This is a genomic window from Actinopolymorpha pittospori, assembly GCF_014873875.1.
GTDB lineage: Bacteria > Actinomycetota > Actinomycetes > Propionibacteriales > Actinopolymorphaceae > Actinopolymorpha > Actinopolymorpha pittospori.
Window position 1 is genome coordinate 6,170,854 of the sequence record NZ_JADBEM010000001.1, and the last position, 55,792, is coordinate 6,226,645.

At 67.6% G+C, this 55,792-nt stretch carries 57 protein-coding genes (2 of these 57 running past the window's edge); 24 read left to right on the forward strand and 33 right to left on the reverse strand.

Annotated features, from left to right (window positions below):
- The 4 genes in view from HEB94_RS28845 to HEB94_RS28860 are tightly spaced (at most 14 nt apart) and all read right to left on the reverse strand, a layout consistent with a single transcriptional unit that may run on beyond the window.
- Positions 1-500: the 5' portion of a cytochrome P450 gene (locus HEB94_RS28845; RefSeq protein ID WP_192752793.1), read on the reverse strand. The gene continues 784 nt to the left of window position 1, outside the view; only the first 500 of its 1,284 coding nucleotides appear in the window; the start codon lies at positions 498-500; its stop codon lies off the left edge, out of view.
- A 14-nt stretch (positions 501-514) separates the two neighbouring features.
- A complete protein-coding gene (locus HEB94_RS28850) occupies positions 515-1,708 on the reverse strand; it encodes an FAD-dependent oxidoreductase (RefSeq protein WP_192752794.1) in 1,194 nt (397 codons plus the stop codon).
- Complete coding sequence (locus HEB94_RS28855; RefSeq protein WP_238361660.1) at positions 1,705-2,355, reverse strand: TetR/AcrR family transcriptional regulator; 651 nt, start codon at positions 2,353-2,355, stop codon at positions 1,705-1,707. The genes HEB94_RS28850 and HEB94_RS28855 overlap by 4 nt, the downstream gene beginning before the upstream one ends.
- Before the next feature lie 2 nt (positions 2,356-2,357).
- A complete protein-coding gene (locus HEB94_RS28860; RefSeq protein ID WP_238361661.1) occupies positions 2,358-3,587 on the reverse strand; it encodes a cytochrome P450 in 1,230 nt (409 codons plus the stop codon).
- 124 nt (positions 3,588-3,711) lie between these two features.
- Here HEB94_RS28860 and HEB94_RS28865 point away from each other — a divergent pair, with 124 nt between their 5' ends.
- Positions 3,712-5,196, forward strand: a complete 1,485-nt coding sequence (locus tag HEB94_RS28865) for an MFS transporter (protein WP_337918036.1) — start codon at positions 3,712-3,714, stop codon at positions 5,194-5,196.
- Positions 5,197-5,217: 21 nt separating this feature from the next.
- Here HEB94_RS28865 and HEB94_RS28870 read toward each other — a convergent pair whose 3' ends face one another.
- Entirely contained in the window at positions 5,218-5,868 is a 651-nt protein-coding gene (locus HEB94_RS28870; protein WP_238362670.1) for a TlpA disulfide reductase family protein, read from the reverse strand.
- 372 nt (positions 5,869-6,240) lie between these two features.
- Here HEB94_RS28870 and HEB94_RS28875 point away from each other — a divergent pair, with 372 nt between their 5' ends.
- From HEB94_RS28875 to HEB94_RS28910, 8 genes are all read left to right on the forward strand, one after another.
- Complete coding sequence (locus HEB94_RS28875; RefSeq protein ID WP_273376645.1) at positions 6,241-7,578, forward strand: ABC transporter substrate-binding protein; 1,338 nt, start codon at positions 6,241-6,243, stop codon at positions 7,576-7,578.
- A 40-nt stretch (positions 7,579-7,618) separates the two neighbouring features.
- The gene (locus tag HEB94_RS28880; protein WP_192752798.1) at positions 7,619-8,596 is read left to right on the forward strand and encodes a carbohydrate ABC transporter permease; all 978 of its coding nucleotides are present in this window, start codon (positions 7,619-7,621) and stop codon (positions 8,594-8,596) included.
- A 9-nt stretch (positions 8,597-8,605) separates the two neighbouring features.
- Entirely contained in the window at positions 8,606-9,433 is an 828-nt protein-coding gene (locus HEB94_RS28885; RefSeq protein ID WP_192752799.1) for an ABC transporter permease subunit, read from the forward strand.
- 39 nt (positions 9,434-9,472) lie between these two features.
- Complete coding sequence (locus HEB94_RS28890; RefSeq protein WP_192752800.1) at positions 9,473-10,447, forward strand: mannonate dehydratase; 975 nt, start codon at positions 9,473-9,475, stop codon at positions 10,445-10,447.
- A gap of 305 nt (positions 10,448-10,752) precedes the next feature.
- Positions 10,753-11,883 (forward strand): ROK family protein, encoded by a 1,131-nt coding sequence (locus tag HEB94_RS28895; RefSeq protein ID WP_202896611.1) that lies wholly within the window; start codon positions 10,753-10,755, stop codon positions 11,881-11,883.
- A gap of 164 nt (positions 11,884-12,047) precedes the next feature.
- A complete protein-coding gene (locus HEB94_RS28900) occupies positions 12,048-13,151 on the forward strand; it encodes a substrate-binding domain-containing protein (RefSeq protein WP_192752801.1) in 1,104 nt (367 codons plus the stop codon).
- A 123-nt stretch (positions 13,152-13,274) separates the two neighbouring features.
- Complete coding sequence (locus HEB94_RS28905) at positions 13,275-14,129, forward strand: ATP-binding cassette domain-containing protein (protein WP_192752802.1); 855 nt, start codon at positions 13,275-13,277, stop codon at positions 14,127-14,129.
- A complete protein-coding gene (locus tag HEB94_RS28910; RefSeq protein ID WP_192752803.1) occupies positions 14,126-15,385 on the forward strand; it encodes an ABC transporter permease subunit in 1,260 nt (419 codons plus the stop codon). The genes HEB94_RS28905 and HEB94_RS28910 overlap by 4 nt, the downstream gene beginning before the upstream one ends.
- 101 nt (positions 15,386-15,486) lie before the next feature.
- Here the strand turns inward: HEB94_RS28910 and HEB94_RS28915 are convergent, their stop codons facing one another.
- The 6 genes from HEB94_RS28915 to HEB94_RS28940 form a co-directional block, all read right to left on the reverse strand.
- Entirely contained in the window at positions 15,487-16,575 is a 1,089-nt protein-coding gene (locus HEB94_RS28915) for a mandelate racemase/muconate lactonizing enzyme family protein (RefSeq protein WP_192752804.1), read from the reverse strand.
- On the reverse strand, positions 16,572-17,357 hold the full coding sequence (locus HEB94_RS28920) for an IclR family transcriptional regulator (protein ID WP_192752805.1): 786 nt from the start codon (positions 17,355-17,357) through the stop codon (positions 16,572-16,574). The genes HEB94_RS28915 and HEB94_RS28920 overlap by 4 nt, the downstream gene beginning before the upstream one ends.
- 51 nt (positions 17,358-17,408) lie before the next feature.
- The gene (locus tag HEB94_RS28925) at positions 17,409-18,275 is read right to left on the reverse strand and encodes a carbohydrate ABC transporter permease (protein ID WP_192752806.1); all 867 of its coding nucleotides are present in this window, start codon (positions 18,273-18,275) and stop codon (positions 17,409-17,411) included.
- Entirely contained in the window at positions 18,275-19,246 is a 972-nt protein-coding gene (locus HEB94_RS28930; protein ID WP_192752807.1) for a carbohydrate ABC transporter permease, read from the reverse strand. The genes HEB94_RS28925 and HEB94_RS28930 overlap by 1 nt, the downstream gene beginning before the upstream one ends.
- Positions 19,243-20,598, reverse strand: coding sequence for an ABC transporter substrate-binding protein (locus HEB94_RS28935; protein WP_192752808.1), 1,356 nt, complete (start codon positions 20,596-20,598; stop codon positions 19,243-19,245). Before HEB94_RS28935 ends, HEB94_RS28930 begins: the two co-directional genes overlap by 4 nt.
- 245 nt (positions 20,599-20,843) lie before the next feature.
- The gene (locus tag HEB94_RS28940) at positions 20,844-22,361 is read right to left on the reverse strand and encodes a GMC family oxidoreductase (protein ID WP_192752809.1); all 1,518 of its coding nucleotides are present in this window, start codon (positions 22,359-22,361) and stop codon (positions 20,844-20,846) included.
- Between the two features lie 91 nt (positions 22,362-22,452).
- On the opposite strand from HEB94_RS28940, the gene HEB94_RS28945 reads away from it, so the two are divergent.
- The 5 genes from HEB94_RS28945 to HEB94_RS28965 all read left to right on the forward strand — a co-directional run bounded on the left by HEB94_RS28945 (position 22,453) and on the right by HEB94_RS28965 (position 27,586).
- A complete protein-coding gene (locus HEB94_RS28945) occupies positions 22,453-23,208 on the forward strand; it encodes a TetR family transcriptional regulator (protein ID WP_192752810.1) in 756 nt (251 codons plus the stop codon).
- Positions 23,209-23,326: 118 nt separating this feature from the next.
- Positions 23,327-25,255 carry a M14 family metallopeptidase gene (locus tag HEB94_RS28950; protein ID WP_238361662.1) on the forward strand — a complete coding sequence of 643 codons (1,929 nt, stop codon included), beginning with the start codon at positions 23,327-23,329 and terminating at the stop codon, positions 25,253-25,255.
- A gap of 237 nt (positions 25,256-25,492) precedes the next feature.
- The gene (locus HEB94_RS28955; protein WP_192752811.1) at positions 25,493-26,614 is read left to right on the forward strand and encodes a GAF domain-containing sensor histidine kinase; all 1,122 of its coding nucleotides are present in this window, start codon (positions 25,493-25,495) and stop codon (positions 26,612-26,614) included.
- Positions 26,614-26,961 carry a DoxX family protein gene (locus tag HEB94_RS28960; RefSeq protein WP_192752812.1) on the forward strand — a complete coding sequence of 116 codons (348 nt, stop codon included), beginning with the start codon at positions 26,614-26,616 and terminating at the stop codon, positions 26,959-26,961. Before HEB94_RS28955 ends, HEB94_RS28960 begins: the two co-directional genes overlap by 1 nt.
- Before the next feature lie 211 nt (positions 26,962-27,172).
- Complete coding sequence (locus HEB94_RS28965; protein ID WP_192752813.1) at positions 27,173-27,586, forward strand: four-helix bundle copper-binding protein; 414 nt, start codon at positions 27,173-27,175, stop codon at positions 27,584-27,586.
- A 49-nt stretch (positions 27,587-27,635) separates the two neighbouring features.
- Here the strand turns inward: HEB94_RS28965 and HEB94_RS28970 are convergent, their stop codons facing one another.
- Positions 27,636-28,346, reverse strand: coding sequence for an ArsR/SmtB family transcription factor (locus HEB94_RS28970; RefSeq protein ID WP_192752814.1), 711 nt, complete (start codon positions 28,344-28,346; stop codon positions 27,636-27,638).
- Positions 28,347-28,448: 102 nt separating this feature from the next.
- Between HEB94_RS28970 and HEB94_RS28975 the strand changes: the two genes are divergently transcribed.
- Positions 28,449-28,874 carry a nuclear transport factor 2 family protein gene (locus tag HEB94_RS28975; protein ID WP_192752815.1) on the forward strand — a complete coding sequence of 142 codons (426 nt, stop codon included), beginning with the start codon at positions 28,449-28,451 and terminating at the stop codon, positions 28,872-28,874.
- A 58-nt stretch (positions 28,875-28,932) separates the two neighbouring features.
- Positions 28,933-29,394: a GNAT family N-acetyltransferase gene (locus tag HEB94_RS28980; RefSeq protein WP_238361663.1), complete on the forward strand. Its 462-nt coding sequence runs from the start codon at positions 28,933-28,935 to the stop codon at positions 29,392-29,394.
- An 88-nt stretch (positions 29,395-29,482) separates the two neighbouring features.
- Here the strand turns inward: HEB94_RS28980 and HEB94_RS28985 are convergent, their stop codons facing one another.
- The 4 genes from HEB94_RS28985 to HEB94_RS29000 form a co-directional block, all read right to left on the reverse strand.
- Entirely contained in the window at positions 29,483-30,226 is a 744-nt protein-coding gene (locus HEB94_RS28985; protein WP_192752817.1) for an SDR family NAD(P)-dependent oxidoreductase, read from the reverse strand.
- Between the two features lie 122 nt (positions 30,227-30,348).
- Entirely contained in the window at positions 30,349-31,275 is a 927-nt protein-coding gene (locus tag HEB94_RS28990) for a LysR substrate-binding domain-containing protein (RefSeq protein WP_202896613.1), read from the reverse strand.
- A 33-nt stretch (positions 31,276-31,308) separates the two neighbouring features.
- On the reverse strand, positions 31,309-32,304 hold the full coding sequence (locus HEB94_RS28995) for an MASE1 domain-containing protein (protein WP_192752818.1): 996 nt from the start codon (positions 32,302-32,304) through the stop codon (positions 31,309-31,311).
- Positions 32,305-32,504: 200 nt separating this feature from the next.
- Complete coding sequence (locus HEB94_RS29000) at positions 32,505-33,197, reverse strand: TetR/AcrR family transcriptional regulator (RefSeq protein WP_192752819.1); 693 nt, start codon at positions 33,195-33,197, stop codon at positions 32,505-32,507.
- A 75-nt stretch (positions 33,198-33,272) separates the two neighbouring features.
- Between HEB94_RS29000 and HEB94_RS29005 the strand changes: the two genes are divergently transcribed.
- Positions 33,273-33,827 (forward strand): SRPBCC family protein, encoded by a 555-nt coding sequence (locus HEB94_RS29005; protein ID WP_192752820.1) that lies wholly within the window; start codon positions 33,273-33,275, stop codon positions 33,825-33,827.
- Between the two features lie 86 nt (positions 33,828-33,913).
- On the opposite strand, the gene HEB94_RS29010 is transcribed toward HEB94_RS29005, so the two are convergent.
- Entirely contained in the window at positions 33,914-34,762 is an 849-nt protein-coding gene (locus HEB94_RS29010) for a phytanoyl-CoA dioxygenase family protein (RefSeq protein WP_192752821.1), read from the reverse strand.
- Positions 34,763-34,879: 117 nt separating this feature from the next.
- Here HEB94_RS29010 and HEB94_RS29015 point away from each other — a divergent pair, with 117 nt between their 5' ends.
- Positions 34,880-35,467 carry an AraC family ligand binding domain-containing protein gene (locus tag HEB94_RS29015; RefSeq protein ID WP_192752822.1) on the forward strand — a complete coding sequence of 196 codons (588 nt, stop codon included), beginning with the start codon at positions 34,880-34,882 and terminating at the stop codon, positions 35,465-35,467.
- Between the two features lie 216 nt (positions 35,468-35,683).
- Positions 35,684-36,901, forward strand: a complete 1,218-nt coding sequence (locus tag HEB94_RS29020) for an amidohydrolase family protein (RefSeq protein WP_192752823.1) — start codon at positions 35,684-35,686, stop codon at positions 36,899-36,901.
- Between the two features lie 37 nt (positions 36,902-36,938).
- On the opposite strand, the gene HEB94_RS29025 is transcribed toward HEB94_RS29020, so the two are convergent.
- Positions 36,939-37,772, reverse strand: coding sequence for an SDR family oxidoreductase (locus HEB94_RS29025; RefSeq protein ID WP_192752824.1), 834 nt, complete (start codon positions 37,770-37,772; stop codon positions 36,939-36,941).
- A gap of 36 nt (positions 37,773-37,808) precedes the next feature.
- The gene (locus HEB94_RS29030) at positions 37,809-38,765 is read right to left on the reverse strand and encodes a TIGR01777 family oxidoreductase (protein ID WP_192752825.1); all 957 of its coding nucleotides are present in this window, start codon (positions 38,763-38,765) and stop codon (positions 37,809-37,811) included.
- A gap of 114 nt (positions 38,766-38,879) precedes the next feature.
- Between HEB94_RS29030 and HEB94_RS51260 the strand changes: the two genes are divergently transcribed.
- The 3 genes from HEB94_RS51260 to HEB94_RS29040 are packed head-to-tail and all read left to right on the forward strand — an operon-like array spanning position 38,880 to position 40,204.
- Complete coding sequence (locus tag HEB94_RS51260) at positions 38,880-39,041, forward strand: hypothetical protein (RefSeq protein ID WP_238361664.1); 162 nt, start codon at positions 38,880-38,882, stop codon at positions 39,039-39,041.
- The gene (locus tag HEB94_RS29035; protein WP_337918037.1) at positions 39,022-39,285 is read left to right on the forward strand and encodes a metalloregulator ArsR/SmtB family transcription factor; all 264 of its coding nucleotides are present in this window, start codon (positions 39,022-39,024) and stop codon (positions 39,283-39,285) included. Before HEB94_RS51260 ends, HEB94_RS29035 begins: the two co-directional genes overlap by 20 nt.
- The gene (locus HEB94_RS29040) at positions 39,266-40,204 is read left to right on the forward strand and encodes a cation diffusion facilitator family transporter (protein WP_192752826.1); all 939 of its coding nucleotides are present in this window, start codon (positions 39,266-39,268) and stop codon (positions 40,202-40,204) included. Before HEB94_RS29035 ends, HEB94_RS29040 begins: the two co-directional genes overlap by 20 nt.
- 52 nt (positions 40,205-40,256) lie before the next feature.
- Here the strand turns inward: HEB94_RS29040 and HEB94_RS29045 are convergent, their stop codons facing one another.
- The 3 genes from HEB94_RS29045 to HEB94_RS29055 form a co-directional block, all read right to left on the reverse strand.
- Positions 40,257-40,775, reverse strand: coding sequence for a methyltransferase family protein (locus tag HEB94_RS29045; protein WP_192752827.1), 519 nt, complete (start codon positions 40,773-40,775; stop codon positions 40,257-40,259).
- Between the two features lie 49 nt (positions 40,776-40,824).
- Positions 40,825-41,157 carry an ArsR/SmtB family transcription factor gene (locus HEB94_RS29050; protein WP_192752828.1) on the reverse strand — a complete coding sequence of 111 codons (333 nt, stop codon included), beginning with the start codon at positions 41,155-41,157 and terminating at the stop codon, positions 40,825-40,827.
- Positions 41,158-41,232: 75 nt separating this feature from the next.
- Positions 41,233-41,811 carry a mismatch-specific DNA-glycosylase gene (locus HEB94_RS29055; protein ID WP_192752829.1) on the reverse strand — a complete coding sequence of 193 codons (579 nt, stop codon included), beginning with the start codon at positions 41,809-41,811 and terminating at the stop codon, positions 41,233-41,235.
- Between the two features lie 229 nt (positions 41,812-42,040).
- Between HEB94_RS29055 and HEB94_RS29060 the strand changes: the two genes are divergently transcribed.
- Together HEB94_RS29060 and HEB94_RS29065 are read left to right on the forward strand one after the other, a co-directional pair.
- Positions 42,041-42,478 carry a CBS domain-containing protein gene (locus HEB94_RS29060; protein ID WP_192752830.1) on the forward strand — a complete coding sequence of 146 codons (438 nt, stop codon included), beginning with the start codon at positions 42,041-42,043 and terminating at the stop codon, positions 42,476-42,478.
- 144 nt (positions 42,479-42,622) lie between these two features.
- Complete coding sequence (locus tag HEB94_RS29065) at positions 42,623-43,753, forward strand: ABC transporter substrate-binding protein (protein ID WP_202896614.1); 1,131 nt, start codon at positions 42,623-42,625, stop codon at positions 43,751-43,753.
- On the opposite strand, the gene HEB94_RS29070 is transcribed toward HEB94_RS29065, so the two are convergent.
- The 11 genes from HEB94_RS29070 to HEB94_RS29120 form a co-directional block, all read right to left on the reverse strand.
- A complete protein-coding gene (locus HEB94_RS29070; RefSeq protein ID WP_337918038.1) occupies positions 43,722-44,771 on the reverse strand; it encodes an ABC transporter ATP-binding protein in 1,050 nt (349 codons plus the stop codon). The genes HEB94_RS29065 and HEB94_RS29070 overlap by 32 nt on opposite strands.
- 23 nt (positions 44,772-44,794) lie before the next feature.
- A complete protein-coding gene (locus HEB94_RS29075; protein WP_192752831.1) occupies positions 44,795-45,802 on the reverse strand; it encodes an ABC transporter ATP-binding protein in 1,008 nt (335 codons plus the stop codon).
- 6 nt (positions 45,803-45,808) lie between these two features.
- Positions 45,809-46,699, reverse strand: coding sequence for an ABC transporter permease (locus HEB94_RS29080; protein WP_192752832.1), 891 nt, complete (start codon positions 46,697-46,699; stop codon positions 45,809-45,811).
- Positions 46,696-47,631 (reverse strand): ABC transporter permease subunit, encoded by a 936-nt coding sequence (locus HEB94_RS53755; RefSeq protein WP_192752833.1) that lies wholly within the window; start codon positions 47,629-47,631, stop codon positions 46,696-46,698. Before HEB94_RS53755 ends, HEB94_RS29080 begins: the two co-directional genes overlap by 4 nt.
- 36 nt (positions 47,632-47,667) lie before the next feature.
- Positions 47,668-49,428, reverse strand: coding sequence for a peptide ABC transporter substrate-binding protein (locus HEB94_RS29090; RefSeq protein WP_192752834.1), 1,761 nt, complete (start codon positions 49,426-49,428; stop codon positions 47,668-47,670).
- Positions 49,429-49,614: 186 nt separating this feature from the next.
- Positions 49,615-50,334: a FadR/GntR family transcriptional regulator gene (locus HEB94_RS29095; RefSeq protein WP_192752835.1), complete on the reverse strand. Its 720-nt coding sequence runs from the start codon at positions 50,332-50,334 to the stop codon at positions 49,615-49,617.
- A gap of 126 nt (positions 50,335-50,460) precedes the next feature.
- Positions 50,461-51,558, reverse strand: coding sequence for an ABC transporter ATP-binding protein (locus tag HEB94_RS29100; protein WP_192752836.1), 1,098 nt, complete (start codon positions 51,556-51,558; stop codon positions 50,461-50,463).
- Positions 51,555-52,775, reverse strand: coding sequence for an ABC transporter ATP-binding protein (locus HEB94_RS29105; RefSeq protein WP_192752837.1), 1,221 nt, complete (start codon positions 52,773-52,775; stop codon positions 51,555-51,557). Before HEB94_RS29105 ends, HEB94_RS29100 begins: the two co-directional genes overlap by 4 nt.
- Before the next feature lie 33 nt (positions 52,776-52,808).
- Positions 52,809-53,975: an ABC transporter permease gene (locus HEB94_RS29110; protein ID WP_192752838.1), complete on the reverse strand. Its 1,167-nt coding sequence runs from the start codon at positions 53,973-53,975 to the stop codon at positions 52,809-52,811.
- A gap of 18 nt (positions 53,976-53,993) precedes the next feature.
- A complete protein-coding gene (locus HEB94_RS29115; protein ID WP_238361665.1) occupies positions 53,994-54,974 on the reverse strand; it encodes an ABC transporter permease in 981 nt (326 codons plus the stop codon).
- Between the two features lie 11 nt (positions 54,975-54,985).
- Positions 54,986-55,792: the final stretch of an alpha-amylase family protein gene (locus HEB94_RS29120; protein WP_202896615.1), read on the reverse strand. The gene runs 1,365 nt beyond the window's last position; 807 of the gene's 2,172 nt are visible here — the last part of the coding sequence; its start codon lies beyond the right edge, outside the window — the gene reads right to left on this strand; the stop codon is at positions 54,986-54,988.

Below are 55,792 nucleotides of genomic sequence, written 5' to 3' on the forward strand. Positions count from 1 at the left end.
GCCTCAACCAGGTCGGTCGGCTTGGGCCCGGCCAGCATGGTGTCGATCAGGTCGTCGACGATGACCTGCACCGCCGGCCGGATCGCCTCGATCCGCTTGATGGCGAACGGCGCGGTCACCATCCGGCGCAGCCGGGCGTGTTCGGGGTCGTCCATCAGGATGAAACTGAGGCCGGAGGGACCATGCTCGGCGTCGCTGGGTGCAGGCGCGGCGGACTCGCCGGATCCGGAGCGTCCCATGACCTGAGCTTCCATGGGGAAGCCGGGGCGGGTGACGTCGGAGCTGACCCGCGGGTCGGCCAGGACCGCGCGCTGTTCGGCGTACCGGGTCACGATCCAGGGGGTGCTGCCGTCCATGAGCCGCACCTTGGCGAGCGGTCCCTGCTTCTGCAGGTCGTACAGCGTGGGCGGCGGGTCGAACGGACAGCCCGCCGCCCGCGCCGCCGGGTAGGCCGGAAGGTCGGCCTTGCTCTCGTGGGCGCTGTTGATCGTGCTGGTCATTGCTCTCCTTCCGCTCAGAGAACCGCCATCCCGCTCGTGCGAGGCGCCGGAACGAGGAGTTCCTGTCGGCGCAGGCGGGTCTGTTTCGGCATGTTCCAGCCGAGGACACCGGTGACGGCGCCGTCGCGGCGACACAGCGCGACGAAGCGACGGTCTCCCACCGCGCCGTCCACGACGGTGACGTCGTCCTCGGGTCTGGGTGTCCCGAACACCTGGATCCTGGTGTCGTACTGGTCGGTCCACAGGTACGGCACGGGCTTGTACGGCAGGTCCGCGCCGAGAATGTTGGCGGCCACCGCGACGGCCTGCTCCGTCGCGTTGGTTCGGTTCTCCAGCCGCACCAGGTCGTCGAGCCCTTCGTGGTGCCAGCGGGCGACGTCGCCGGCGGCGTAGATCCCTCGCGCCGCTTGGCAACGTGAGTCGCAGACGACGCCGTTGTCGAGGCATAACCCGCTACCCGCGAGCCAGTCGGTCACCGGCGCGGCGCCGACCGCGACCACGACCAGGTCGGCCGGCAGCACCTCACCGGTGGCCAGCCGTACGCCGGTGACCCGGCCATCCCCACCAGCCAACCCGGACGCCGCGGTACCAAGGCGCAGGCTGACGCCACGCTCGGCGTGCAGTTCCGCGAGCAGCCCCGCGGCCAGCGGGCCCAGCTGAGCGGCCAACGGTGCGGGCTGCGGACCGGTCATGGCGACCGTGACACCCAGCTTTCGAGCGGTGGCGGCGATCTCGGCGGCCAGCACGCCTTCTCCGACGACCACCAGCCGCGAGCAGGTGGGCAACGCCGACCGCAGTGCCAGCGCGTCGTCGAACGTCCGCAACACGTGGACGCCGGCCAGGTTCTCCTGGCCTGGGAGCGTTCGGGGCGCGAGCCCCGTGGCCACCACGATCGAGTCGGCGCACAACGTACGTCCTGACTCGGTGTGGACAGAGCGACTCTTTGGATCCAGGGCGAGTGCCCGGTCACCCAGGACGAAATCGACGTCGAGAGCGGCCAACGCCGCCGGCGGCCGCAACCAGGCCCGCTCGGGCGTCCAGTCGCCGGCGAGGATCTGCTTGGACAGCGGCGGCCGGTCGTAGGGCTGGTGCGGCTCCGCGCCCAGCACGGTCACCGCGCCCCGGTGTCCCTTGCGGCGCAGGGCCTCGGCCACGCCGAGTCCGGCGGCCGAAGCTCCGACGACGAGGACGCTGGACTCAGCACTCACGCGTTCATCACCGGTGCGTTCGTCACCGGCGCCAGCCACTGGCCGACCAGCGCGTCGATCAGTCCGGTCGCGGTGTCGTCCCACGTCGCTCGGGGAGTGCCGGTGCCCTCTGCCAGCGCCCGCTCGCGTTCGGCGCACACGTGCTCGATGAGCAGGCGGGCCATGTCACTGCGCTCGCGTCGTACTTCTTCCGGCAACGCGGGCAGGCACGCGTGCAAACCCTCGATGACCCGCAGCAGCGACGGTCGTAGGAGCGCCTCGTCGATCATGATCGCCCGGAGCATGGGGTCGGTCGCCACCTGCGCGGCGAAGCGGGCGAACCAGGACGGGCTGCCCAGCGCGGCTAGGTGTTCGGTGTAGGGCCGCACCAGGCACGAGGCCCAGACCCGGAGATCGGTGGACTCGGCGACCTGGCCGAGCATCCGCAGTCGATGTCGCTCGATCTGCTCCTGGTGGCTGTGCATGATCGCGCGCACCAGATCGGTCTTGGTACCGAAGTGGTAGCCGACGGCGAAGTTGTTGCCCTGGCCCGCCGCCTCGCTGATCTGGCGATTGGACACGGTCAACCCGTGTTCGGCGAACAACCGCTCCGCGGCGACGAGGATCTGCTCCCGGGTCGCGCTGACCCGCTTGGCACGTACGGACATGGTCACCATCCCACCGGAACTTCCTGAAGGCCGGTGACGAGGAGTCCCTCGACGCGTCGCAGGTCCTCGCCCGCGACGGCGAGCCTCAGGGAGGGGACGCGTCGTAGCAGTACCTCGAGGACCGCCTGGAGTTCGGTGCGGGCGAGTGCCTGGCCAAGACACGAGTGCGGGCCGGCGCCGAAGGCCAGATGCGGGTTGGGGCTGCGGGTGAGGTCCATCTCGCCCGCGTGGTCGAAGGCGGTCTCGTCGCGGTTGGCCGCCGCCATGTCGCACACCACGGTGGTGCCGCGGGGGAGTGGTGTGCCGGCCACCTCGATCTCCTCCGTGAGATACCGCGCCATGCCGAAACCGAGGTTGGCGTCGTAGCGCAGTACCTCTTCCACCGCGGATCGGACGAGCGACCGGTCGGCCAGCAGTTGCTCCCAGCGTCGGCGGTCCACCAGCAACATCGCCGCCATCTTGCCGATCATGTTGGCGGTGGTCTCGTGCCCGGCGACAAGCAGGCCCTGACCGGTGGCTCGCAGGACCGCGTCGGGCATCGGGTCGCCGTCGGTGTCGGTGGCGGTGATGAGTTCGCTGAGCAGGTCCTCACCGGGCTCCGCACGCTTGGCGGTGATGTGGGCCTGCATGTACGTCGCGAACTCGGTCTGGGACGCCTCCACCTCGGCCCGCGTGTAGCGGGTCAGGTTGAGCAGCGTGTCCGACCAGTAGGCAAACCTGTCCCGGTCGCGGTCCGGAACCCCGAGCATGTCGCAGATCACCCACACGGGCAGGGGGAAACCCAGGCTTGCCCGCAGATCCGCGGGCTGTCCGCGTTCGACCATCTCATCGACGAGTCGCTCGGCCATCGCCTCGATCGCCGGGCGCATGGCGGCCATGCGTTTGACCGTGAACCACTTGCTGATCATCCGCCGCCACCGCTGGTGTGCCTCACCGATCTGGGGCAGTGCCGTCGCCATGGAGTTGTCGAAGACCCCACCCGACTCGGACAGACGCGCGGCGTCAGGGGCTCCGGTCCCCCGACCGAACCGCGGGTCGGCCAGCACCTGCCGTACATCGGCGTAGCGCGTGAGCAGCGAGGCTTCGTCCCCGCTGGGCAACTTCACCCGCGCGACCGGGCACTGCTCTCGCAGGCGCGCCCACTCCGCGGGGGGCTCGAGCGCCACCTGACGGGAGAGCGGGTAGTTCAGCACCTGCTCGTCAGACATCCGCTCGTCACCGGCACGACCCATAGTGACCTCCTCGGCACCACCCGTTCGTCGACAACCAGTGAACGTCGACTGGTACGTTAAGTCAAGCGACTGATTTAAATTCTGGTCGGCCGCATCACCTCCCCGCCAAGACGGAGACCTGACCGTGCCCAATGTCCCTCATGTCCTCGATGTCCCGGACGGACCGGCGCGCACGCCCGACGTGCCGCGGCCGCACACCGTCGTGGTGGTGCTGGCGCTCGCCGGCGTCGTGGTCTCGCTGATGCAGACCCTGGTGATCCCGCTGATTCCCGAGCTGCCCACCCTGCTGGGCGCCTCGGCGTCCGACACGACCTGGGCGATCACCGCGACCCTGCTCGCCGGCGCCGTCGCGACACCGGTGGTCGGTCGGCTCGGAGACATGTACGGCAAGCGGCGGATGCTCGTGGTGAGCCTGGTTCTGCTCGTGGCGGGATCGGTCGTCTGCGCTCTCAGCGACGCCCTGGCGCCGTTGGTCGTCGGTCGAACCCTGCAGGGCATGGCGGCCGGGGTCATCGCGTTGGGGATCAGCATCATGCGCGACGAACTCCCGGCCGAGCGACTCGCTTCGGCGACCGCGCTGATGAGCGCTTCCCTGGGGGTGGGCGGCGCGCTCGGCCTGCCCGCGGCCGCGTTCCTGGCCGAACGCACCAACTGGCACGTGCTGTTCTGGACGTCGGCCGTCCTCGGCGCCGTCGTCACCGTGTTCGTGGTGACCCTCGTTCCGGAGTCGGCCCGTCGCAGCGGCGGACGCTTCGACCTGGTGGGAGCGGCGGGGTTGTCCGCGGGGCTGGTGTGCCTGCTGCTGGCGATCTCCAAGGGCGGCGACTGGGGATGGACGAGTTCGCTCACCCTCGGGTTGTTCGCCGCCGCCGTCCTGGTGTTGCTGGCATGGGGATGGCAGGAGCTACGCACCGCGGAACCGCTGGTCGACCTGCGTGCCACCGCACGCCGCCAGGTCCTCTTCACCAACATCGCGTCCGCCGTGTTCGGCTTCTCGATGTTCGCGATGTCGCTGGTGCTTCCGCAGCTGCTGCAGCTGCCCAGGGCGACTGGTTACGGCCTCGGGCAGAGCATGCTCGCCGCCGGTCTGGTGATGGCTCCGACCGGGCTGGTGATGATGGCGACGGCACCGCTGTCCGCACGTCTGTCGAACGCGAGAGGGCCGAAGGTGACCCTGATGCTCGGCGCGTTCGTGGTCGCCGCCGGTTACGGCCTGGGCGTCGTACTGATGTCGACCATCTGGCAGCTCGTCCTGGTCTCCTGCGTGATCGGCGCCGGCATCGGCCTCGCCTACGGCGCCATGCCCGCGCTCATCATGGCCGCCGTGCCCGTGTCGGAGACCGCCGCGGCCAACGGTCTCAACACTCTGATGCGGTCCATCGGTACGTCGATGTCCAGCGCCGTGTCGGGTGTCGTCCTCGCACAGCTGACCATCACGCTCGGCTCCGCCACCCTCCCGTCCCACCAGGGTTTCCAGGTGGTCCTGGCGATCGGTTCCGGCGCTGCCCTCGTGGCTCTGGGACTCGTGGCATTCCTGCCCGGCCGGGGTCGCGCCTCGGCGGCGGCAGGGCCGGCGGCGGCCCCGTTCACCGATTCCCGTGCGGCCTAGGGACCGCTTCGCACCCCGCCATCAGGCCGGTGTCACCAGGACAGGAACAGCATCGGTGACGAGATCGAGCAGCGTGGTCCTGGTGATGGGTGCCGACACCATCGCCGCGACCCGGTGCTGCCGATCCAGAACCAGCGTCGTGGGCAGGCCGATCGGGCGTGGCCGTATCCCCAGCATCATCGATCCATCGGGGTCCCAGAGACTGGGATACGGCAGCTCGAATCGCCGGGTGAAGGCCTGGGCCTGCGGCTTCCCGTGGTCTTTGCTGACCACACCGATCAGTTCGACGTCGCGCGCCGCCAGGGCCTTCGCCGAGGCCACGAGCTCGGGAGTCTCCTTGCGGCATGGCAGGCACCAGGAAGCCCAGAAGTTCACCACCAGCGCGCGGCCGCGGTAGTCCGAAAGGCTCAGTTCGGCGCCATCGAGGGTGTCGCCGTTCATGCTCACGGACCGCTGGCGCTGGGGCTCCGGTATCAGTGCGATGCGCCCATCGAGGGGCGCATCGCCGATGCCAGAGTCCGAGCCTCGGCGCAGCACGGACTCGGCGTCGCGTTCGCAGACCGCGGCCACCAGGGCCGTGACCGCAGCCAGGACCACCGCTCGCCGCCGCACGTACGCGACCTTACTGTGAGGCGGGTTGCCGGCGCTGGAACCAACGCCGGTGGGCGACATCGTCGACACGGCTCGCAGGGCCGAGGCTCTTCCAGTTGGCGTCAGTGGCGGCCGGGTACTCGTGGGACAAGCACTGGCCGAATGGAAGACGTCATCGTCGGCAACGTCACCTTCACAGAGCAACCGCAGGGCCGTGATCGCGGTCAGATGCTGGAAACCGCGGAGGACCTCCATCTCCGGACCACCCGCGCCGGGTCGTGAACGGCCGCTGGCCGAATAGTTACAAACACCATTGACACGGCTGCGTACCGTAGCTAACTTAACCGGCGTCTCGTGCATGCATGCTTCCATCCTTCAACCCGCTGAAAATCGCTCCGCGTTTCCGCGGGCAGTGCGCATTCGAGAGTGGGTGTCATGCCGACCAGGCGGACCATGAGATTCGCCCGATTCGCTGCAGCCGCACTGTGTGGTTTGAGTTTGATCGCTGCCGTTGGATGCTCCGGCAGTTCGCCTTACTCGCAGTCAAGCTCGACAAAGAACGACGGATCTCCGAAGTTACAGGGGAGCGAGTTCACCTACTGGTACGGCCTGATCTTTTCAGACGCCGCAAACGAGGCGTTGGCAGCGCAGATCAGGGAGTGGGGAAAGATGCGAGGAGTCCCCGTCAAGCCGGTGCCGGTCAACCAGAACGACCTGGTCACCCAGGTATCTGCCGCGATGCAGGCAAAGACGATGCCGGACGCACTCGACATGTCGAGTGGGCTGATGATTCAGCTCAACAGCGAACACAACCTCGTCGACCTGACCAGCCTCTACGACCAGCTGGGCAAGCAGTACGGCGGGTGGCTTCCGGCCGTCGGCACCGCCAAGACCTATCCCGCTTACGGTTTCGGCGTACCCTACGGCGTGTCAGGGAACATCCTCTTTCGCCGACACGACGTCCTCGGCAAGGCCGGCTACCCAGACGACCCCAAGACGTGGGAGGACGTGGTCGGCGCGAGCATCAAGGCGCAGGATCCTCCGAAGACGAACGGCATGGGATTCGCACTCTCCAACGTGGGTGACGCGGAGAGCTTCGTCGAGGCCGTGTTGCATGACTACGGCGCACGTATCGCCAACGACTCGGGCACGGCCTGCACGCTGGACACACCGCAGACGCGGGAGGCAGTGACCCTCCTCAAGAGGGCCTGGGATGCCGGGCTCTTCCCCAAGGACTCGACGACCTGGGACGGGGCTGGCGACAACGAGGCGTACCAGTCCGGGCAGACACTCTTCATGGCCAACCCGGGCAGCGTGCAGGTCTACATGGCGGACAACGACCCCGAACTCAACGAGGGCACCCGCTATTCGCCCCTGCCGGCCGGACCCAGGATGCAGGTGTCTCCCGCCTCGCTGTGGAGTCGCGTCATACCCTCCAGCAGCAAGAACAAGGCGCTCGCCGAGGACCTGATCAAGTATCTCTCCAGGCCGGACAACATGGAGGAGTACTACAAGCACGCCATCTACGGGCCGGTGCTCGGCGACTATGCGAAGTTCTCCCTCTTCAACGAAGCTTCAAGTCCTGTCCTTGCTGGCCTGAAACAGCTGTCGCAGGTGGGAACCACAGCGTCCTATCCGGATGTGAACAACGTCGCCTACTCGAACTACTCCTCGACCTTCCAGGCGGCGAAGATGGTGCAGCGTGTCGTGGTGAACAACCAGAGCGTCGACGCGTCCGTGAGGCGAGCCCAGGCTGATTGTCAACAGATCTACCAGAGGGCAGGGAAGTAGTCCGCGGGCGTAGGTGCCCAGCAGCGCAAGGAGACTGTCCATGCCTTCGACAACGGGTTCCTCGCAGAGCGGGGTGGCGGTCAACGCTCGCGGACGTCTCGGCCGATCCCCGTGGCCCCTCCGCTCAGCGCGCGGACCGGGCGGGCGCGGTCGGCCACTGCCGGACGGCAGCATCCTCGGCTACTTCACCGTCGCTCCGGCGGTCGCCGTTCTGGCCCTCCTGGTGGTCTATCCGTTCCTCTTCTCCATCTGGATCAGTTTCACCAGCCGAACAGTCGCTGATCCTGGCCACTTCATCGGGTTCAGGAACTACCTGGAGTTGCTCGGCGACCCTGACTTCAGGACAGCACTGCGAAACAGCGTCGTCTATGTCGGCGCGGTTCAGGCCATCAAGCTCGTACTGGGGCTTGGTATCGCCAGCCTGCTGAGTCAACAGTTCAGAGGAAGGAATCTGTGGCGTGGCCTCGTGCTGCTGCCATGGGCGATGCCGGGGTTCGTCGCATACGTGCTGTGGAAACTGCTGTATGACGAACAGGGCGGGGCGTTCAACACACTTCTCCTGGCGACCGGACTGAGTGACAGCCGGATCGGGTTCCTGAGCGACCCGTCGCTGGCCCTGCCGAGTGTGATACTCGCTACCGTCTGGCAGGGGTTCCCGTTCTGGGTGATCATGTTCGTCGCGGCGATGCACTCGGTGCCCGCCGAACTCTACGAGGCCGCGCACCTGGACGGCGCCAACGCGTGGCAGCGCTTTCGGAACGTCACGGTGCCAGGAATACGAACAACCATTCTCGTCGTGTTGACACTCTCGACGATCTGGACGACGAACGCGTTCCAAGCGGTGTGGCTGACCACCCAGGGCGGGCCGTCGAACGCCACGACCATCGTCCCGGTCTATGCCTACCTCGGCCTACAGAACCTGCAGATCGGGCGCGCTGCCGCCGACTCGCTGTCGCTGGTGCCGATATTCGTCGTCTTCGTGTGGTTCGTCAGCCGAAAGCTCCGAGAGACGAGGTGAGAGTACGACGTGCGGCGCTCGACGTTACTCGAACGGTCTGTCCGCTACGCCTGCCTGGCGACGCTGGCGGTATTCATTCTGTTCCCGGTCTACTACATGATCGTGACCTCCCTGAAGTCCCAGCGGGAGGTCTTCCGGAACCCCGGACTCTGGATCAGTGAGCCGACACTGGCCAATTACGCCGAACTCGTCCGGAGCGGATTTCCACGCAGCTTGCTCAACAGCTTCGTCGTGGCGGGCGGGGCCACCGTGGTCTCACTGGTCGTTGGTGTGCTGGCCGCCTACAGTCTCGTGTGCCTCAGGTATCGACTCCGCGGCACGATCAGAAACGCCCTGATCCTGGCGTACCTCACTCCGTCCGCGTTGCTCTTCATCCCCATGGCGATCATCATGTCCAACCTTCGCCAGGCGGACACTCTGCACGGCCTGATGCTCGTGTACCTGAGCTTCACGACGCCGCTGGCGACCTGGCTGCTCATGGGGTTCTTCTCGTCTCTGCCGCCGGAACTGGAGGAGCAGGCCCGGGTGGACGGGGCCACGCGTATCCAGGCCCTGTACCTGGTGCTGATCCCCTTGGTGAGGCCGGGTCTGGTTGCCGTCGGCATCATCACCTTCACCAGCGGTTGGAACGAGTTCCTGTACGCGCTGGTGCTGAACCTGTCTCCGGAGGCGTACACCGTGCCGATCGCCATCAGCCATCTCATCAGCGGCGACGTCTACCGCTGGGGCGAGATCATGGCTGGATCGGTCATCGCCTCGGTACCGATCATGGTGCTGTACTACCTGGGCCAGCGGTCCGTCGTCGATGGGCTCTCGACCGGTGCGGTCAAGGGCTGACAGCTACCTATCCATGCGAGTCGAACCGAGAGGACAACGATGCGTGCTGGTTTCGGACAGTTCAGGGATGCCACGCCAGAGTACCTGCAGTTCGCCGCCCAGTTCGGGGCGACGGACGTGCTGTTGAACACCCCGAACCTGCCGGGTGTCAACGGACGGTGGGAGCTGTCTGACCTGGTGAAGCTTCGCCTCACGGTCGAGCAGTGGGGCTTGAGCCTGTCGGCGCTGGAGAACGTGCCGACCCACTTCTACGACCAGATCATGCTCGGCGGGCCACGGCGCGACCAGCAGATCGAGAACATGATCGCGACGGTTCGCAACATCGCTCGAGCAGGCATACCCATCTTCGGATACAACTGGATGCCCTCCCACGTGTGGCGAACACCGCCCAAGGCGATTCGCGGGGCGGCACTCGCCACCGCATTCGACTACGACTTCTCGAAGTCGATGCCTCTCACGCACGGCCGGGAGTACTCCGAAGAAGAGATGTGGGAGAACCTCGAGGACTGGATCAGGGTCATCACACCCGTAGCGGAGGAGGAGGGAATCCGGCTGGGGATCCACCCGTGCGACCCGCCGGTTCCCGAGCTCGGCGGGGTTCCGCAACTCCTGCGCAGTTTCGAGGCCTACAAGCGACTGATCGAGATCTACCCGAGCCCGTCGAACGCCATCGAGTTCTGCCAGGGCACCTTCTCGGAGATGACCGACGACATCTACGAGATGATTCGGTACTTCGGCTCGCGCGAGAAGATCCTCTACGTCCACTTCCGAAACGTCTCCGGGCCGGTACCGACCTTCCACGAGGAGTTCGTCAACACCGGCTACGTCGACATGCACAAGGCCATGCGCATCTACCACGAGGTCGGCTTCGACGGGTTCCTCATCGACGACCACGTCCCTCACACCCACGGTGACACTGCCTGGGGGCACCGCGGACGTGCCTTCGCGAACGGATACATCCAGGGCCTGATCGAAGGTGTCACGAAGGAGGCCGCGGAGCGGGCCGGTGGGTGAGCTGGTCTGATTTCCTGACGGTCTCGCGGCGGCGGGGAGAGCCGTTCGTCCGGACCAGCGTGATGCCAGGGTCCCGGCTGCGATCCGTGATCGACCCTTGACTGGTATGCGTCAGTTCGGGGCGCTATTGTCTTCAAGACATGTAACCAATGTCTTCAAGACATGTAGTCAGCACGGACGCCACGAAGCTCGTGTCCCGACGTGCGTCCGATGTGCCGCGCATGGCGGGTTGGGGGATCTTGATGGGTGCCGGCGGCTCGCGACCTCACCCACCGGGCTCGCAGTCGTCCCTGCACCGGGCCAACGTGGCGCGACTCCTGGGCGCGGTCCGCTCCGCGGGCGCACTCAGTCAGGCCGAGATCGCGCGACGCACCGGCCTGTCCGCGGCCACCGTGTCCAACATCGTGCAGGAGCTTGCCGCGGCCGGATCCGTCCAGGTCCGGCCCGGCCTGGCCGGTGGCCGACGGGTGCGGCAGGTGACCCTGAGCGAGACGGCGGGCACCGTCGTCGGTGTGGACTACGGCCACTCCCATCTCCGGGTCGCCGTCGGCGACCTGTCCCGACGGGTGCTCGCCGAGGACGCGGTGCCGTTGGATGTCGACGCCTCCGCCGCGGACTCCCTCAACCGTGCCGAGCAGATGATCGAGGACCTCCTGTGCGTCGCCGGCGTGCAGCGCTCGCAGGTGTTGGGAGTGGGGCTCGGTGTGCCCGGTCCGTTCGACGTGGACACCGGCCAGATCGGCTCCAGTGTGCTGCTGCCCGGGTGGGCCGGTGTCCGGCCGCAGCAGGCGCTGGTCGAACGACTCTGTCTTCCCGTGTACGCCGACAACGACGCCAACCTCGGCGCGCTCGGCGAGCTGGCCTTCGGCGCTGGGCAGGGCCAGAACGATCTGGTCTATCTCAAGGTGTCCAACGGGATCGGCGCCGGCCTTGTTCTGGGTGGCCAGATCTATCGGGGTGCCGGCGGCTCCGCCGGGGAGATCGGGCACATCACCCTGGACGAGGCCGGTCCGGTGTGTCGCTGTGGCAACCGCGGCTGCCTCGAGAGCCACGCCAACGCCGGTTACCTTCTGAGTCTGCTGCGTGACACCCACGGCGCCGACCTCACGGTGGCCGACGCCGTGGCCCTGGCCCGTCAGGGCGATCCAGGCTGCCGTCGGGTACTGTCCGACATCGGCCGGCACGTCGGCATCGGCGTAGCCAGCCTGTGCAACCTGCTCAATCCGCGCTGCCTGATCATCGGCGGCGACCTGGCTCCAGCCGGTGACCTGCTGGTGACGCCGCTCTACGAAGCGGTGGCCCGCTACGCGATACCCAGCGCGGCACGACAACTCCGAGTCGTGACCGGAACGCTGGGCGACCGGGCCGAGGTGCTCGGTGCGCTCGCCCTCGCGATGAGTGAAAGCGCCGGTGAGCACGCGGTCGTTCCCGCCTGAGCGGTGCGGTCTGGGCGCTCCGCCCAACCTTCTTTCAACTTCTGAACACTTGCCGGATATTTTTGTGATCAATCCTTCATTAGTTGACGACAACGGGTCGGCAAGGTTGACTGTCGTCACCCTGGCCGCGAGGGCGCGGCCTGTGTCCAGGAGGGTTGCAACACGTGAGGACCTATGTGCGCCGCGGCCTCGCAGTTGCCGCGGTCGCGCTGACGCTGTGTGCGTCGGCCTGCGGCAAGGCGAATCAGGCGAGTGGGAACGGCTCTGACAATGTCAGTGTCAACGACGGCTTCAAGGTCGGCGTCCTGCTGCCAGAGTCGAAGACAGCGCGTTACGAGAAGTTCGACCGGCCGTACCTGGAAGCGGACATCGCCAAGGCTTGCCCAAAGTGCACGGTTGAATACCGCAACGCCAACCAGAACGCCAACACTCAGCGTCAGCAGGTCGACTCGGTCCTCGCCGCCGGTGTCAAGGTGATCATTGTCGACTCGGTCAACTACAAGTCGATCCAGAGCTCGGTCAAGAAGGCCAAGCAGCAGGGCGTGCCCGTGATCGCCTATGACCGCCTGGCCACCGGGCCGATTGCCGGCTACTCCTCCTTCGACAACGAGAAGATCGGCGAGCTCCAGGGCCAGGCGTTCTTGACGGCGATCTCGAAGGGTGGCAACCCCAAGCGGGGCAAGGTCATCCTCGTCAACGGCTCACCGGACGACCCGAACGCGCCCGACTTCAAGAAGGGCATGCACAAGGTCCTCGACGGCAAGGTCAACGTCGGTGCGGAGTACGACACCACTGACTGGAGCCCTGACGGCGCCCGCCAGGAGGTCGGCGGTGCCATCAGCAAGATCGGCGCCAAGAATGTGCTCGGTGTCTACGCCGCCAATGACGGTATGGCAGGTGGCGCGATCGCCGCGCTGAAGTCCGCCAACGTCACCCCGCTTCCCCCGGTGACCGGACAGGACTCCGAACTCGCCGGCATCCAGCGGATCCTCAAGGGCGAGCAGTACGCGACGATCTACAAGTCCATCAAGCCGCAGGCCCAGGCCGCCGCGGAGATGGCGGTCGCCGCCGCGCAGGGCAAGAAGTGGACCGGCGGAAGCGCCACCGTGAACAACGGCACAGTCACCGTTCCGGCGAAGATCGTGTCCGCGCAGACGGTCACCAAGGAAAACATCCAGAGCACGGTGGTCGACGACGGCTACTGGAAGGTCTCGGAAATCTGCACCGCCACGTACGCCGCCGCCTGCACGGCAGCGGGCGTGAAGTGACGCCGAAGGCGTCGCGGATCCCGTGTTGGTGAACGTGTCGTCCCCGGTGTCGCCCAGCGGCACCGGGGACGCGTGTGAAGACGTATGGCTGCCTGGCTTACCGGCCGGGCGGAAGGACAGGAGATGGTTGAGGTGACAAGCGCACCGGCGCGGACGGACACGCCGATACTCGCGCTGCGCGGCGTCTCCAAACGGTTTGGTGCTGTGCAAGCACTCACCGAAGTTGATCTTACTGTGTACGCCGGCGAAGTTGTGGCCCTGGTTGGCGACAACGGTGCCGGCAAGTCCACGTTGGTCAAGACGATCTCCGGGGTGAGCACCGCCGACTCGGGCGTCATCGAGTGGCAGGGCCGGGCGGTCACGATCTCTCGACCCGGCGACGCGCAGCAACTGGGAATCGCGACGGTCTATCAGGACCTCGCCCTGGCCGACAACCTCGACGTGGTCGGCAACCTCTTCCTGGGCCGGGAGATCCGCAAGTTCGGGTTGCTCGACGAGGTCGAGATGGAACGCCGGGCCCGGGAACTCCTGGACACCCTGTCCATCAAGATCCCGAGCGTGCGGATTCCGGTCGCGTCGCTTTCTGGTGGTCAGCGCCAGACGGTGGCCATTTCCCGTTCGCTGCTGGGCGAACCGAAGATCGTGATCCTGGACGAACCGACGGCCGCGCTCGGTGTCGAGCAGACCGCGCAGGTGCTCGACCTCGTCGAGCGGCTGCGCGACCGTGGCCTGGGCGTGATCCTGATCAGCCACAACATGGCCGACGTGGGTGCTGTCGCGGACCGGATCGCGGTTCTGCGTCTGGGCCGCAACAACGGGATCTTCGACGCGCGCGACACCACTCAGGAACAGATCGTCTCGGCGATCACCGGCGCCTCGGACAACGCCGTGACCCGGCGGGCGTCCCGGCACCGTCCGGCCGACGAGGCGGAAGAGTCGCCGACCGAGGCCGGTAGCGACAGGGAGAGTGCAAAGTGACAACCGCCAAGGGTGCGCCCCCCACGCCGACGGTGGCGCAGACCGACCCACGGCTGGTGGTGACCCAGAGCGGCGTTCGTGGCTACCTCCACGAGACGTGGCGGCGGGTCCGCGGCGGCGAACTGGGCTCCTTCCCCGTCGTGATCGGCCTGATCGTCATCTGGGCGATCTTCCAGAGCATGAACTCCGGGTTCCTCGCTCCGGGCTATCTGAGCCAGATCAGCGTCGACATCGTGGCCACCGGCATGATCGCCACGGGCATCGTGTTCGTGTTGCTGCTCGGTGAGATCGACCTGTCCGTCGGGTCGGTGTCCGGGGTGGCAGCGGCCATCCTCGCCGTCGCGAACGTGCAGTGGGGTCTGCCCGAGTGGGAGGCCGTGCTGCTGGCCGTCGTGGTGGGCATGGCGATGGGCCTGTTGCACGGCTTCTTCTTCGCCAAGATCGGCGTACCGGCGTTCATCGTGACTCTCGCCGGCCTGCTTGGCTGGTTGGGCTTCATGCTCTGGGTGCTGGGCTCCACCGGTTCCTACAACCTGGACAACTCCAGTGGCCTGATCGACCGGCTGTCCGGCACCTACTTCGAGGAAGTGATCTGGGGCTACGCGCTCGCGATCGTGGTGGCGGTGGGCTACCTGCTGTTGGGCCTGTACGGCCGGCAGCGCCGGGTGCGAGCGGGTATCCCGGCCCGTGGCCTGCCGGAGATCCTGCTGCGCAGCGTGTTGCTCGGCGTCGTGCTGCTCGCCGTCGCCGTGGTGTTCAACCAGGCCCGTGGCCTGCCGTTGGCGCCGGTGATCTTCCTGGTGTTCGTGGTCGGCCTGGACTTCGTGCTGCGGCACACGGCGTACGGTCGCAAGGTGTTCGCGGTTGGCGGCAACGTCGAGGCGGCGCGGCGCGCCGGTATCAACGTGACAGCGATCCGGATGAGCGTGTTCGCCATCAGCGGCACCATGGCCGCGATCGGTGGCGTGTTCTTCGCGTCGGTCAACCAGAACATCACGAAGTCCGGTACCGGGCAGGACATCCTGATGGATGCGATCGCCGCCGCCGTCATCGGTGGCACCAGCCTGTTCGGCGGGCGCGGCAGCACCTTCTCGGCGCTGCTCGGTGTCCTGGTCATCCAGTCCATCGCCGCGGGTATGAACCTCGTCGGTATCACGGACTACGCGCAGTACATGGTGACCGGAGTCGTCCTGCTGGCCGCGGTGGTCATCGACTCGGTCTCGCGGCGTAGCCAGAAGGCCTCTGGCCGAGCCTGATCCAACGATCGAGGCCAGCAGGTCGGGAGAGGAGTCCCGCTCTGCCGGCCTCGACGCGTGTCCAGGCTGGGGTGCGTCCCGGCCGGCGGGTGCCCTGAACTTCAGGAGGCGGTGAGGGGTATGCCGAAGCCGGGCAGATCGGGCACGATGAGCTGGCCGTCCTCAACAAGCCGATATCCGCTTGTGTCAGCCCCCTGGGTCTGACCCGGCACGCCTTCAACTGTGTTCACGTTGCCGAGGCCGGCGGCCAACTGGGCGGCGTACAAGGTCTTGACAGGGACACCCCAGGCGTGTGGCGATGCAGCGACCCCGAGGTCCTCCAGGCGCGGCATCATGGACCGCCAGGCGGTGAAGCCGTACGACACGATGTCCAGGAGCACCACGTCGACAACGCCCGCCTTGGCGAACTCGAGGAGCTGGTCGACGTCGGGGTTCGTCTCGCCCTCGGCGATGAGTGTCGGCGATCCCGCCTGCTGCAATGCCTTCCGAAGTCTCCCGAGGTCGTCGAGGTCGTCGAGGAATGGTTCTTCCACCCAGTAGATGTCGCAGTCTGCGACAGCGTTGAGATAGCGCAGGAAGCCGTCGCAGTCGTAACCGTCGTTGGCATCGACCAGGATGCGCGCGTGTGGGTACGCCGCGCGGACGGCCCGGGTCACCTCGATGTCACGGGCGTCCCCGGCGGCCCGGTCCAGCCATCGGTTGCCGCGACCGATCTTGAGCTTGAACGCCCGGAAGCCGAGCGCATGGTCGGCGGCACAGTTCGCCAGCGGTGCGGCGATGCCCGCGGGCGACTCCTCGGGGTCGAGGTCGTCGAAGTAGATCGCGCCGTCGTACACCGGCAACGACGTCTTGCCGCGGCTGCCGAGCATGTGATGTACCGGCAGTTGCAGCAGGTGTCCGGCCAGGTCATGGAGCGCGAAGTCGAGGCCGAGCATCCTCGGGTCGAGGACGCCGACAGCCGGGTCGAACAACTCCTCCACCGCATGCCCGATCACCTGCTCCTCGGGCGGCAGCGTGCCTGCCACCAGGCCCCACCCGATGCGACCGGAATCGGTGTGCAGGATGACGATCTGACTCTCGGGCCCGGCGCCGTGACTGCCCAGGCGGGCGTTGCGGCCGACGGTGCGTGGGTACCGAGACCGAAGGTTGGAACGTTCGACTCGGGTGATTCGAGCGGACAGCGGGCTCATCGGGCTTCTTCCTGGAGGTCGGGTGCGCCGAGCTGACGTGACAGCTCGCGGGCGGCGTTTCGGACGAGACCGGCGATCGACGTCTCGTGGGCACGGATTCGGGCAGCTGGCCCGCCGACGCTGAGCGCTGCCACCGGCTTCCTGTCGTGGCCTACGACAGGTGCGGCGAGACAGCGCACGTCGGGTTCGCGCTCGCTGTCGTCGATGGCGAACCCGCGCAGCCGGCTCCGCTCCACCTCCGCAAGCAACGCCTGCGGGGTGGTCAGAGTAGTCGGCGTGTAGTGGATCAACTCCAGCCGAGAGACGATCTCGCGTCGCTCCGGCTCGGCGAGCGCGGACAGGTACGCCTTCCCCAGACCGGTGCAGTGGATCGGGGCCCGGGATCCGAGCTTGGAGCTCATCTTCACCGCCTGCGTACCGATCTCCTGCAAGACGTACACCATCTCGTCGTTGTCCATCACCGCCAGGAACGCTGTCTCCGCGGTGTCATGGACGAGTCTTCGAAGCTGCGGGGGTGCGATGGCGAACAGGTCCGTCTGTGCAAGAGCCTGCAGGCCGACCCGGACCGCGGCGACACCGAGTCGCACGCCAGTGCCGTCGGCTCGCTCGGTGACGAACCCGTGCTCACGAAGCTGACCGACGATTCGGTAGGTCGCGCTACGACTGAGGTCGAGGCCGTCAGCCAGTTGCTGCATGCTGACTTCGCCATGGGCGGCGACGTACTCGATGATCGCCAGGCCGCGCGACAGGGTGCCGGGGGCGGAAGTGCTTCGCTCGGTCATGGCAGCCATGGTGACGGATCGGTGCCGTCGACGAGTGGACAACGGCGGCTCTCATCCCTTCAGACCCGAGCGCGCGACGCCAGCGATGACATAGCGCTGGGCGAGCGCGAACACCACCAGTACGGGGACACTCGCGAGGACGGCGCCAGCCATCACGACCGGATAGTCGGTGCCGTAGGCCCCGCGTAGGGTGGCAAGGCCGGCGGGTAGCGTCAGATGTTCTGGGTTGAAGAGCACATACAACGGCCAGAGAAAGTCGTTCCAGCTGCCGAGGAAGCTCAGTACCGCCAGGGTGGCCAGCGGAGCTTTCGACAACGGCACCATCACGCGCCAGAAGATCTGCCAGCGGTTCGCCCCGTCGATCAGGGCGGCCTCCTCCAGTTCGTGCGGGATCGACAGAAAGAATTGGCGCAGGAAAAACACCCCGAACGCGCTCGCCGCGCCAGGGACGATGAGCGCGAGACTGTTGTCGAGCCAGCCGAAGGAGTCCACGATCAGGTAGTTCGGCATCAGGAACACGAACCCCGGGACGAAGAGCGTGGCCACGATCAGTGCGAAGATGACCGACTTGCCGCGGAACCGCATCCGGGCCAACGCGTACGCCGACATCGAAGCCGTAACCAGCACGAGCAGGGTGTGACCGACCGCGACCAGCACACTGTTCATGAGCCATCGCAGCACCGGTGCCTGCGCATCCGCGAAGAGCGAGGTGTAACCCTCGATCGAGAAGTCCGTGGGGATCCACCGTGGGGGGACCGTGGTCGCGTCGCCGGCGGTCTTGAAGGAGGTCGAGACCATCCACACCAACGGCGCGAGGAAGATGATGGTGAGGACGAACAGCAGCAGATAGAAGACCAGGACGGAGGCGAGCCGCTGCCACCTCGTGGTCGGGGTCGCTTGGTCGAACGTGGTCGCCATCAACTGTCCTCGCGTTGCCGGAAGAAGAGGAAGTTCAACGCACTGATACCGATCAGGACCAGCGCCAGGATGTAACTCATTGCGGCCGCGCTACCCATCCGGAACTGCTCCAGGCCGACTTGGGCGATGTACATGATCGCCGTCTTGGTCTCGGTGCCCGGCGCGCCTGATGTGAGCAGGTAGGCCTGCCCAAAGACATTGGCGGACGCGAGAATCGTCATCGTCAGAACGAAGAGCAGAACCGGCCGCAGGCTGGGCAGGGTGACATGCCAGAACTCCGACCAGCGCCCGGCACCATCCATCTTCGCCGCGTCGTACAGCGAGACGTCGACTCCTTGGAGACCAGCGAGATAGACGACCGCGTTGAAGCCAAGCGTCCACCACACCGTGACGCCCACGAGCGAGATCCACACCCACGGCAGGCTGGTCAGCCACGGCACCGCCTGGTCGATCCCGAGTAGTGACAAGTAGTGGTTGACCAGCCCGAGGTTTGTCGACAGCAGGAACTGCCACACCAGTCCGATCACGCCGACACCGAGCACGTAGGGCGCGAAGAAGACGGCACGGAAGAAGGTCCGCCCTCGAAACGGCCGGTTGAGCAACAGTGCCAGGCCGAGCGGGATCGATACCAGGAACGGCACCGAGAAGACGACGAACTTGCCGGTCGCCAGCATGCTGGCCCAGAACGACGATGCGGTCAGGTCGTTCCGGTGGAACAGTTGCGTGTAGTTGCCAAGCCCTACCCACGGATGCCGGGGAAGGAAGAAGTCCCAGTTGTGCAGGCTGATCCAAACCCCATACAGCGCTGGTGCGAGGACGAAGACGCCGAAGATGAGGAGGAACGGAGCCATGAACAGGTACGGCGTGGCCGCCCGCAGAATCCGCCGAGCGGTGGGTTCGGTCTCGGGAGTCGAATGACTCGAGCTGATCGGTGACGCTACACCGGACCTGGCGACGTTCTCGACGGTCATGCCTTTCCCTCGTACTTGAGCCGGTTCTCGGCCAGCAGAGCGTTCGCCTGTTCGGCGGCCAGGTCGAGGGCCTGCGCCGGGGTGGACCGGAGCTGAAGGGCCTGGCTGACTGCCTGGTACAGCACGTTTGTCTGCACCTCGGCGATACCGGGGACCAGCGGGTAGAAGTGGATGTCGGGGATACCAGCGGCGACACTTGCCTGGGCGGTGAGCTTCTTGAAGCGGGCGCTCGCCTGCACGTCGAGTCGTGCCGGCACCGGTCCGGCCTCGGCCCAGCCGATCGAGTTGTCACTGAGCCACCGGATGAAGGTCGCCGCGGCGGCGAGCCGGTTGGCATCGAAGTGGCGCTGTCGCATGATGACCAGCTGGTGTGAGCCGGAGAACGCCGCGGCGTGTGTAGCGATCCGGGGTAGCGGGACGACGCCCCAGTCGAGCGTCTTCACCGTGTTGAGATCATTGATCAGGGCGCCCGGACCACCCCACAGGAAGGCGTTCTGCCCATTCTTGAACGCGACGTTGGCGTCGCCCCCAGCCACGCTCGCCGGGCTGTGTCCGGCACGGATCCGGTCCACCTGCCACTGCAGCGCCGCGACCCCCTCGTCGGAGTTGAACAAGGCGCGATCGCCGTCCGGCGTGTAGTGAGTTCCGCCGTTCTGCCACAGGAGAGAGTCGAAGCTCCGTCCCGAACTCTGGTCCACCGATCCGAGCCAGTGGCCGGCGATGCCCTTCTCGTGCAGGGCTTCCAGAGCCGCGAGGTAGTCGTCGGCATCGCGTGGGGGACTGTCCGGATCGAGCCCTGCGGACTCCAGGACCGTTCGGTTGAAGAAGAGACTGTCCGGCCAGACGTCCAGCGGAATGGAATACCTTCGCCCCTTGAAGACACCGGACTTCCACACCACGTCGTTGTAATCGGTCTCGGTCAGCCCGACCTCGGCCGCCAGGTCGTCGAGCGGCACGATGACCTGTCGTGCGGCGTTCGTGGCCACCTGGAAGTTCTGCATCAGCCCGAAGTCAGGGGCCAGTCCGCTGACCACCGCGGCCGGGAACTTCTGGTAGAACGTCGCCCACGGAAGTGCGTACATCTGGATCTGGATGTTTGGGTGCTGCTCGCTGAACTGGCTGATCAGCTTCCGCATGAAGGGGCCGTCGCCGCCCGTCAAACCGTTCCAGAACCTCAGTTCCACAACTGGTCCGTCGTACTTCGCCGTGATCCGTGGCAGCGAAACCGCGCTGACGTCCGTCGCCGACCGGCCGCATCCGTTCATCGCGAAGGCGCCGGCAGCGGTCGTCGCCAGCGCTGCCGCGCCGCGTATGAAGCCACGCCGGGTGGTCCGCACGGTGCGGACGACCATCGCAACCTCCTCCTGTCCCATTCACTGGGATAAGCATTCCGATGAGCAGGACCTTATGGGCCGACCTCGGGCGTCACAAGGTGCTCGTCGGCTTCTGATCCCGCGCGTGGCGAAGCGGTTCGAGTGGCGGTGTTGGCTGGATGCGCTTCTAGAGCAGCCGGAACGCCCAAGGAGACGCGCTGCCTGGCGGACGTGTCTGGGAGGACAAGGTGACCGAACCTGGCCGACAGAGCCGCCGGCGTCGCCTATGCGGCCGCGAGGATTCCCGCCGCGCGTTCGGCGATGGCGTAGACGGTGGCGTTGGTGTTGGCGGAGACGATGGACGGCATGACCGAGGCGTCGGCGACTCGGAGTCCGCTGATGCCGCGCACGCGAAGCTCGGTGTCGACGACGGCGTGCTCGTCGCCACCGATCCGGCAGGTCCCGACGGGATGCATGTAGGACGCGAGGGTGCTGCGCACGTACGCCCGCAGCCCGCTGTCGTCCTCGACGTCGCTCCCCGGCGCCAGCTCCCCGTCGCGCCATGGGGCGATGGCGCCCGCCTGGCCGATCTCGCGAGCGAGGCGCAGGCCGGTGACCAAGGCGGTGAGGTCCCGCTCGTCCCCGACGTAGTTCGGGTCCACCACCGGGAGCGCACCTGGTTCGGGACTGGCCAGCCGGACTGTGCCGCGGCTGTGCGGGCGCATCAGGCCAACCCCGATGGTGTATCCCTCGGGCAGGTCGTCGGAGGGCACGAAGCTCGTGGCGTCGACGAAGATCAGCTGGAGGTCCGGGCCGTCGAGGTCGGGCCGGCTGCGCACCAGGCCAAGCGCCTCTCCGTGGTTGTTCGTTCCTGGGGGGATGGATCGCGCCGCGCGGTAGGCGAGGTTGGCGACAGGGTGGTCCTGCAGGTTCGACCCGACGCCGGGAACATCCGCGGCGACCTCGATCCCGAGCTCATGCAGGTGCGAGGCCGGACCGATGCCGGAGAGCATCAGCAGATGCGGTGAGCCGATGCTGCCCGCGGTCAACACCACCTCACCCGAACAGCCGGCGACGACCAGGCACTCTCCGACGCTGTACTCGACCCCTGTGCAGCGTCCGCGCGTGAGGAGGACACGGTGGACGAGCGCGTCGGTGACGACGTCCAGGTTGGAGCGGGCCCGGACCGGAGTGAGATAGGCGTCGGCGGCACTCTGCCTGCGTCCGTCGACGATGTTCAGGTCGGTCCAGCCGAACCCTTCCTCGTCACCACCACTGATGTCGGTGGCGCGATGGTGACCGGCCTCCGTCGCGGCCTGGAGGAGCGTGGCCGGAACAGGGTGGGGAGGACTCGCGGGGGTCACGGTGACGGGGCCGTCGACACCTCGCAGGTCGGAGACGCGCCCGACGGCGTTCTCGCTGCGCCTGAAGAAGGGGAGGAGGTCGGCGTAGCCCCATCCCGTCGCGCCCGCGGCCGGCCAGGCGTCGTAGCTGGAACGGTGTCCCCGGACGAACACCATGCCGTTGATGGCGGACCCCCCGCCCAGGGTGCGACCGCGCGGCAGCAGCTGCGCCGTTCCGGTACCGACCTGAGTGGTGGTGGTGTCGCCCCGACTCGCGGTGGTCTGGATCAGGCTGGGCCAGTTCGGCGGTTCGGCCGCCGCTGGTGGCGGTTGGGCGCTTCCGGCCTCCAGCAGAAGTACGCGAACAGTGTCGTTCTCGGACAGACGGGCGGCGATCACGCTGCCGGCTGTTCCGCCGCCCACCACGATGAAGTCGTAGCTCTGTGTCATCCGCTGCATGGTCAACTCCCTCTCTGTTATCGCTGTTATCAGTTTCACCGTAACGCTGTCTCGTTATCGATGCTAGCCCCCAGGTGTTATCGTCGATTCGGTGAAGGACGGGACGACGAAGACGCCGACGGGAAGCACGCGGGAGCGCCTGCTGCGCGCCGGACTCGACCTGCTGGCCCGAAAGGGGCGGGAGGCGCTGTCGACGCGTGCGGTCAGCGCGGCGGCGGGAGTGCAGGCGCCGACGATCTACCGGCTGTTCGGTGACAAGGACGGGTTGCTCGACGCTGTCGCGAGCTACGGCTACCGGGACTATCTCGACCGGAAGCAGGCGCTCGGCGAGACCGATGATCCAGTCGAGGATCTGCGCCGGGCGTGGGACCTCAACATCGAGTTCGGGCTGTCGATGCCGGCGCTGTACGTCATGATGTTCGGCGAAGCGCGCAAGGTGGAGGGCTCAGTCGCCAGGCAGGAGGCGTTGGTGTCCTTGCGCGGTCGGATCGCCCGGGTGGCGAGTGTCGGCCGGTTGCGGATGAGCGTGGATCGCGCGACCCAGCTCTTCCACGCGACCGCGAGCGGCTTCGTTCTCTCCCAGATCACGGTTCCGCCCGACGAGCGCGACCTCGGCCTGTCGGTCTTCTTCCGAGAGCACATGCTTCGCGCGATCACGACCGATGAGGGAGACGCGTCGGCGGCCGGGGAGTCCGGCATCACGAGTCGGGCCGTGGCGCTGCGTGAGGCACTGCGTGAGGGCGGGACGCCCGTCTTCACGGCCGCCGAGACCGCCCTGCTGTCGGAATGGCTCGACCGCCTGGTCGACGCGACCGAGAGCGGCGGGGATCCTTCGACGGCCAGCTGAGGAAGTCCAAGCGTTCGATTTGTCCGGAAACTGCCACGCCGTCACCTGATATGTGTACGAAGCGGAGTTGAGAGCCTACGTTGAGTGCGAATCCGACCCATCAGGAGGTGCACGGGCGTTGGCTTCCCTCTTCGCTAAACGGCTCACCACGACAGGCGTCCTGGCGCTCGCCCTCGGGCTGGTAGCGCTCGCCGCCCAGGCAGCCCCACTCAAGTCCGGGAATGCTGAACCACAGCAGAAGATCGCGGCAAGCTCACCGCAAGCTCCGGGTCCCTTCCCGAGCCCTTATCCCGAAGGCGACACCTACACGGTGCCGGGCGACCGCGACGGACCGAGCGAGTTCCCGGTCGTCCACTACGACGAGCTCCAGGCCAAGGTGCCTGGAGAGATGGACTTCGAGCATTTCCACAGCTCCAACGAGATCAACTGGTGGCTCACGAAGTGGGCCTACGACCACCCGGAGATCGCCGAGCTCTACGAAGTGGGCAAGAGCTTCGGTGGTGTGCCGATCTACCAGTTGACACTCACCAACAAGGCGACCGGCAAGGACACGGACAAGCCGGCGGCCTTCTTCGAAGGTGGTCGGCACTCCGGTGAGATCACCAGCACCGAAAGCGTTCTGTGGCTCGCGTGGAACCTGGTCGAGAACTACGGCGACGATGCGAAGATCACCAAGTTGCTCGACGAGAAGGCCATCTACCTCAAGCCGTTGAACAACCCGGACGGTAGTGACATGTATCGCTGGACGGCCCAGACCAACCGTAGTTCGGTCCGGCCCCACGATTCCGACGGTGACGGCAAGCTCGACGACGACCCGCCGCTGGACCTCAACGGCGACGGCTACGTGACCCAGATGCGCAAGTACATCGGGGCCGGCAAGGGCACCCACGTCGTCGACGACCGTGACCCGGCCGGACGCGTGATGCGCAGCGTCGGTCAAGGAAACGGCGACTATCTTGTCTACACCGAGGGCATCGACCACGACGGCGACGGCCGCATCGGCGAGGACGGGATCGGTGGCCTCGACCTGCACCGCAACTACCCGTACAACTGGCGTCCCGAGGCTTCGGCGGAGCTCACCGGACGCGGCAACACCCAGGGTGGTGCCGGCGAGTACCCGCTGTCTGAGCCGGAGACCCGGCACGTGTTCACCTTCCTCACCTCACACCCGAACGTCAGTGTCGTGAACTCGATGGACACCGCGGTGCCGATGCACCTGCGTGGCCCGTCCACGTGCGACGAGAAGGAGTGCATGTTCCCCGCCGACCTGCGGATCTTCGAACACTTCGACAAGGTCGGTCAGTCGTTCACCGACTACCCGTGGGCGGGAGACGTCTACAACGACTACGCCACGAGGTTCGGGGGAGAGCCGGAAGCCCTGTACGGACATGGACCTGACTTCGGTTACTTCCAGTTCGGTGCGGTGTGGTACGGCGACGAACTGTGGAACGGCGGTCGCTTCACCGACTACAACGAGGACGGCCGTTACGACGACTGGGAACGCTCGCGCTGGTGCGCCGAGAACGATCGGACCGACTGCTTCCTGGACTGGACGGCGTACGACCACGAGAAGCTCGGTGCGGTCGAGATCGGTGGCTTCGATCCGAAGTTCTGGAACCAGAACGCTCCGGCGGAGCTGCTGGAGGAGTGGGCCGCCAACCAGGCGAAGTTCAACCTGGGCATGGCGTTCGAGCTTCCTCGCGTCGAGATCTCCGGGGTGAAGGTTCGGCCCCTGCCCAGTGGGCAGAGCGACGGAGCCACCCACGAGGTCGCTGTCAGCGTTCGTAACACGGCTCGGATCCCGACCGCTCTCGAGCAGGCCAAGCGGGTCAAGATCGTCCAGCCGGACACCGTGTCGGTGGAGCTTCCCGGCACGGTCGGACAGACGGTGGGAGACGAGCCGGAGTTCTGGCTCAAAGGACGGGACCGGCTCACGGCGACGGTACGGGTGAAGATCGCCGAGGGCGCGTCGCCGGGGATGGTGACCGTTCGCGCCGCAAGCACGCGAGGCGGAGTGGTCGAGCGCGAGGTGCGCTGGCCCGGTTGATCCGCGCGCCCGCCCGGGTCACCGGGTAGGTAGCACCGGGGACTCCAGCGGACCCGACGACGGCGGGGCCAGCCTGTTCGACGACAGGCAGGCTCCGCCGTCGCCGTGTCGCGATCAAGGGATGTCACACACCCCTCCGCTGTTTCGTCGTGTGGTGGGGGTGTGCCGTGGCAACCCGGCCTTGCCTCGCCGAGGCAGGCGGGTCGGGTGCTGCCCAGGTTGTGCTGGAGGATCTGCTTGTCTCACCAGGAGCGCCGCGAGCAGTGGCTGGGAGCGGCGCTGAAGATGAGCCAGCTGCTCCTCGGCGACGTCGACCCTCAGGAAGCATTGCGGATCGTCATCGCCGAGTTGCGGACTGTCTCGGGCGCCGAAGGTGCGGCGATCGTCCTGGCCGATTCGACCTACCCGGAGGGGAGAGGCGTCTTCGCGGCCGTCGAAGGCCTCGGACTGGAGCCGTTGCGTGGGACGACCGTCCCCCTGCAGGGCCTGGCCGCCAGCGTCCTCAGCTCAGGAAGGGCCATCGTCAGCGCGGACATGACGTTCGAGGACGATCCCGCTCCCGCGGTGGCCGAGGGGCAGGCCAGCCTCGGCCTTGGTATGTACATCCCCCTCGTCGCGGCCGGTGACGTCCTTGGCCTGCTCGTCGCCGGATGGCGGCGTGGCTCCGTCCACGAACGCATTGCCGCCGCCGAGACCGACCTGGTGGAGATGTTCGCCGACCATGCGGCGCTCGCCGTCCGTCAGGCCCACGCCCGCAGGCGGATCTGGGCAGACCGGGAGAGGATCGCCGACGGACTGCGCGAGCAGGCGATCGGTCGCATCTTCGCACTCGGTACCCGCCTGCACAGCGTCCTGGGACGAGCCGATCGAGAGCATGGCGACGTACGGCGGAAGTTGTACGACGCGGTCGGCGAACTCGACGGGACCAACCGACAGATCCGGTCCGCCGTCTTCGCACTGGATCCGGCCTGGTCGTCGGGGCAGAAGGTCCTGACCGACCGGCTCCTGGACGAGATCGACGCCGCTCGAGGCGTTCTCGGCTTCACACCTCGCCTGGCGATCCGCGGCATCCTCGACAACGCGCTCCCGCCGCACCTGGAGGACGGGCTGCTCCGAGGTGTGCGCGAGGCCCTCACCAACGCCGCGAGCCGCACCGGGCTGAGCGAGGTGGAGGTCGAGGTCGGGGTCACCCAGGACGAACTCGTCCTGACCGTCATCGACGACGGCCGCCCCGCCGATCGGTCGGCGACTTCCACGGAAGCTCCGCCGGAAAACCGGTCGTCCATGCGTGTCACACTCCCGCTTCGGCCGGGGTCGACTGTGTGTACGTCGATCCCAACCGATGAGGAGCTCCGCTGATGTCCACCGCATACACCGTCGTCACGATCCTGGCCGCCGTCTGGGTGGGGTACTCCGCCGTCGCTGTCTTCCTGCACGCCACGTGGGTGGTGCAGGGACTCAGCGACTACGGAGTGCCGCGCTCGTGGTGGCCCTGGCTCGCTACGGCGAAGGCAGCCGGAGCGGTCGGTCTCCTGGTCGGCCTGCTCGTCCCGCCCATCGGAGTCCTGGCCGGGATCGGGCTGGTCCTCTACTTCGTGGGTGCCGTCGTCACCGTCGTCCGGGCACGCTCGTACTCACACATCCCCTTCCCGCTGCTGTACCTCGCGCCGGTGGTCGCCGCCCTGGCGCTCGGGCTCGCCGTGTGAGACCGCAGTTACCGCACGACGGATGTGTGGTCTGGAGCGACGGGACGTTCGACGCCTGGACCCGCGGTGGGCATCGCGCACCAAGATCCCGCGTGTGGATCGAGCCTTCCGGGTAGACGCCTACCGACAGCGCCGTCTGGCGAACCTGTGGCGTGATCGTGGGTGGTCACGCCAAGAGACAAGTGGTGGTGGATCAACGATGGTGAAATCCATGACGCAGGTTGGCGAGATGCTGCGGTCGTACCCAGCCGATCTGGGCAGGGTGGACCGCGACGTGCTGGCCCGATGCATCGAGGAGTGCCTCTCCTGCGCGCAGGCGTGCACCGCATGCGCGGACGCCTGCATGTCAGAAGCGGACGAGGAGATGCCGATGCTGCGCAAGTGCATGCGTTCGTGCATGGACTGCGCTGACGTGTGCGACATGATGGTCCGGATGCTGTCCCGACACACGGAGTACGACGCCAACATCACCCGGGCCATGTTGGACGCGTGCGCGACAATGTGCCGTTCCTGCGCCGACGAGTGCGAGCGTCACGCACAACGCCACGCCCACTGCCGCATCTGCGCCGAGGCGTGCCGGCGGTGCGAGCAGGCGTGCAAGGACCTGATGAGGGCGCTCGGCTGAGCGGCCGGCTCACGCCGTGGCGGTGCGAGGCTGTGCGACGGTCCGACCTTCACCGGCCGATCGAGGCGAACCACTCGTCCAGGCGCTGGTCATAGTCGGCGGCCACACGGAGTTCGCGGCCCATACCTCGGCGAAGCCATCGGAGCTCCAGAAGCTGGTTCGTGAGAGCCGCCGGGAGCGCACCGGCGAGATGCGGACGACGGTGCGTCCAGTCCACACAGGTACGTGCGAACACCCGGCGGCTCGACCTCACGGCTCCACCGTCGATGCGCAGGTTGGCCAGCAGCTCAAGGCCGGAGGCGGTGAGCTGGTGGTCACGCTCGTCGACAGGAGCGATCGCCTCCGCGGCGAGGAGGCGATCACGGAGTTCGACGCCGCGGCGTCCGGCGAGGTGGTCGTAACACGTCCGGGCCTCGCTCAGCCCGCGAGCGGCACGGTCCGACCGTAGTGACCGTACGGACGTCGCCGGGGCGAGCTGGGCCAGCGCTTCCAGGAGCACGGCGACGTGCGGTCCGGCTAGTTCGTGGTAGCGGTGCCGGCCCTGTGCTCGTACCGACACCAGTCCGGCCTCGACCAGTTGACGCAGGTGCGCGGTCGCGGTGGCCGGGCGCACCCCCGCGTAACGGGCGAGCTCTCCGGCCGGGAGCGCCCTGCCCTCGGCGAGCGCGACCAGCATCGCCAGCCGAGTGGGATCACCGATCAGGGTGGCGACCGGGGCGAGATCGCGGTCCCGGATCCGTGGGGCGTCCGGGTCGATCATGACGTGAGTGTGTCACAGGGACAGTTTGCTCCCGACCAAACCGTCCCGCTCCTAAGGTCGGCGGTGTTCCCGACACCCGTCGACAGAAGGAGTTTGAGCATCATGTCCAATCCGACCAGGTCGAAGCAGGAGCAGATCAAGCACATCTTCACCGCGTGGGACGACGCACTCGGAGCGAAGGACCTCGACGGCGCGATGAAGCTCTACCACCCCGACGCGACCTTGGAGAGTCCACTGGTCTGTCACCTGCTGGGAAGCAGGGAAGGGATCGTCAGGGGCCGGGACAACCTGCGGGCGTTCGTGGAGAAGGTCTTCGCACACCAGCCCGAGAATCGACGTCGGTTCCGCGCCAGGTACCTCACCGACGGTTCGCGGATCACCTGGGAGTACCCGCGACGGTCGCCGGATGGTGACCAGATGGACATCGTCGAGGTCATGGAGGTCCGGGACGGGCTCATCGCCCACCACCGGGTCTACTGGGGATGGGTGAGCGTCGGCATGCTCACCAGCGGCGAGCACTCCAGGTGACAGGGCGCGTCGATGGAAATCTGTTGACGATGGTGCGAAACGCTCGCCAGGCTTGGGCATGCCTCAAGTGAGCGTGAGACCCGCGACCATCGATGACGTGGAGTTCCTCAGCCGGACGGTGGCCTACTCCGTCGCGTCCATGGAGCATTCGGCGCAGGAGAAGGCCGAATGGCTGGCCGGTTTCCGGGAGGACACCAGGGAACAGATGTTGGGTTTGGTCGAGGACAGCCTGACCTACGTGGTGGAGGCCGACGGTGAACGCGTCGGGCGGCTGCGCGTAGTTCGGACCGCCGACCGGGTCTTCGTGGCCGGCATCCAGATCCGATCCGCTCACCAGGGCAAGGGGATCGGCACGGCCGTCCTCACGGGCCTGCTGAAGGAGGCGCGCGACAAGGGTGTGCCCGCCGAACTCCACGTCAGCAAGGACGATCCCGCTGCCGAGCGGCTGTACACCAGGCTTGGGTTCCGACGATGTGGCGAGCAGGGCGACGACTACCTCATGACGACAACATCGCGTTGACGCCGCACTCATCCGCACGAGATGCGATGGGAACCAGCGGCCCGCTCCGCGATGGTGTTCGGAGCGGGCCGCCGGTGGTGAGTGATGCTCAGACGGCGACGCGTCCACCGTCGACGGGTAGCACCGCACCGTGCACGAAGCTCGAACGGTCGGTGGCCAGGAAGGTGATCGCCTCGGCGATCTCCTCAGCCGAGCCGGGCCGCCCGGCCGGGGCGGTGGCGGCCAGGTTGTCGAGGTCCTCGCCCATCACTGCCGTCCCCTCGGTGCGCGTGGGCCCGGGGCTGACCGCGTTGACCCGGACGCCGTGCGGTCCGTACTCCGCGGCCCAGGACTTGGTGAGCAACACCAGTGCGGCCTTGCTCGCGCCGTAGAGCGCCATTCCCGCGGCACCGAACTCGGCCACCATCGTGGACAGGTTGATGATGGCGCCGCTACCCCGCTTCGCCATCTCCGGTGCGAACTCGGCGACCAGGAAGAACGGCGCCTTCACGTTCAGCGCGAACACCGAGTCGAAGTCCTCCTCGGTCGCCTGGTCGGTAGGGCCGAACGGATAGATGCCCGCGTTGTTGACCAGGATGTCGACATCCCCGACGAGGTTCCTGGTCCGGCTGGCCAGCGAACGGACGGAGGCCCTGTCGCTCAGGTCGCTGGCCAGGAAGTCGGCGCGGCCGCCGGCCGAGCGAATGGTCTCGACCACCTGGCTCCCGCGCACTTCGTCCCGTCCGGTGACCACGACGTGCGCACCGAGTTCGGCGAGCGCGATGGCGGCCGCCCGTCCTATGCCGCTGTTTCCGCCGGTCACCAGCGCTGACTTTCCGCGCAGCTGTGTCATTTCCTCACCCACATCTCCAGCCCGCGGGTGGCGGGCGCTGGCCGGGTCTCTCCCGACCGGTGGGTGTAAGCCGGCGCAGGGCCTGGACCTTCCGACCGAGCTGTCGGAGTAGCTTATGGCCGCTATTGGCGGCGGGCGCTGTCCCGCGGCGCGGCGGGACACCGGCAGTCCAACGCGGCGACGAGTCGACCGACGTCGCGCCGGTGGGAGCTGGCGGGCCACGCCGCCCAGGTGCGTCGTACCAGCGGATGACCGGCCAGTGGCGACCAGGTGATGGATTCCGGGAGCGGCTGGGACCAGTTCGGGGGTGCCAGGGCGAAGGTTCCCCCGGCGGCGACCGCGGCGATCTTGACGTCGGCGATGAGTTCCTGGCCCGCGGGAGCGGGCGGTCCGAGATCGATGCCGTGACTGCGCAAAGTCGCCGTGAGCTCGTCGTACCAGGCCGGACTCCCGTCGCGGGGGAAACCCACCCAGTCCAGACCGACGAGCGCGTCCAGGCGGATGCCGTCAGGCCGGGCGAGCTTCGCGGCCTGGTCCGAGGCCAGGAGTACGCCGAGGTGCTCCTCGACCGCGAGTACGGCGTCCAGGTCGTGGCCGATCGGGTGTTCGCGGACCAGCCCGACGTCGATCTCGTCGGAGCGGAGGGCCGCGAACTGCGCCGCTGTGGACATATGACGCGCCAGCACCCTCGTTCTCGGGTAGGCGGCGGTCAGGTCGGCGATCGGCTGGGTCAGCAAGTCGGTGGGCAACTCCAGGGGAATCCCCAGCCTCAGCGCGCTTTCCTCAGGCGTGGCATGACGGGAGACCGCGGCCAGCGCCTGGTCGTGCCGCGAGAGCACGGCGCGGGCCTCGGCCAGGAGTGTCATGCCGGCCTCGGTCGCCAGTACGCCGGTGCTTCGGCGCTTCAGGAGCTGGACACCAAGCTGCCGCTCGAGCGCGTTCATGCTCTGGGAGAGGGCGGGCTGGCTCACGTGCAGTCGTCGCGCGGCCGCGGACAAGCTACCTTCCTCGACGACCACGACGAACGCACGCATCTCTCGAAGCTCCACGTGTCCATGACACCACGTGCTCTCGCAGGTGCGTCAGGTGCTCCGGCGGCGCTGCCCGTGGGAGGGAGCGTCCTCAGGGCGTAGCCGCTCGTCGAGCCTGTTCACCGCGGCGGCGATCTCGTTCGCGGCGTCCTCGACCCGTCCGTAGGCGCGGGTGAGTTCGGCGATGATCGCGGCGAGGACCAACGCCGTCAGGGCCATTGATCCGTTGAAGGTCTCGATGGTGATGAGGTTGGAGACGAAACCGTGTCCGGCGAAGGGACCGCCGGCGTTCGAGGCCCCGTAGGTGACGACGATCGAGGCGATCAGAGCGCAGGGTGCGGCGCCGGGCAGTTGGAAGCGTAGGGCCGCCCAGATGAGGAAGGGGAAGACCAGGAAGAGGAACTGCGTCGAGCTTCTGGTGGCGAGCAGGGTCACGAGGAAGGTGCCGGTCAGGATGACCGCGATCTCGAGCACCCGGAGTGGGCGGACCCGCCGCGGTCGACGAACTCGGTAGAGGAGAAGCAGGACCGGTGCGAGAAGGAGCACCCCCATCACGTTGCTCATCCACAAGAGCAGCCAGCGCAGCCAGAACGCGTTGTCCGACTGGAGACCGGCGAGCACCAGGACGGACATGCTGACGGAGGTGTTCAGCACCATCGCGGCCAGGGTCGCGAACACGAGACTGAGGGCGTCTCGTAGCCGGTCGAGCTCTCGGTGGAAGCCCATCCGGCGTAGTAACAGGAAAGTGAGGGACACCGCTGCGACCGTGCCCGCGCAGAGCACCACCGACTGTGGAGGCGGACGGTGCAACGCGAACATGTTGACCAGGAACGAGCCGACGCCGACACCTGGCAGAATCCTCGGTCCGGCCAGGAGGACGGCGGCCACCGCGATGCCCGTCGGTGGCCACAGCAGGCGAACAGGTCCAGGCCCCAGATGCTGCATCGGGCCCAGTTGGGCGAGGCCGTAGTAGGCGCCCGCGACGACGAGGCACTCGATCACGGTCAGTGCCGGGCCCGGGATCGCGACGCGCCCGGTTGTCGCCAACCAAGGGAGCGAACCGCGACCAACCATGACACCTCATCGTACGCAGCGGTGCCTCGCCCGCAAGCCCGTTGCTTATGGCGAGAAGGTCCCTCTGTCGTGCATATCCGGCGCCGAGATTATGTCCGTCAAGCGGACCTTTGCACACATGACAGGTGCGATCGAGCGGGCGGATTCGCCTGGTTTCGCCATGCCTGCGCAGGTCAGACGTCCAACTGTCGCTCGATACCGTCGAGGAGCCGCTCGAGGCCGAACTCGAACCGTTCGGCGTGAGTGAGCGTGACGTCGGTTCTTCTCAGCTGGGCGAAGGCGGCGTAGTCGGGGTTGTCGAGCATGGCCCGCTTCCAGGACGTGACAGACCGAACCTGGGCCGCGGTGAGTGGGGCGTTGGTCGTCGAGGTGGTCTCGGCGATCTCCCCGAGTACGGCGCCTCGCACGTAGTGGTGGATCGTCGAGGTCACCGCTTCGGCCGTCGCCGGATCGGGAGACAGGCGCAGGGCGGCCGCGGCGGCGAGGTTCGCCATCCGGAGCGTGTGGGGTCCGACGGTGACGACGAGAGTCGGCAGCCACGGGTGCTGGAGGTACTGCGCCCGCATCGCGTGCGCGATCGCACTGAGGTCGGCGCGCCAGTGTCCAGACGTCTGGTCAGGTAGGTCGGCCGCCTCGTGGACCGCGTCGGCCATCAACTCGAGCAGTTCGTCGCGGCTACGGATGTAGCGGTAGAGCGTGGTCGTCCCGGTCTCCGCCTCGGCCGCGAGGACGCGCATGGTCAGCGCGGCGAGTCCGGCGCGATCGGCGATGTCGATCGCGACGTCGACCAGACGGCGAAGCTCACGGCGGGCACGAGGCGAGAGGGTCGCGTGCCGCACCCACACGACCGTGTCCTGCGGGCCCATCGGGCTCCTTCCTCGCCGGGATCGAGCACACCCTAGTACTGGGAACAGTGTTCCCATTTCAGCTACAGTGTTCCCATGAGCCGTCTCACACGGAGGTCCACGCGCATCACCCTTGTCTGTGTCGTCGCCCTCGGCGCGATCGTCGCGGGTCTCATGGTGTGGTCGAGCACGGGTGTCCGCCTGAGCTCCCACACGGTCGTCAGTCTCAGCCGCGACCGGGTGTGGGAGTTCTTCGTCGACCCGCACAACCTCGCCAGATGGGACCGAAGCGTCGGACGGGTGGAACCCACGACGGCGGCGCCGATGGGGACCGGTTACACCTTTGACACCATCTCTCCCGGTCCGGACGGGGAGGCGACCCGCTCGTCGTACCGGATCGAGGACTTCACCCCGCCGCACGGCGCCCGAGTCGACCTCGTCGGCTCACCGCAGTTCCAGCGCGCCTCCTGGCACACGAAGCTCGAGCCGGTCGCCGGTGGGACCCGCGTCGTCATCGAGGTCGAGTTCGCCCCCAAGCTCGGCTACTTCTTCCTCACGCCGATGCTGTTGCTGAGCAGGGGCAACCTCATGACGGACATGACGTACCTGCACGACGAGATCGAGGCGTACGCACGCAGGACGCCGTCCTGATCCGGTTCGACGGTTCGAGGCTCGACCAGGAGTTCCGCGCGGTGCTGAAGAGAGTTCGCGCGGTGCCAAGGAGTCCGATGGGATCGCTAAAGGCCGTCCCGGTCGTGCCAGTGCTGTTGCCAGCGCTGGTCGACCGGGTGGTCTCGGCGCTGGTAACGGATGTCGGTCGAGAGCCGGATCGTGCCGTGGTCGTCGACGTTGTCCAGAGCGGCGTGCACCGTGTAGGCGGAGTGGACGACCATGTCGCCCGCCGCGTAGTCGCACACGAGCCACCGACCGTCCACGTCCTCCGCCAAGGTGCGTACGTCGGCGGTGATCGAGGCCGCGGGGCGGCGCAGACCACCATCCACCTCGGTGCGCGCCCACACATGGGTGCCTTCGAGATACATGAGCCCGCCCTGGTCGACGGGGCAGTCGCCCAGCGGGATCCACGACGTCAGCACCTGGTCGGTTCCCTCGCGGATGTACACCAGGTCGTAGTGGGCCTGGGTCGCGGTTCCCACGCCGCGTTCGCCGGGCCGGATGTGCCGGAGGATCTTGCGTCGGTGCAGGAAGGCGTCCGAGCCGAGGAACCACTCGTACCACGCACGGATCGCCGGCTGGGTGCAGAAGTCCAGATAGGTGGAGCCTGGAACGACGTCCCGGAACAGCTTCGACCGCAGGGCGGCGCGGTCTGGCTCGCCCGGGCCGGCGATTCCGTCGCCGGGATCCGTGCCCGGCCGCGTGAGGCCGGTGCCCGACAGCGACGAGAAGTAGTAACGCCGGAAGGCACGTACCGCGTCCGGGTCGAGGGCACCGGGCAGGAACAGGTAGCCCTCTCGACGGAACCGGGAGCGCAGGGCGGGCAGATCGGTCCGCTCCCGGTCAGGGACTGGCCTGAGCTCACCAAGCCGGGCGGTGGAGGTGTCAAGCTCGTACCCGTTCGACGTCAGCATTCCTCCAGTGTTCAAAATGGGGTTCTGGAGCGCCATGGACAAGGTCGCGGGGGAGTAGGACATTCGTGCCGGCACGCCGCCGCGAGAGTCGCGGCGTGACATCGAGAGGAGCCCGCGGTGGCCGTCAGGCGGATGCGCTACCTGACGCCGAACGCCTCCCACGAGCGGCTGGGGCTGTACTGCCTGGGGGCGGGGTACCAGGAAGGAGTCGCCCGGCCGAGCCGGGGTCGCGTACTCGACTGCCACGCCGCCGTCTTCGTCACCGCCGGTCGCGGCCAGGTGCGACTCGGCGACCAGGAGGTACGCGACGTTGTCGCTCCCGCCCTCTTCTGGCTCGTCCCAGGCGTGCCGCACTCCTACGGCCCGGACTCCCGCGGCTGGGCCGAGCACTGGGTTCTCTTCGGGGGTTCGGCCACCACCGGCTATGAGGAACTCGGCTACATTCCGCGCGCACGGCCGGTCGCCCAGGTGGTGGACGTGGTGCCGCTGCAGCAGGCGTTCTTGGGTGTCGCCGCCGCCTGCCACCGCGACGGACCACGGACCGATCCCGTCGCGAAGGAACTGCTCGCCACCTCGGATCTCGGGGTCTCGTCGGTGGCGCGGCAGGTCGGATACGAGGATCCGACCTACTTCGCCCGCATCTTCGGCCGCAAGGTCGGCTTGTCACCGACCGAGTTCAGGTCGCAGCAGAGCCTCACCGGGTGAGTCGGGCCATCGACGGGCGGAGTTCGGCCGGGCTCCTCGCGGACTGTTCCGGGAACGCCAGGAATGGCGCGAACGCGTCAAACCGGGCCCGGCCGGCACCGTGTCATGCTGAGAATGACGGCTCGCGACCGGCGCAGGAGCTGGCCGCACGGGGCGCCCAGGCATTCGGGACCCGACCATTCGGGACCCGGGCCTCAACCGTTCAGTGAGGTTGTGATGAGTGCGTTCGTGATTCGGGGAGCTCGGGTGTTCGACGGCGAACGTGCGCTGGGCGAACTCGACGTCCGGGTCGTCGACGAACGTGTCGCTGCCGTCGGCGCGGCCGGCATGATGGTGCCGGCGGACGATGAGGTGGTCGACGGCAGCGACGCGACGTTACTGCCAGGTCTGATCGACGCGCACACCCATACCGGTTCGGAGCCGCTGCGCCAGGCGCTGACGTTCGGGATCACCACCGAACTGGACATGACCTCGGTTCCGCAGACCATGATCCCTTTGCGCCGCGAGGTAGCGGAGGACCGGACCTTCGCGGACGTCCGAAGCCCGTCGGTGTCACTCACCCATCCGCAGGGGCATCCGCACCAGCTGCGGCGGGGGATGGGCGATCCGTCCTGGCCCACCGCCACCCGGGTCGAGGACGTGGCGGAGTTCGTCGAGGATCGGCTGGCGGAGGGCGCCGACTATCTCAAGGTCCATCTGGAGGACGGGCGGGTACTCGGAACGTCGCTGCCGAGTGTCGCGCCGGAACTCATCACGGCAGCGGCGCGCGAAGCGCACGCCCGCGACCGGATGGTGCTCGCGCACGCGCTCACCGTCGACGCCACCCGCCAGGTGATCGCGGCGGGGGTCGACGGTCTGACCCACCTCTTCGTCGATGGCCCGCACACCGCGGACGTCGTTGAGCGGATCGCGGCCTCCGGAGCGTTCGTGGTCCCCACGCTGAGCATGCTCGCTTCCACCACAGGCCAGTCGGCCGGAACGGACCTCGCGCGGGATCCGCGCGTGCGGTCCAAGCTGCCGGCGGACTGGTTGGACAACCTCGCGGCTCCGTGGGGCACTCTTCCGCCGGAGAACTTCGACGTCGCGCTGGCCTCCCTCGCCGCCCTGCGCGCGGCCGGTGTCGACGTCCTCGCCGGAACCGACGCGGCCCACTTCGGGGTGTCGGGCGTGGCGCACGGAGCAAGCCTGCACGGCGAACTGCGGCTCCTGGTGCGCGCCGGAATGAGTCCGACCGAGGCGTTGCGGGCCGCGACCTCCCTGCCGGCACAACGCTTCGGGCTCTGCGACCGCGGACGGATCGGACCCGGCCGGCGGGCCGACCTGGTGCTGGTCGCGGGCGACCCCACCAGGGACATCGGCGACACGTTGTCGGTGCTGGCGGTGTGGCGGCAGGGGACCCGCGTACCTCTCGCCTCCGTCCAAGCGCGTCCCTGAGGCTTGCTTGCCGGTGCGTGGTGCCGGCCTGCTTCGGTCAGTCCCACCGGCGGAAGCCGCCTTCGGTGTTGATGACCTGGCCGGTGATCCATGTGGCTTCGTCGCTGGCGAGCCAGGCGATGAGGCGGGCCGGGTCGTCGGGCGTGCCCCAGCGTCGAGTGGGAAAGTGACGGCGCACTGCCTCGTGGACGTCGGGTGGTGCATAGCCGGTGTCGACGGGGCCGGGATTGACCGTGTTGAGGGTGATCGCCTGGTCGGCCAGGTGGTCGGCCAGGGTGCGGGTGATCGAGGCGAGTGCGCCTTTGGCTGTGGCGTAGGCGATCTCGTCGCGCATGGGGCCGAGGTCCTGTCCGGAGGTCATGAAGATGACCCGGCCGCCGGGACGCCCGTCGTGCTGCGCGGCGAATGCCTGGGCGAGCAGGAGAACCGATCGGGTGTTCACGGCCCAGTGGGCGTCGAGCATCGTGGCGTCCAGCGCGCCCAGTGGGCCGTCTCCCCCACTCCGGGCGTGGTTGCAGACGAGGATGTCGATGTGCCCGTAGGCGTCTCTTGCTGCCTCGATCAACTGGGCGGCTGCGTCGGGATTCGCCAGGTCAAGGTCGGTGTGGTGAACGGCCGCGTCATCGACCAGGGTGTCGGCCACCGCGTCGACCAGGGCCTGTGGTCCGTCGGGGTCTGCTCCCCAGGGCTGGTCGCGGTCATGTGGTGCGTAGTGGTGAAGGAAGAGACTCGCGCCCATGGCGCCAAGTCGGCGGGCGGTCGCGAAGCCGATGCCGGCGCGTCGGCTCACTCCGGTTACCACGGCGACACGGCCGCGTAGCGGCAGCGGATCCCGTTGCAGGTGCCCGGAAACGGTTTCGGTGTGAGTCATGGGCGTAAGTCTTAGCGCGGTGGGACCGCCGGGTGGTCAACGGGCCCGGACGCGACGGACCAGGTCGGCGGCGGCCTCCGGCCACTCCGGGAACTCGAAGTCGAAGCCCGCGTCGACCAGCCGTCCGGGAACGACGCGTCGGCTCTTCAGCAGGAGCTCGGTGTCGGAACGGATGGCGAACGCGCCCAACTCGGCCATCCATCTCGTGGCCGGCAGGCCGAGCGGCACCTTCCAGGCGGCGCGCACGGCCCGCATGAAGGCGCGGTTCGGCAACGGATGCGGCGCCGCGACGTTGACCGGGCCGGTCAGGTCGTCTCGGGTGAGGAGGAAGTCGACGGCACGGGCGAGGTCGACGTCGTGGATCCACGACACGAACTGCGCCCCGCCCGCGACCGCGCCGCCGAGTCCGAGTCGCGCCAGTCGGAGCAGGACGTCGAAGGCGCCGCCACGGTCAGGGCTCATGACGATGGCGGTGCGCAGGGCGACCTTCCGCGTCCCCGGTGTGGTGCGCTCCTCCTGCGCGGCCTCCCAGGCCCTGGCGATGTCGACGCTGTACGACCAGTAGGCGGGAGTGTCCTTCTCGGCTCCACCGATGATGCCGGTGACCTCGTCGTTGGGGGCGTCGAACCGGTGCGCGTAGATCGTGGCCGTGCTCATCTGCAGCCAGACCCGCGGCGGCTTCGTGGCTTCCTCGATCGCCTCGCCGACCACGCGGGCCGAGTCGACCCGCGAGCTCATCATCTCCTGCAGGTTGGCCGGCGTGTAGCGGCAGCTGACGCTGCGACCCGCGAGGTTGATCAGCGCGTCGCAGCCGTCGACCTCCTCGGTCCAGCTGCCCCTGGTACGCCCGTCCCACCGCACCATCCGGACGCCCGGCCCCATGGATTGGTCGACGCGACGGCTCAGCACCGTGACGTCGTGACCTGCCTCGGTCAGCGAACGAGTGAGAATCCCGCCGATCTGCCCCGTGCCACCAGGTATCACGATCTTCACGGGAGAGATTCTGTCAGTGGCCGTCACCGTGAGGCATCCCATTGTGGCCACGCGCGCCCGTTGACACTGCCCGCGCGAGGCCCACAGTGTGGACATGTGAACAATCGTTCAGAGGTGGAGCGAGTCGAGGGCTGCGCCGTCCGGTTGGTCGACCCGGAACGGGTCGCGGACGTGCGCACCCGAATGCCCGCCGAGAACGACGTCGTCGACACCGCGGACGTGTTCGGTCTGCTCGCGGATCCTGGTCGGCCTGCTGGTGGCACTGCTCGACGGTGAGCTGTGCGTGTGTGATCTGGCTGCCGTCAGCGGGCTGAGCGAGTCCTCGACCTCGCACGCCCTTCGCCTGCTGCGCGCGCACCGAGTGGTCTCGGTTCGTCGCCGTGGCCGGGTCGCGTACTACCGCCTGGACGACGCTCACGTCCGGATGCTCCTCGATCTCGCGTTCGCGCACACCGAACACACCGACGCCATCCATCCTGAAGGACGATGCGGAGGAGACGATGGACAGCTCCGGTCATAGTCCCGGTCATGGCCACGGTCACGGTCATGTCACGGCAACCGGTCGGCACAAAGGAGCCCTGACCGGCACGCTGGTGATCGCTTTGGTGACGTTCGCTGCCCAGGCCATCGGCGCCGCGGTCTCCGGCAGCCTCGCCCTGCTCGCCGACGCCGGTCACGTGTTGGCCGACAGCGGCGGGGTCGCACTGGCGCTCCTCGCCACCATCCTGGCCGCACGCCCACCGACCGGACGACGAACCTTCGGCTGGGCGCGGGCGGAGATCCTCGCCGCCGCCGTCAACGGCCTGGTGCTCGCCGGTATCGGTGTGTACGTGCTCGTCGAGGGGATACGCCGGCTGATCGAGCCGAGTCCGGTCGAGCCTGGAGGGATGGCGCTGTTCGCGCTGATCGGCCTGGTCGGCAACCTCGTCGGTGTCGCGTTGTTGTTCCGGGCCCGCGAGGCGAGCCTGAACATGCGCGGAGCCTTCCTGGAAGTGGTCACGGACACGCTCACTTCCGTGGGCGTGTTGATCGCCGCCGCCGTCATCGCGACAAGCGGCTTCCTGCGCGCCGACGCACTGGTCTCCGTCGTGATCGGGCTGGTGATCCTTCCTCGGGCGGTGAAGCTGCTGGGGGAGGCCGTGAACATCCTCCTGGAGTCAGCACCGGAAGGGGTGGACCTGGACGAGATCCGCCGCCACATTCGCGAGGTCGACCACGTACGCGACGTGCACGACCTGCACGTCCACACGGTGACCTCCGGCCTGCCCGTCCTGACCGCGCACATCGTGGTCGACACCGAGTGCTTCAGCGACGGACACGCACCCCGGATTCTCGACGAACTCCAGCACTGCCTGGCCGGACACTTCGACGTCGAACACTCGACCCTGCAGGTCGAGCCCGCCGGCCACATCGAGCACGAGCACCCCACCCACATCTGAGGCCAGGCGGAAGGATCCGATCGCCGGCTGAGTGACACCGACGGTGCGGGTCTCAGCGTCCAGACGGCGCTTGGTCGAGGCGACCCTGGCCGACACGCGGAAGGAAACGGCCCACCCGGTCGGTGTAGGCGGAGTACGCGGCGCCGTGGGTGCGCGCGAGGTAGGGCTCCTCGACGACGCGGACCTGCAACTCGATGCCGGCGACCAGGCAGGCGAGGGCACCCAGTTGGAGCCAGCTGGGCGCCATGAGTGTGAGCCCGGCGGTCGCCGTGATCATGCCGGTGAAGATCGGGTTGCGCACCAGGGTGAACATCCCGCGTACGACCAGATCGGTGCGTTCGGTCTCGTCGACCCCGATCCGCCAGGAGGCGCCCATGGTCTGCTGGGCGGTCAGCACCACGGCGAAGCCGACGAGGGTCACCAGGAGGCCGACCGTCCAGGACGCGGGTCCCGCCAGCGTCGCGATCGTCGGAAGCGCCCCGGTCGCGGTCAGCGTGAGGGCCGCCGTGGACAACAGGAGGGCGCCGGCGAAGAGCACCCGCGCCCACCATGCCGCCGAACCAGTGGTCATCGGTCGGGCGCGTATGCCGGGCGTGGGTCGGGCGAACCGGCCCGAGTTGTCAGCAGCACCCCTCGGTCTCCGAGGTCGCGCAGGCCGCCGGATCGACGGCCAGCACCAACCCGAGCAGGTCACCGAGTGCGTGCGCGATCTCCGGCTGGGCAAGTTCGTACCTGGTCCGGCGTCCCTCGGACGCCGTGATCACCAGACCGCAGCCGCGCAGGCAGGCCAGGTGGTTGGACAGGTTCGTACGCGAGGCGCCGAGCATCTCGGCGAGGTCCGCCGGGTAGCGCGGTCCCTCCCGCAACGCCAGCAGGATCCGCGATCTCGTCGGATCGGACAGAGCGTGCCCGAACCGCGAGAGCACCTTGGCCTCGGTGGCGACCTTCAGCATGGAAGAACTGTACATTCGATGCTGAACTCAGCGTCAAGTGAACTCAGCCAAAGTGAACTCAGCGAAGGATGAAACTCACTGGGCGGTCTCGATCCGGAGGCCGGCCGCGACGGCGACGTCGCGATAGGCCATGGCCAGGGACGCGACCGTCGCGTGCGCGTTCAGACCGCTCGGGTTCGGAACCACCCACAGCTGTGAGCCGCCGAGGTCCTCGGGTTGGCGCCCCACCGCCGTGCGCGGCCTCCCGAACGCCGTGCGATAGGCGGTGACGCCCAGGATCGCCACGACCTTCGGGGCGAGCGCACCGACGCGTCGTCGCAGGTCGTCCGCGCCGGCGACGAGTTCGGCCGCAGTGAGTTCGTCGGCTCTGGCGGTGGCACGCGCGACCAGATTCGTGATCCCGATGCCGCGCGCGAGGAGGTGGGAACGATCCTCCTCGGCGTAGCCGCCGGAGGCGTCGATCAGACGATCGATGATGCCGGCCCGGAACAGGGCCGGGTAGAACCGGTTTCCCCGGCGGCCGAAATGGCTCTGTACGGCGACGGTCAGGAGTCCGGGGTTGATCCCGACGAACAGCAGCCGCACGTCCGGTGCTACCAGGTCGGGCAGCGTGTGCCCGCGGAACGCTTCGAGTTGCGCACGCGTGAACCCCATGCACCCAGACCATAGGTGACCCGCGCGACCCGGCCGTCGAGCAGGTGTCCCGCCCCGAGCCGCGTATGGCGAAGGTCCCGCGAACGTTTCACATCCGGCACTGCACAGGGCGTGGGCGAACCTCGTTCACTGGAAGTACCACCGTCTCGCGGGGCATCGGGATCATGCGGGTGAGCTCCGCGAGGATCTTCGGATTTGTCAGACATGCCAACGAGGCAAGGGGGCCACCATGACAACCGCACGGGACATCATGCACGCGGGCATCACCTGCGTTGGCGAGAACGAGACACTCCGGGACGCCGCCCGAATGATGCGCGATCTGAACATCGGTGCCCTGCCGATCTGTGGCGACGACGACCGGCTGCACGGCATGATCACCGACCGGGACATCGTGGTGATGTGCGTCGCGACCGGCGGTGACCCGGCGACCATGACCGCCGGCGAACTCGCGCAGGGCAAGCCGTTCACGATCGACGCGAACGCCGATGTCGAGCGGGTGCTGGAGACCATGGAGACGCACCGGATCCATCGGCTTCCGGTGCTCGACGACCGGCGTGTGGTCGGCATGATCAGCGAAGCCGACCTCGCCCGTCACGTACCGGAGCAGCGGGTCGGTGAGTTCGTGGAGGTTCTCTGCGCCGAGTTGACCGGACCACCGGCGGCCTGACCGGATCGGCCCCGGCCATCGCGTTCCCGGTCGAGAGCCCAAAGGCGGCGCAGGTGGCGATACTCGGGCGTGTGAGGGTGCCGAGTTAGGGTAGGCTACCCCAACTTTACGGTGGTGAGCCGTCGACCGCACCTGGAGGCGCACGTGGGCAGCCTGACTGACCCTCATTCCTACGTTCTGTCGCGGCGCTTTCTGTCGCGGCGGACCTTCGGTGGCGCCCTGGCCGCCGCGTTCCTGGCCTCGGTCACCGGCTGCGGTGGTGAGAGCACCAACCCCGGAAAGACGACCGGGACCGATCCGTCCGCGGCGCCCTCAGGCGACGCGACGTTCCCCAGGACCGTCGAGCACCGCTACGGGAGCACGACCATCTCCGCCGAACCCAAGCGGGTCGTGGTCGTGGGACTCATGGAGCAGGACGCTCTGCTCGCACTCGGCATCGCTCCGATCGCTGCCACGGAGTGGTTCGGTGAGTATCCCGGCGCGCTCTGGCCGTGGGCCAGGGAACGGCTCGGAGACGCCCCGGTCCCGCAGGTCCTCCCCGCCGCCGACGGCATCCAGTACGAGAAGGTCGCGGCGCTCCAGCCCGACCTGATCATCGGGATCTACTCCGCACTCACGCAGAAGGACTACGACACCCTCTCCCAGATCGCCCCGACCGCCGCGCAGCCGAAGGGCAACGCCATCCACTGGGCCGCGTCCTGGCAGGAGGTCACTCTGGGCGTCGGCGCCGCGGTGGGCCGACCGGAGCAGGCCAGGAAGCTCGTCGACGACCTCGAGGCGGTGATCGCGAAGTACGTCGCGGACAACCCGTCGTTCAAGGGCAAGACGGGGCTGGTCGCCACACCCTATGAGGGTTTCTACGTCTACAGTGCCGCCGATCCGCGCGGTCAGCTGTTGAAGTCGCTCGGTTTCGTCATGCCCGCGGGGCTCGACGAGGTGACCGGCAAGGACTTCGGCGCGACCATCAGCAACGAACGGACCGACCTGCTCGATGTGGACGCGCTCGTCTGGCTGCTCGACTTCTACGAGGCGGACAAGAAGAAGGTCGACTCGAGCCGGCTCTACACCTCCCTGGACGTCAGCAAGCAGCACCGCGACATCTTCATCGCTGGTGACCGGGCGAAGGCCTACCACGGTGGCACGTCCTTCATCACCGTGCTGAGCCTGCCCATGGTGCTCGAGCGGCTGGTGCCTCAGCTCGCGGCGGCCGTCGACGGCAACCCTGACACCCCGGTTCCGGAGGTCACCGAGACCCCGACGTCGAAGGGCGGCTGACGCCCACCGGGTGGTCGCGCACGGCCTGCTCCGCGAAGTGGCACGCGACCTCGTGTCCGGCGCCGACCGACTCGAGCAGGGGTTCCTCGACGCGGCAGCGTTCCTGGGCGAGCGGACAGCGCGTGTGGAAGCGGCAACCAGGCGGTGGGGCCAGGGAACTCGGCACCTCGCCGGTCACCGAGGCGCGGGTCGGCTCGCGACGCCGTGTCGGATCGGGGACCGGCACCGCCGAGAAGAGCGCCTGCGTGTAGGGGTGGTGCGGACGCGCGTAGAGGGAGTCGCGGTCGGCGATCTCGACGATCTTCCCGAGGTACATCACGGCCACCCGGTCGCTCATCTGGCCGACGACGGCGAGGTCGTGGGCGATGAAGAGGTAGGCGAGGCCGAGCCGGTTCTGCAGATCGGTCAGCAGTTGCAGGATCTGCGCCTGGATCGACACGTCGAGCGCCGACACGGGTTCGTCGAGGACGAGGAACCTCGGCTCCACCGCGAGGGCCCGCGCGATCGCGATCCGTTGGCACTGACCCCCACTGAACTCGTGCGGGAAACGCGAGACCGCGTCGGCGGGCAGCCCCACGAGTGCCAGCAACTCCTGGACGCGTTCTCGTTGCTGGGCCTTCGGCACCAGGTGGTGCACGCGAAGCGGCTCGCGGAGGAGTTGGCCCACGGTGTGCCGTGGGTTGAGCGAACCGATGGGATCCTGGAAGACGATCTGCATGCGCCGCCGTAACCCGGCCAGCTCGCGGCGTCCGAGCGTGGCGAGGTCTCGACCCTCGAAGCGGATCCGGCCCGCGGTGGGGCGTTCGAGGAGCAGGACGGACCGCCCGGTCGTGCTCTTGCCGCAGCCGCTCTCACCCACCAGGCCGAGTGTTTCGTGGGTGCCGAGCGCGAAGTTCACACCGTCGACAGCGTGGACGGTCTCGCGGCGGCGTACGACCGTGCCTGCACCGCGAACGTCGTAGTGCACGACCAGTCCCTCGACCTCGAGCAACGATGCGCGCGCCGGTGCGACGCTCACTTCCTGATCCGTCGATGTCGGCATCATCGCGCGACCTCCGTCACTTCTGCGACCGGATGCCAGCAGGCGGTCGCGTGTCCGGTCCCGATCTCCTCCAGCGGAGGGGTGTGCGTACGGCACTGGTCGGTGGCGCGCTCGCAGCGCGGGGCGAACGGGCAGCCTTCCACCAACTCGGTCACCCGGGGTGGGAGTCCCGGAATGGCGTGGAAGACCCGTGACCTCTTCGCCGTCAGCCGCGGTACGCAGCGCAACAGTCCCAGGGTGTAGGGGTGTGCCGGGCGGGCGAAGAGGTCGAGGACCGCGGCCGTCTCCATGACGCGGCCGGCGTACATGACGACCACCCGGTCGCAGTGGCCGGCGACGATGCCGAGGTTGTGGGTGATCAGGATGGCGCCGAGGTTGGAGTGCGCCACCAGGTCGTCGAACAGCTCCAGGATCTGCGCCTGGATGGTGACGTCGAGCGCTGTCGTGGGTTCGTCGGCGATGAGCAGCCGGGGCCGGCAGGCCATGGCCAGGGCGATCATCACGCGTTGGAGCTGTCCACCGCTCAGGCGATGCGGATACTCGCGCATGCGGGTGGCGGGGTCGGGGATGCCGACCGAGCGCAGCAGTTCGACCGTCCGCTCCCGGCTGTCCTGACCGGTCATGTCCAGGTGCGCGGACAGCACCTCCTGGAAGTGCGCCTCGATGGTGAGGACGGGGTTGAGGGAGGTCATCGGGCTCTGTGGGATCAGCCCGATCCGGGCACCCCGGATCTGCCGCATCCGGGACTCGGGGAGGGCACGCACGTCCTCGCCGGCGAAGACGATCTCGCCCTTGGTGATGCGTCCGGGCGAGGGCACCATCCGCATGATCGACTGGGCCGAGACGCTCTTGCCCGAACCGCTCTCGCCCACGACACCGACCCGCTCCCCGGGCCGTACCGAGAGGTTCAGTCCCTGCACGGCGTAGACGGTGCTGCGTTCGAGGTCGAAGGAGACGTGCAGGTCCCGCACGTCCAGCAGCGGCGCGCCGTTCAGCTCATCAGGCATGCAGGCCTACCTTGACGTCGGGTCGAGGGCATCGCGCAGTCCGTCCCCGGCGAAGCTGAAGGTGAGGGTGGCCAGTGCGATGCAGATGATGGGAAGCAGCGCGACCACCAGACTGACGGTGAGGTACTGCTGACCGTCGTTGATCATCTTTCCCCAGTCGGCGAGGGGGTCCTGGACGCCGAGTCCGAGGAAGCTGAAGCCGGCCGCCGCGAAGATCGTCGCCGGTATCTGCTGGACGAAGAAGACGATCATCGGCCCGACCGCGCTGGGCAGGATGTGCACGAAGATGATGCGCCAGGTCGGCACTCCCAGCGCCCGTGCGGCCACGACGAAGTCGCGGTCCCGGAGGGCGATGTACTGCGCGCGGGCGAGTCGGGCGAAGCCGACCCAGGCCGTCACGCCGAGGAAGAGAAGGAGTTTCAGGACGCCGGAGCCGAACAGCGCGATCAGCAGCAGCGCCATCAGGACCTGCGGGACCATCGTGAAGACCTCGAAGGCCCGCTGGGTGAAGAAGTCGGCGACGCCGCCGAACCACCCGCTCGCGATGCCGATCGGAATACCGATCAGCGCGCCCACGAGCGGTGCACCGATCGCGATCGTCATCGAGGTCTGGGCGCCGTAGATCGCCCGGCTGAGGATGTCCCTGCCCAACTGGTCGGTGCCGAGGAGATGGTCGAGGCTGGGTCCCGTGAGCGACTGGTTGAGATCCTGGGCGGCATATCCGTACGGCGCGAGGAGCGGGGCCAACGCCGCCACCAGCAGGATGAGGACGGCCACGATCCCACTCACCAGCGCCAGGCGGTTCTTCCGGTAGCGATACCACGCCGCGTGCCAGAAGCTGGAGTCGGCGCGGGCCGGCCTACGGCCGGCGACAACCGACCCTTGCGGAAGGCTCATCGGGACAGTCCCTCCAGACGGACTCGAGGGTCGACGATCGTGTAGGCGATGTCGCTGAGGATGTAGCAGGTGCCCCAGAGCACCGCCACGATCAGCACCAGCGCCAGGATGAGGGGGTAGTCCCGGTGCAGGCTCGCCGTGGTGAAGTAGCTGCCCAGGCCGGGCAGCGCGAAGGTGGCCTCGATGAAGATCGAGCCGGTCAGGATGTTGGGGATGTTGGGTCCCATGATCGTGATCAGCGGGATCAGGGCCGTACGCAGGACGTACCGCACGGTGATCCTGCGTTCTGACAACCCACGCGCACGACCCATCCGCACGTAGTCGGCGTAGGTCACCTCGAGGGTGCTGGCCCTGGTGAACCTCGCCATCAGGGCCATCGGATACAGCGAGAACGCGATCACCGGCAGGATCAGGTCCTGCGGTCGACCCCAGCCGCCGGCGGGCAGCCAGCCGAGCTTCACCGAGAAGATCGAGATCAACAGGAAGCCGACGACGTAGTTGGGCAGCGCGACACCGATCGTCGACACCGCCGAGGTGAGCACCCAGTCGATCCAGGTGTTGTGCTTCAGCGCCGCGACGCAGCCCATCACCAGGCCGCCGACGTAGGAGAGGACGATCGTGCAGGCGCCGACGATCAGGGTGATCGGCCACGCCTTCGCGATGAGTCCGGCCACCGTCATCGTCGGTTGCTCGAAGGGGATGCCGAGATCACCGTGCAGCAGAGCCCAGAGCCAGTTGAGGTACTGCCGCCAGATCGGCTCGTCAAGGCCGTACTTGCGCATGATGTTGGCCATCGCGGGCGCGGGTAGGGGCTGTTGGGTCTGGTCGAAAGGACCACCCGGCACGGCGTGCATGAGGGCGAAGATCAGCATGGTCGTGACGAGCATGACCAGCAGCAGGGTCAGGAAGCGTCGAGCGAGATAGGCGATCACCGCGCCACCACTACTTTCTCCAGTCCGTCCGGCAGCTCACTGGAGATCGGTCGGCTTCTGGCGCGGCCAACTGTCCACGTTGTCAGCGACGTGGAGTTGCTGGAGGGAGTCGCTGGTCGAGTTGAAGCCCGGCCACTGGATCCCGTCGTACCCGTCGGCGTTCTTGCCCAGCGCGGCACCCTTGATGTACGGCGCGTAGTAGTAGCCGTAGAGCAGGTGGAAGATGAAGACGGCGGGCGCGTCCTGGGTCAGCAGCACCTGTGCCTGGGTGTAGATGTCCTGGCGCTTCGTCGTGTCGCTCTCGGCAGCGCCCTTGGCCAGCAGTTCGTCGTACTCCGCGTTGTCCCAGTTGTGCCGACCGCCGCTCTTGTAGACGCTGAGCATGTTCGACGCGTCGAAGTAGTCCATCCCGTAGGGCACGAAGCCCATCGTGAGCTGCGTCGGCTTCTTGTTCATGCGGTCGTAGAACGTCGTCTTGTCGATCTCCTGCAGGCGGATGTTGACGCCGAGGGTCTTGTTCCAGTTCTCGGTCAGCGCCTGGACGACGGAGCTCGTGTTGGAGACCGCGTTGGCCCACCAGTTGAAGGTGACCTCGGGGAAGCCGCGGCCGTCCGGGAAACCGGCCTCGGCGAGAAGGGCCTTCGCCTTCTGCGGGTCGTAGTTGGTGTGGGGCTTGAGCGGCTCCTCGACGGCGAAGGGGTAGCCGGGCGTGAGGTATCCGTAGGCGGGGGTCGCCAGCGGCTCCAGCAGGCTCTTGATGATGGCGTCGCGGTCGACGCAGTGCGCCAGTGCCTGGCGGACCTTGACGTTGTTGAACGGCGCCTTCGTGGTGTCGAAGAAGGTGTACCAGATCTGGAAGTCGTTGGGGTTCTTGTAGAGGTGGAGGTCCTTGGTCCTGGGGTTCTTCGCGGCGACCTTGAGGTTGAGCGGCGTCACGCCGATCTGGTCGATCTGCCCGGTCTGGAAGCGCGGCAGCATGTCGCCGCCCGCGTAGATCTTCCCGACCAGGGTGTCGATCGCCGGTTTGAACGGGCCGGTGTACTTCTTGTTCGGCCCAAGGACGATGGTCGCCGTCGGGTCGAACTTCGTCAGCGTGTAGGGCCCGCAGGTGACGCAGGTCTCCGGGTTGATGTTGTAGCTGCCGGAACCGTACTTATCGAGCGCCGCGGCCGACAGGGGAGTGGTGTAGAGGCAGGCCGACGGGACGTAGGCGATCGGCCCCTCCGTCTCGATGACCAGGGTGTACTTGTCACTGCCCTGTTTCACACCGATGGAGTTGGCCGGGACCTCGCCCGCCACGGCCTCCTTGTAGTCCTTGATGACCCCGGACCAGAACCAGGTGAAGTCCCAGGCGTGCTTCGGCTCCGCGGAGTAGCGCAGGGTCTCGACGTAGTCGGCGGCGGTCAACTCCTTGCCGTCCGACCACATGATTCCCTTGCGGAGATGGAAGGTCCAACTGGTGAGGTCGGCGGACTGCTCCCAACTCGTCGCGGCCCCCGGCACGATGCTGTAGTCCCGGTTGAGCCGGACAAGCGGGATCGTGAACTGGTCGGCCAGTGGCGCGCGCGAGTAGACGGACTCGTAGAAGTCGAGTGCCTTGTAGCTCGCCCCGGTCGAGTCGAAGGGCTGTACGTAGTACTGGTCACCGGCCGGTGCCGCACCGGCGGGCAGCTTCACACCGAGTGCGTTCTTCGTTCCGGCGCCGCTTTGTGTCGGCTGGGACTCGCCGCCGCAGGCGGCGAGGGTCAACGCGCCCGCACCCGCGGCCAGGAAGCCCCGACGACTCAGGGTGGACATGCGCCGCAGGTGGTTTGTCGTCATCGGTTCGCTCACAGGAGCGCTCGTTGGTTCGCTCGGTCGTTCCATCTCGCTTCCCTCCCTCGGTTCCCTGACGGGCCGAGCCTTGCCCCCGCGATGTCGATCCAGATCCAGCCCACGCACACGTGAAAAAGGAGCGGTGTGCTCGCTCGTGACACCCGGAACCTATCCGCGGTGCCCTGTGTCGTCGGCGCTCAGATGCGGCGACAGGTGGAGATCGATCATTTCCTGAATGTTGCCCGGATCACGCGAGCGCAACAGTCGGACGATCAGACGATGACCGTCGAGAAGTCGCGCCACGGGCGGCTTGCGGACCAGCGCGTCGCGATATCCGAACTCCCAGAAGAATCTGTGCAGGATCGTACCGGTGGTCACGAGGAACTGGTTTCCGGTGACCTGGAGCAGTGCGTCGTGGAACTCCTGATGTCGGGCCACCGCCTCGTCAGGGTCGTCTGTCTCGACCATCGCGACAGCTATCTTGTCGAGCCGATCGAGGTCGGCGGGACGCGCTCGGTCCATGACCAGTGCGTAGATGCCGCGCTCCCAGATCGCACGAACCTCGAGATAGTCCTCCTCGTTGAGGATTCCCGTTCCCATCCAGGCGGCGATCTGCTGGAACACCTCGGTGTCGGCGAGATCGGCGACATAGGTGCCGCTGCCCTGTGTCACCCGCAGCATTCCCAGGGCCTCCAAGGAGGCCACGGCCTGTCGCAGGACATTACGGCTGACCCCGAGCGCGGCCGCCAACTTCGGTTCGGACGGCAGTCGCGTTCCGGGCGGGAGGTTGTTGGAAAGGATGTACTCGCGCAGGGCAGCAGCCGTTTGGTCGGTGAGGCGCGTGCGAGAGACACCCTGCAATTCACTGCTCTGGAATGAGTCATTCATTCTCTCTCTGCCTCATTCGCTGGGTGGCATGACCATACGACCGCGCCCGAGAGGTGTCAACGGTTCATGACACTCTCCTTTCGGACGTCGGTGAGGGCGCGGGCGTCAAGGCGACCCGGACGGACTTCAGGTCGTGTTCGCCGGTCGCCGTCCGGTCGTCGTGACGCCGGCGAGTTCGAGATCCTCGCTGTGGTGACAGGCGGCGTCGTGGTCGTGGGTGACGGAACGCAGGTCGGGATGGTCGGTCTGGCAGCGGGTGCCGTCGCCGTAGTGGCAGCGGGTGTGGAAGAAGCAGCCGGGTGGGGGATTGGACGGGTCGGGGAAGTCGTCGGACAGCCTGATCTGACGTCCCGCGTCACGCAGCCTGGGATCCGGTCGCGGCACCGCCGACAGGAGCGCCTCGGTGTAGGGGTGCCGCGGGCTGGAGTAGATCTCGTCGGTGTCGGCGACCTCCACGATCCGTCCGAGGTACATCACCGCGACGCGGTTGGAGATGCTCTCCACCACGGACAGGTCGTGGGAGATGAAGATGTAGGTCAGCTGGAGTTCGTCCTGCAGGTCGCGCAGCAGGTTGAGGATCTGGGCCCGGACGGAGACGTCGAGAGCCGAGACGGCCTCGTCGGCGATCACCAAGCGCGGGTTGAGGATCAGCGCCCGCGCGATGTTGACGCGCTGGCGTTCCCCACCCGAGAACGCGTGCGGATAGCGGTGCATGTGTCCCGGCGACAGGCCGACCCGGCGGAGCGTCTCGGCGACGCGGTCCTCGAGTTCGGACCCCTTCGCGATGTGCCGGGCCTTCAGCGGGTCGCCGACGATCTGGCCGATCGTCATCCGTGGGTTCAGGGACGAGAACGGATCCTGGAAGACGACCCTGACCTCACTCTGGTAGCGGCGCAGGGCCGACGCACCGAGCGTCACGAGGTCCACGACCCGATCGGTCGTCTCCCGGTAGTAGACATGGCCGCCGGTCGGTCGCTCGGCGCCGGCGATGCAGCGGCCGAGAGTCGTCTTGCCGCACCCGGACTCCCCGACGAGTCCGAGCACCTCTCCCGTCCGGACCGCCAGGTCCACCCCGTTCACGGCGTGCACATGACCCTTGGTGCGGGCGAACAGGCCGTGTCCTCGGATCGGAAAGTCCATCGACAGGTTCTCGGTACGGAGCAGGATGTCGTGGTCGTCCGTGCGACCCTCGGGCGCGGCGGGCGTGGTGGGAGTGATGGTCATGGCTGGCTCCCGTCGTCGGAGGTTCGGTCACCAGGTGCCGGCCGGGTGTGCTCGGCGACCAGCTTCGGGTCGTAGAGCACGCAGCGGGCGCGGCGTCCGTCGCCCAGATCCACGGTCGGCGGGGCGACGGTGTCGCACAGGCCGGGGATGGCCGAGTCGCAGCGCGGATGGAACGGGCACCCCTTGGGCCGGCGGAGCGGATGCGGCACCTGGCCGCGGATGGAGGTCGGTCGGCGCCGCGCGCCCGCTCCCATGGTCGGGATGGAGGCGAGCAACGCGCGCGTGTACGGATGCTTCGGGTCGTGGAAGATCTCGTCGACGCCGCCCTGCTCGACGACCGTCCCGAGGTACATCACGACCACCTCGTCGGCCACCTCCGCGACCACGCCGAGGTCGTGGGTGATGAAGAGCATGGACATCCCGGTCGCCCGCTGCAGGTCTCGGAGCAGGTCGATGATGCGTGCCTGGGTGGTGACGTCGAGGGCGGTCGTGGGTTCGTCCGCGATGAGCAGGCTCGGGCCGCAGGCGATCGCGATGGCGATCATCACACGTTGACACATACCGCCGGACAGCTGGAACGGGTAGGAGTCCATGCGCTGCTCGGGGCGTGGGATGCCGACCCTGGACAGCAGGCTCACACCCCGCTCGAACGCCTCCTGCCGGTCCGCCCGCTCGTGGACGCGGATGGCCTGGGTCAGCTGGTGGGCCACGGTGTACATGGGCGACAGCGACGCCATCGGCTCCTGGAACACCATCGAGATGTCGTTCCCCCGGATACGACGCAGGTCCTCACCCCGGCTGTCCAGCGCGGCCAGATCGACAGGTCCCGAACCCCCGCTCGGGTCATCGTCGCGAGGTGGGCGGCCGCGACGCCTCCTGGTCGTCGGCCCGGCTGCCGGCTCCGCTGCCGACGGCACTGCCGACCGCACTGCCGGCGGGCCCGCCTCGGCAGGCGCGCCCGCCCCCGCCGGCGCGTCGAGCCGGGCGGGATTCCACCACACGTGCCCCGACACCACCCGCCCGGGCGACTCCACCAGACCGAGGACGGAGCGGGCCGTGATGCTCTTGCCGCAGCCGGACTCACCCACGACACAGACGGTCTTGCCTCGGGGCACCGTGAAGGTGACTCCGTCCACGGCGCGGACCACACCCTCGTCAAGGAAGAAGTGCGTCTTGAGATCTTCGACACGTAGGAGCGGCTCCTGTATGGACGCCATCCGGACCTTCCAATCTGTACGAAGAGCGACGGATCAACGTTTGTAGGGGTCCGCGGCGTCACGCAGGCCGTCCCCGACGAAGTTCAGGGCCAGGACGGCGACCACGACGGCGACGCCCGGGATCATCAACCAGGGGGCCGTCGCGACGACGCGGACGTTCTGTGCCTCCTGCAGCAGCACGCCCCAGCTCACGACCGGTGCCTGGAGTCCCAGCCCGAGGAAGCTCAGCGAGGTCTCCGCCAGGATCATCCCTGGGATCGAGAGGGTCAGTGACGCGATCAGGTAGCTCGTGAACGACGGCAACATGTGCCGGAAGATGAGCCGCGGTGCGCGGTTTCCGTCCAGTTGCGCGGCCGAGACGAACTGCTCCTCGCGTAACGACAGGAACCTGCCACGAGTGACCCGCGCGAGGCTGGTCCAGGCCAGGATCGCCAGGATCACGGTGATCGCGAAGTAGCGTTTCAACGGACCCCAGCCCGAGGGCAGGGCGGCCGCCAGCCCCATCCACAGCGGCAGGGTCGGCACCGACATGAAGAACTCCACCAACCGTTGGATCAGGGTGTCGGTCCGGCCGCCGAAGAAGCCCGACACGCCGCCCAGGCTCACGCCCAACACGAACGCCAGTGCGACGCCGATCAGTCCGATCGACATCGACACCCGGGTGCCGTGGATGAGGCGTGAGAGCAGGTCCCGGCCGTTGCGGTCGGCGCCGAGGAGATACATCGGCTGGGCGGTGTCGACCGGACCGATCACGTGCACGTTGGTCTGGAACAGGCCCAGGAACCGGTAGGAGTCCGATCCGCGGTCGAACAACCGCAGGGGAATCTTCGTCGAGGCGTCGACCTCGTAGGTGACCTTGAGCCGGACCGGGTCCATCGAGGTCTTGTAGCCGTGGACGTACAGACCCCAGTCCCAGTCTCCCTGCGACGTGTCCAGGACGTGGACGCGTTGCGGCGGGGCGTACGCGTAGTCGGCGTCGAACCGCGTCGCCGAGTACGGAGCGAGAATCTCCGCGAACGCCGCGATCAGGTAGATCACCGCCGTGACGAGAAGGCCGACCACGGCGAGTCGATGCTTGAGGAAGGCGCGCCAGACCAGTCGCCACTGGTTGGCGCTCGAGGTGGTCTCGCCCGATTCCGGATCCGCGGCGTTCTCCGGCGCGGCCGGCTCGGGCACGTTCGTCGACAGGCTCTGTGCCATCTGCGTCACGCTCCCGCGTTACCGGTAACGAAGGCGGACCCGCGGATCCAGCCAGGCCAGCAAGATGTCGGATATGAAGGTCCCGATCACGGTCAGCACCGACACGATGAGGATCAGCGAGCCGGCGAGATACATGTCCTGGCTCTGCAACGAGCCGAGGAGCAGTGGGCCGGTCGTCGGCAGCGACAGGACCTGCGCGACGATGACCTCGCCCGACACCAGCGTGGGCAGAACCCATCCCACCGTGGAGATGAAGGGGTTCAGCGCCACCCGGAGCGGATACATCAGCAACAGCGTGCGCTCGGGGATGCCACGCGCCCGGGCGGCCACGACGTAGGGCATGTGCAGCTCGTCCAGGAGGTTCGCTCTCAGGACGCGCAGAAGTCCGGCCGAACTGGCGGCGCCCAGCACCACGACCGGCACCCACAGGTGTGCGAGGAGGTCGATCACCTTGCCGAGATTCCACTCGGCCTGGCGAAACTGCGGTGAGAACAGGCCACTGACACTCTGTCCGAAGTACTTGAAGCCGATGTACATGAGTACGAGCGCGATCAGGAAGTGCGGCACCGCGAGCCCGAGGAAGGTGATGCTCGTCGCCACGTAGTCGCCGACGGAGTACTGCCGGACGGCGGAGTAGATGCCGACCGGGAACGCGACGATCCAGGTGAAGATCAGGGTCGCCCCCGCGAGCACGATCGTCATCGGCAGCCGCTCCTGGACCAGGCTCATCACCGGCCGGTTCCATTCGAAGGACTGGCCGAAGTCGAGGTGGGCGATGATGGCCCAGATCCATTTGCCGTACTGCACGAACAACGGTTCGCCAAGCCCGTAACGCTGTTGCAGGGCCGCCAGCTGTGCCTGGCTCAGGCTCTGCCCCTGGGCGGACAGCTGCGCCGCCAGGGTGGTCAGATAGTCACCGGGTGGAAGCTGGATGATCGCGAAGGACACGACCGAGATCAGGAACAACGTCGGCACCATGTAGGCCAGCCGTCGCACCATGAAGGTGAACATCAGCGCCCCCGGTTGCCCGCTGCGCCCGCGACCGTCTCCAGGTCGATCGCAATCACCTCGTGGTCGGTGATCCCCGGAACGGCGATCACGGCGGTCCCGTCGAGGATCCGCGCCTGGACGGGCACGTCCCCGCGCAGCAGACGGGCCCGGGTCACGCGTACCTGCTCCGGAAGTCGCACGCGCACATGCTGTTCACCCACCGGGAGGAGCTCCCGGAAGGGTCCGCGCATCGCCATCGGGTTGGTGAGGTTGACCAGATGCACCGTCAGTGAGTCCGGCTGGCGCCACACGGTCACGTCGAGCAGGCCAGGTCCAGTCACCTCCACGGGGCTCGGCTCGTCGGTCGTCCAGGCGACGGCGTTTCGCAGCAGGCGCCCGTGGTCGGGATCGAGGACCTCCCAGAAGGTGCGGTCGACGTCCCAGGGGAAGTAGGCGACCCGGCCCGCACCGACCTCCCGCAGATACACGCCCTGCTCGTTCGCGCCGGTCTGCCGCGGGTAGACCTCCTCCATGGGGAGGTCGGGGTAGGAGGGCACCACTGTCAACGCGGCCGGCAGGGACGTGTCGATGGGCTCGACGTTCACCCTGCGCACGCCGTTGATGATCCGGGTGGCCTGCTCAAGGCCGTCCAGAACGGCGTGCCGCCGGCCGGTGTGTGCGTCCTCCGCCAGCAGGAGATAGGAGTTCTTGACGTCCTCGTCGACACCGCCGGTCGGACGGACACCAAGGAGGTCCTCGAGTCCGAAGCGGTCACGACGCGCGCCCCACTCGTCGTACAGCGACGTCTCGTGGGTCGCCACGACGCC

Excerpts from the sequence above, each read along its gene's own strand:
- HEB94_RS28855 (WP_238361660.1), bottom strand. The coding sequence starts at position 2,355 with ATGTCCGTACGTGCCAAGCGGGTCAGCGCGACCCGGGAGCAGATCCTC.
- HEB94_RS28860 (WP_238361661.1), bottom strand. The coding sequence starts at position 3,587 with ATGGGTCGTGCCGGTGACGAGCGGATGTCTGACGAGCAGGTGCTGAAC.
- HEB94_RS28870 (WP_238362670.1), bottom strand. The coding sequence starts at position 5,868 with ATGTCGCCCACCGGCGTTGGTTCCAGCGCCGGCAACCCGCCTCACAGT.
- HEB94_RS28875 (WP_273376645.1), top strand. The coding sequence starts at position 6,241 with ATGAGATTCGCCCGATTCGCTGCAGCCGCACTGTGTGGTTTGAGTTTG.
- HEB94_RS28880 (WP_192752798.1), top strand. The coding sequence starts at position 7,619 with ATGCCTTCGACAACGGGTTCCTCGCAGAGCGGGGTGGCGGTCAACGCT.
- HEB94_RS28890 (WP_192752800.1), top strand. The coding sequence starts at position 9,473 with ATGCGTGCTGGTTTCGGACAGTTCAGGGATGCCACGCCAGAGTACCTG.
- HEB94_RS28905 (WP_192752802.1), top strand. The coding sequence starts at position 13,275 with ATGGTTGAGGTGACAAGCGCACCGGCGCGGACGGACACGCCGATACTC.
- HEB94_RS28915 (WP_192752804.1), bottom strand. The coding sequence starts at position 16,575 with ATGAGCCCGCTGTCCGCTCGAATCACCCGAGTCGAACGTTCCAACCTT.
- HEB94_RS28920 (WP_192752805.1), bottom strand. The coding sequence starts at position 17,357 with ATGACCGAGCGAAGCACTTCCGCCCCCGGCACCCTGTCGCGCGGCCTG.
- HEB94_RS28925 (WP_192752806.1), bottom strand. The coding sequence starts at position 18,275 with ATGGCGACCACGTTCGACCAAGCGACCCCGACCACGAGGTGGCAGCGG.
- HEB94_RS28930 (WP_192752807.1), bottom strand. The coding sequence starts at position 19,246 with ATGACCGTCGAGAACGTCGCCAGGTCCGGTGTAGCGTCACCGATCAGC.
- HEB94_RS28935 (WP_192752808.1), bottom strand. The coding sequence starts at position 20,598 with ATGGTCGTCCGCACCGTGCGGACCACCCGGCGTGGCTTCATACGCGGC.
- HEB94_RS28940 (WP_192752809.1), bottom strand. The coding sequence starts at position 22,361 with ATGCAGCGGATGACACAGAGCTACGACTTCATCGTGGTGGGCGGCGGA.
- HEB94_RS28960 (WP_192752812.1), top strand. The coding sequence starts at position 26,614 with ATGTCCACCGCATACACCGTCGTCACGATCCTGGCCGCCGTCTGGGTG.
- HEB94_RS28965 (WP_192752813.1), top strand. The coding sequence starts at position 27,173 with ATGACGCAGGTTGGCGAGATGCTGCGGTCGTACCCAGCCGATCTGGGC.
- HEB94_RS28970 (WP_192752814.1), bottom strand. The coding sequence starts at position 28,346 with ATGATCGACCCGGACGCCCCACGGATCCGGGACCGCGATCTCGCCCCG.
- HEB94_RS28975 (WP_192752815.1), top strand. The coding sequence starts at position 28,449 with ATGTCCAATCCGACCAGGTCGAAGCAGGAGCAGATCAAGCACATCTTC.
- HEB94_RS28980 (WP_238361663.1), top strand. The coding sequence starts at position 28,933 with ATGCCTCAAGTGAGCGTGAGACCCGCGACCATCGATGACGTGGAGTTC.
- HEB94_RS28985 (WP_192752817.1), bottom strand. The coding sequence starts at position 30,226 with ATGACACAGCTGCGCGGAAAGTCAGCGCTGGTGACCGGCGGAAACAGC.
- HEB94_RS29000 (WP_192752819.1), bottom strand. The coding sequence starts at position 33,197 with ATGGGCCCGCAGGACACGGTCGTGTGGGTGCGGCACGCGACCCTCTCG.
- HEB94_RS29005 (WP_192752820.1), top strand. The coding sequence starts at position 33,273 with ATGAGCCGTCTCACACGGAGGTCCACGCGCATCACCCTTGTCTGTGTC.
- HEB94_RS29010 (WP_192752821.1), bottom strand. The coding sequence starts at position 34,762 with ATGCTGACGTCGAACGGGTACGAGCTTGACACCTCCACCGCCCGGCTT.
- HEB94_RS29020 (WP_192752823.1), top strand. The coding sequence starts at position 35,684 with ATGAGTGCGTTCGTGATTCGGGGAGCTCGGGTGTTCGACGGCGAACGT.
- HEB94_RS29025 (WP_192752824.1), bottom strand. The coding sequence starts at position 37,772 with ATGACTCACACCGAAACCGTTTCCGGGCACCTGCAACGGGATCCGCTG.
- HEB94_RS29040 (WP_192752826.1), top strand. The coding sequence starts at position 39,266 with ATGGACAGCTCCGGTCATAGTCCCGGTCATGGCCACGGTCACGGTCAT.
- HEB94_RS29045 (WP_192752827.1), bottom strand. The coding sequence starts at position 40,775 with ATGACCACTGGTTCGGCGGCATGGTGGGCGCGGGTGCTCTTCGCCGGC.
- HEB94_RS29050 (WP_192752828.1), bottom strand. The coding sequence starts at position 41,157 with ATGCTGAAGGTCGCCACCGAGGCCAAGGTGCTCTCGCGGTTCGGGCAC.
- HEB94_RS29055 (WP_192752829.1), bottom strand. The coding sequence starts at position 41,811 with ATGGGGTTCACGCGTGCGCAACTCGAAGCGTTCCGCGGGCACACGCTG.
- HEB94_RS29060 (WP_192752830.1), top strand. The coding sequence starts at position 42,041 with ATGACAACCGCACGGGACATCATGCACGCGGGCATCACCTGCGTTGGC.
- HEB94_RS29075 (WP_192752831.1), bottom strand. The coding sequence starts at position 45,802 with ATGCCTGATGAGCTGAACGGCGCGCCGCTGCTGGACGTGCGGGACCTG.
- HEB94_RS29080 (WP_192752832.1), bottom strand. The coding sequence starts at position 46,699 with ATGAGCCTTCCGCAAGGGTCGGTTGTCGCCGGCCGTAGGCCGGCCCGC.
- HEB94_RS29090 (WP_192752834.1), bottom strand. The coding sequence starts at position 49,428 with ATGTCCACCCTGAGTCGTCGGGGCTTCCTGGCCGCGGGTGCGGGCGCG.
- HEB94_RS29095 (WP_192752835.1), bottom strand. The coding sequence starts at position 50,334 with ATGAATGACTCATTCCAGAGCAGTGAATTGCAGGGTGTCTCTCGCACG.
- HEB94_RS29100 (WP_192752836.1), bottom strand. The coding sequence starts at position 51,558 with ATGACCATCACTCCCACCACGCCCGCCGCGCCCGAGGGTCGCACGGAC.
- HEB94_RS29105 (WP_192752837.1), bottom strand. The coding sequence starts at position 52,775 with ATGGCGTCCATACAGGAGCCGCTCCTACGTGTCGAAGATCTCAAGACG.
- HEB94_RS29110 (WP_192752838.1), bottom strand. The coding sequence starts at position 53,975 with ATGGCACAGAGCCTGTCGACGAACGTGCCCGAGCCGGCCGCGCCGGAG.
- HEB94_RS29115 (WP_238361665.1), bottom strand. The coding sequence starts at position 54,974 with ATGGTGCGACGGCTGGCCTACATGGTGCCGACGTTGTTCCTGATCTCG.